General features: G+C 43.9%; 49 protein-coding genes (1 of these 49 only partly in view). 13 read left to right on the top strand and 36 right to left on the bottom strand.

Annotation, left to right across the window (positions count from 1 at the left end):
- The 8 genes from HZF10_RS15930 to HZF10_RS15895 all read right to left on the bottom strand — a co-directional run.
- Nucleotides 1-103: the 5' portion of a thiamine diphosphokinase gene (locus HZF10_RS15930; protein WP_176007226.1), read on the bottom strand. It extends 560 nt beyond the left edge of the window; 103 of the gene's 663 nt are visible here — the first part of the coding sequence; its start codon is at nt 101-103; its stop codon lies beyond the left edge, outside the window.
- Between the two features lie 77 nt (nt 104-180).
- The gene (locus HZF10_RS15925; RefSeq protein ID WP_176007225.1) at nt 181-2,061 is read right to left on the bottom strand and encodes a T9SS type B sorting domain-containing protein; all 1,881 of its coding nucleotides are present in this window, start codon (nt 2,059-2,061) and stop codon (nt 181-183) included.
- 142 nt (nt 2,062-2,203) lie between these two features.
- A complete protein-coding gene (locus HZF10_RS15920; protein ID WP_176007224.1) occupies nt 2,204-3,019 on the bottom strand; it encodes a DUF4249 domain-containing protein in 816 nt (271 codons plus the stop codon).
- Between the two features lie 3 nt (nt 3,020-3,022).
- The gene (locus HZF10_RS15915; protein WP_246282639.1) at nt 3,023-5,398 is read right to left on the bottom strand and encodes a TonB-dependent receptor; all 2,376 of its coding nucleotides are present in this window, start codon (nt 5,396-5,398) and stop codon (nt 3,023-3,025) included.
- Nucleotides 5,399-5,542: 144 nt separating this feature from the next.
- A complete protein-coding gene (locus HZF10_RS15910) occupies nt 5,543-7,765 on the bottom strand; it encodes an NADP-dependent isocitrate dehydrogenase (protein WP_176007223.1) in 2,223 nt (740 codons plus the stop codon).
- Between the two features lie 448 nt (nt 7,766-8,213).
- A complete protein-coding gene (gene rplS / locus HZF10_RS15905; protein ID WP_176007222.1) occupies nt 8,214-8,573 on the bottom strand; it encodes a 50S ribosomal protein L19 in 360 nt (119 codons plus the stop codon).
- Between the two features lie 142 nt (nt 8,574-8,715).
- Nucleotides 8,716-9,393 (bottom strand): tRNA (guanosine(37)-N1)-methyltransferase TrmD, encoded by a 678-nt coding sequence (gene trmD / locus HZF10_RS15900; RefSeq protein WP_176007221.1) that lies wholly within the window; start codon nt 9,391-9,393, stop codon nt 8,716-8,718.
- 203 nt (nt 9,394-9,596) lie between these two features.
- Nucleotides 9,597-10,535 (bottom strand): AlbA family DNA-binding domain-containing protein, encoded by a 939-nt coding sequence (locus HZF10_RS15895; protein ID WP_176007220.1) that lies wholly within the window; start codon nt 10,533-10,535, stop codon nt 9,597-9,599.
- Nucleotides 10,536-10,727: 192 nt separating this feature from the next.
- On the opposite strand from HZF10_RS15895, the gene HZF10_RS15890 reads away from it, so the two are divergent.
- Nucleotides 10,728-11,270: a YfiT family bacillithiol transferase gene (locus HZF10_RS15890; RefSeq protein WP_176007219.1), complete on the top strand. Its 543-nt coding sequence runs from the start codon at nt 10,728-10,730 to the stop codon at nt 11,268-11,270.
- A gap of 30 nt (nt 11,271-11,300) precedes the next feature.
- Here the strand turns inward: HZF10_RS15890 and HZF10_RS15885 are convergent, their stop codons facing one another.
- Complete coding sequence (locus HZF10_RS15885; RefSeq protein ID WP_176007218.1) at nt 11,301-11,975, bottom strand: hypothetical protein; 675 nt, start codon at nt 11,973-11,975, stop codon at nt 11,301-11,303.
- A gap of 88 nt (nt 11,976-12,063) precedes the next feature.
- Here HZF10_RS15885 and HZF10_RS15880 point away from each other — a divergent pair, with 88 nt between their 5' ends.
- The 7 genes from HZF10_RS15880 (at nt 12,064) to HZF10_RS15850 (ending at nt 20,040) form a co-directional block, all read left to right on the top strand.
- Complete coding sequence (locus HZF10_RS15880; protein ID WP_176007217.1) at nt 12,064-13,593, top strand: glycosyltransferase family 39 protein; 1,530 nt, start codon at nt 12,064-12,066, stop codon at nt 13,591-13,593.
- Between the two features lie 139 nt (nt 13,594-13,732).
- Nucleotides 13,733-16,198 (top strand): beta-glucosidase, encoded by a 2,466-nt coding sequence (locus tag HZF10_RS15875; RefSeq protein WP_176007216.1) that lies wholly within the window; start codon nt 13,733-13,735, stop codon nt 16,196-16,198.
- A gap of 9 nt (nt 16,199-16,207) precedes the next feature.
- Complete coding sequence (locus tag HZF10_RS15870) at nt 16,208-16,615, top strand: DUF6157 family protein (protein ID WP_176007215.1); 408 nt, start codon at nt 16,208-16,210, stop codon at nt 16,613-16,615.
- Between the two features lie 49 nt (nt 16,616-16,664).
- On the top strand, nt 16,665-17,375 hold the full coding sequence (locus HZF10_RS15865) for a DNA alkylation repair protein (RefSeq protein ID WP_217703397.1): 711 nt from the start codon (nt 16,665-16,667) through the stop codon (nt 17,373-17,375).
- Nucleotides 17,372-17,920: a putative glycolipid-binding domain-containing protein gene (locus tag HZF10_RS15860; protein ID WP_176007214.1), complete on the top strand. Its 549-nt coding sequence runs from the start codon at nt 17,372-17,374 to the stop codon at nt 17,918-17,920. The genes HZF10_RS15865 and HZF10_RS15860 overlap by 4 nt, the downstream gene beginning before the upstream one ends.
- Nucleotides 17,921-18,027: 107 nt before the next feature.
- Nucleotides 18,028-19,341: a peptidase T gene (gene pepT / locus HZF10_RS15855; protein WP_176007213.1), complete on the top strand. Its 1,314-nt coding sequence runs from the start codon at nt 18,028-18,030 to the stop codon at nt 19,339-19,341.
- A 105-nt stretch (nt 19,342-19,446) separates the two neighbouring features.
- Nucleotides 19,447-20,040, top strand: coding sequence for a YdeI/OmpD-associated family protein (locus tag HZF10_RS15850; protein ID WP_246282638.1), 594 nt, complete (start codon nt 19,447-19,449; stop codon nt 20,038-20,040).
- A 52-nt stretch (nt 20,041-20,092) separates the two neighbouring features.
- Here the strand turns inward: HZF10_RS15850 and yajC are convergent, their stop codons facing one another.
- The 4 genes from yajC to HZF10_RS15830 form a co-directional block, all read right to left on the bottom strand.
- Complete coding sequence (gene yajC, locus HZF10_RS15845; RefSeq protein WP_176007212.1) at nt 20,093-20,380, bottom strand: preprotein translocase subunit YajC; 288 nt, start codon at nt 20,378-20,380, stop codon at nt 20,093-20,095.
- Nucleotides 20,381-20,382: 2 nt separating this feature from the next.
- Complete coding sequence (locus HZF10_RS15840) at nt 20,383-20,898, bottom strand: DUF1573 domain-containing protein (protein WP_176007211.1); 516 nt, start codon at nt 20,896-20,898, stop codon at nt 20,383-20,385.
- 18 nt (nt 20,899-20,916) lie between these two features.
- A complete protein-coding gene (nusB, locus tag HZF10_RS15835) occupies nt 20,917-21,822 on the bottom strand; it encodes a transcription antitermination factor NusB (RefSeq protein WP_176007210.1) in 906 nt (301 codons plus the stop codon).
- 115 nt (nt 21,823-21,937) lie between these two features.
- The gene (locus HZF10_RS15830) at nt 21,938-23,041 is read right to left on the bottom strand and encodes a Glu/Leu/Phe/Val dehydrogenase dimerization domain-containing protein (protein WP_176007209.1); all 1,104 of its coding nucleotides are present in this window, start codon (nt 23,039-23,041) and stop codon (nt 21,938-21,940) included.
- 196 nt (nt 23,042-23,237) lie between these two features.
- Between HZF10_RS15830 and HZF10_RS15825 the strand changes: the two genes are divergently transcribed.
- Together HZF10_RS15825 and HZF10_RS15820 are read left to right on the top strand one after the other, a co-directional pair.
- A complete protein-coding gene (locus HZF10_RS15825; RefSeq protein WP_176007208.1) occupies nt 23,238-25,004 on the top strand; it encodes an ABC transporter ATP-binding protein in 1,767 nt (588 codons plus the stop codon).
- Nucleotides 25,005-25,075: 71 nt separating this feature from the next.
- Nucleotides 25,076-25,450 (top strand): PUR family DNA/RNA-binding protein, encoded by a 375-nt coding sequence (locus HZF10_RS15820; protein ID WP_176007207.1) that lies wholly within the window; start codon nt 25,076-25,078, stop codon nt 25,448-25,450.
- Nucleotides 25,451-25,510: 60 nt separating this feature from the next.
- Here the strand turns inward: HZF10_RS15820 and HZF10_RS15815 are convergent, their stop codons facing one another.
- Nucleotides 25,511-25,846 carry a tRNA-binding protein gene (locus HZF10_RS15815; RefSeq protein ID WP_176007206.1) on the bottom strand — a complete coding sequence of 112 codons (336 nt, stop codon included), beginning with the start codon at nt 25,844-25,846 and terminating at the stop codon, nt 25,511-25,513.
- Nucleotides 25,847-26,037: 191 nt separating this feature from the next.
- Between HZF10_RS15815 and HZF10_RS15810 the strand changes: the two genes are divergently transcribed.
- Nucleotides 26,038-27,453, top strand: coding sequence for a glycogen synthase (locus HZF10_RS15810; RefSeq protein WP_176007205.1), 1,416 nt, complete (start codon nt 26,038-26,040; stop codon nt 27,451-27,453).
- A 3-nt stretch (nt 27,454-27,456) separates the two neighbouring features.
- A complete protein-coding gene (locus tag HZF10_RS15805) occupies nt 27,457-28,734 on the top strand; it encodes a glucose-1-phosphate adenylyltransferase (protein WP_176007204.1) in 1,278 nt (425 codons plus the stop codon).
- Between the two features lie 39 nt (nt 28,735-28,773).
- Here the strand turns inward: HZF10_RS15805 and HZF10_RS15800 are convergent, their stop codons facing one another.
- The 9 genes from HZF10_RS15800 to HZF10_RS15760 form a co-directional block, all read right to left on the bottom strand.
- On the bottom strand, nt 28,774-29,100 hold the full coding sequence (locus HZF10_RS15800) for a c-type cytochrome (RefSeq protein WP_176007203.1): 327 nt from the start codon (nt 29,098-29,100) through the stop codon (nt 28,774-28,776).
- A gap of 88 nt (nt 29,101-29,188) precedes the next feature.
- Nucleotides 29,189-30,121 carry a peptidylprolyl isomerase gene (locus tag HZF10_RS15795; RefSeq protein WP_176007202.1) on the bottom strand — a complete coding sequence of 311 codons (933 nt, stop codon included), beginning with the start codon at nt 30,119-30,121 and terminating at the stop codon, nt 29,189-29,191.
- A 72-nt stretch (nt 30,122-30,193) separates the two neighbouring features.
- The gene (locus HZF10_RS15790) at nt 30,194-30,601 is read right to left on the bottom strand and encodes a DUF1569 domain-containing protein (RefSeq protein WP_317171647.1); all 408 of its coding nucleotides are present in this window, start codon (nt 30,599-30,601) and stop codon (nt 30,194-30,196) included.
- Between the two features lie 109 nt (nt 30,602-30,710).
- Complete coding sequence (locus HZF10_RS15785) at nt 30,711-31,268, bottom strand: dihydrofolate reductase family protein (protein WP_176007201.1); 558 nt, start codon at nt 31,266-31,268, stop codon at nt 30,711-30,713.
- Nucleotides 31,269-31,368: 100 nt separating this feature from the next.
- Complete coding sequence (locus tag HZF10_RS15780) at nt 31,369-31,917, bottom strand: hypothetical protein (RefSeq protein ID WP_176007200.1); 549 nt, start codon at nt 31,915-31,917, stop codon at nt 31,369-31,371.
- An 84-nt stretch (nt 31,918-32,001) separates the two neighbouring features.
- Nucleotides 32,002-32,970 carry a hypothetical protein gene (locus HZF10_RS15775; RefSeq protein ID WP_176007199.1) on the bottom strand — a complete coding sequence of 323 codons (969 nt, stop codon included), beginning with the start codon at nt 32,968-32,970 and terminating at the stop codon, nt 32,002-32,004.
- A 94-nt stretch (nt 32,971-33,064) separates the two neighbouring features.
- Nucleotides 33,065-35,779, bottom strand: a complete 2,715-nt coding sequence (locus HZF10_RS15770) for a T9SS type B sorting domain-containing protein (RefSeq protein WP_176007198.1) — start codon at nt 35,777-35,779, stop codon at nt 33,065-33,067.
- 274 nt (nt 35,780-36,053) lie between these two features.
- Nucleotides 36,054-36,476 (bottom strand): DUF1801 domain-containing protein, encoded by a 423-nt coding sequence (locus HZF10_RS15765; RefSeq protein WP_176007197.1) that lies wholly within the window; start codon nt 36,474-36,476, stop codon nt 36,054-36,056.
- A gap of 16 nt (nt 36,477-36,492) precedes the next feature.
- Entirely contained in the window at nt 36,493-36,849 is a 357-nt protein-coding gene (locus HZF10_RS15760) for a lipocalin family protein (protein WP_176007196.1), read from the bottom strand.
- Nucleotides 36,850-37,129: 280 nt separating this feature from the next.
- Between HZF10_RS15760 and HZF10_RS15755 the strand changes: the two genes are divergently transcribed.
- On the top strand, nt 37,130-39,175 hold the full coding sequence (locus tag HZF10_RS15755) for a lamin tail domain-containing protein (protein ID WP_176007195.1): 2,046 nt from the start codon (nt 37,130-37,132) through the stop codon (nt 39,173-39,175).
- Between the two features lie 85 nt (nt 39,176-39,260).
- On the opposite strand, the gene HZF10_RS15750 is transcribed toward HZF10_RS15755, so the two are convergent.
- From HZF10_RS15750 to HZF10_RS15690, 13 genes are all read right to left on the bottom strand, one after another.
- Complete coding sequence (locus tag HZF10_RS15750) at nt 39,261-39,809, bottom strand: hypothetical protein (protein WP_176007194.1); 549 nt, start codon at nt 39,807-39,809, stop codon at nt 39,261-39,263.
- 174 nt (nt 39,810-39,983) lie between these two features.
- Entirely contained in the window at nt 39,984-42,293 is a 2,310-nt protein-coding gene (locus tag HZF10_RS15745; RefSeq protein WP_317171646.1) for a UvrD-helicase domain-containing protein, read from the bottom strand.
- A gap of 549 nt (nt 42,294-42,842) precedes the next feature.
- Nucleotides 42,843-43,277: a nuclear transport factor 2 family protein gene (locus HZF10_RS15740; RefSeq protein ID WP_176007192.1), complete on the bottom strand. Its 435-nt coding sequence runs from the start codon at nt 43,275-43,277 to the stop codon at nt 42,843-42,845.
- 349 nt (nt 43,278-43,626) lie between these two features.
- Complete coding sequence (locus HZF10_RS15735; RefSeq protein ID WP_176007191.1) at nt 43,627-46,737, bottom strand: type I restriction endonuclease subunit R; 3,111 nt, start codon at nt 46,735-46,737, stop codon at nt 43,627-43,629.
- A gap of 11 nt (nt 46,738-46,748) precedes the next feature.
- On the bottom strand, nt 46,749-47,786 hold the full coding sequence (locus tag HZF10_RS15730; protein ID WP_176007190.1) for a hypothetical protein: 1,038 nt from the start codon (nt 47,784-47,786) through the stop codon (nt 46,749-46,751).
- Between the two features lie 4 nt (nt 47,787-47,790).
- Nucleotides 47,791-49,026, bottom strand: a complete 1,236-nt coding sequence (locus HZF10_RS15725) for a restriction endonuclease subunit S (protein WP_176007189.1) — start codon at nt 49,024-49,026, stop codon at nt 47,791-47,793.
- The gene (locus HZF10_RS15720) at nt 49,016-50,536 is read right to left on the bottom strand and encodes a class I SAM-dependent DNA methyltransferase (RefSeq protein ID WP_176007188.1); all 1,521 of its coding nucleotides are present in this window, start codon (nt 50,534-50,536) and stop codon (nt 49,016-49,018) included. Before HZF10_RS15720 ends, HZF10_RS15725 begins: the two co-directional genes overlap by 11 nt.
- 333 nt (nt 50,537-50,869) lie before the next feature.
- Nucleotides 50,870-54,037, bottom strand: coding sequence for a sacsin N-terminal ATP-binding-like domain-containing protein (locus HZF10_RS15715; RefSeq protein ID WP_176007187.1), 3,168 nt, complete (start codon nt 54,035-54,037; stop codon nt 50,870-50,872).
- 181 nt (nt 54,038-54,218) lie between these two features.
- Entirely contained in the window at nt 54,219-54,401 is a 183-nt protein-coding gene (locus tag HZF10_RS15710; protein WP_176007186.1) for a hypothetical protein, read from the bottom strand.
- Nucleotides 54,402-54,902: 501 nt separating this feature from the next.
- Nucleotides 54,903-55,406, bottom strand: a complete 504-nt coding sequence (locus HZF10_RS15705; RefSeq protein WP_176007185.1) for a hypothetical protein — start codon at nt 55,404-55,406, stop codon at nt 54,903-54,905.
- Nucleotides 55,407-55,518: 112 nt separating this feature from the next.
- Entirely contained in the window at nt 55,519-55,977 is a 459-nt protein-coding gene (locus HZF10_RS15700; protein WP_176007184.1) for a hypothetical protein, read from the bottom strand.
- Nucleotides 55,978-56,154: 177 nt separating this feature from the next.
- Nucleotides 56,155-56,436, bottom strand: a complete 282-nt coding sequence (locus tag HZF10_RS15695) for a hypothetical protein (RefSeq protein WP_176007183.1) — start codon at nt 56,434-56,436, stop codon at nt 56,155-56,157.
- 478 nt (nt 56,437-56,914) lie between these two features.
- Nucleotides 56,915-57,671, bottom strand: a 757-nt coding sequence (locus tag HZF10_RS15690) for a DUF3298 domain-containing protein (RefSeq protein ID WP_217703396.1), incomplete at its 5' end; no start/stop codon positions are given.

The raw sequence follows: 57,671 nt of genomic DNA, 5'->3' as shown, positions 1-57,671 counted from the left end.
ACCATTCGAGCAATTGGTTCAAAAGTTCCATCGAGCAGGCTTCGCCATTGGCGATGATAAGCGCTGGTTCCTGGTCGTCTCGGACTATGTGGTGGGAGGACATTCTTATTTTTATTCTTTATTTTTTATTGTGATTTGGGCAGTTTCGCATAAAAATAAATAATACCGATAAGGAATAACTCATCTTTTAAGAGAAAAATGCCCGCGGATTTCTTTTCCGTCGTCGAACGCACCTCTGTACCAGTAATCGGTAGACGGAAGCTGCTTCCCGTTTAACGTGCCATCCCAATACGTGTCCGACGGGGTGAGCATTTTGATGAATTTGCCGTATCGGTCAAAAATCGCGACTTTGGATCGGGTCGTGAATTCGATGCCTTTTATCGTAAATACGTCGTGTACGTTATCGCCGTTCGGAGTGAAAAAAGTCGGCGGGACAATCAGCAGATACTGCATGTCGTCGCTTCCGCAATTGTAGATGTCGCGTACGTAAACGGTGATCAGGCCGCCTTCCACATCATGGAATACGTTCGAGAACTGCCAAGAGAACTGATCGAGCGAATACTCGAAATTACCCGTGTTCACCGTCGTTACCGTAACCGTCGAACCTTGGTTGTTTACCGATGCGATCTGGGGCGCTTCGTGTACGATGACGCCATATTGCTGCGAATCTGTACAGCCGTTTGGCGATGTGACCGTCAGCGTGTAAATACCCGATTGAGTAACCGAAATAGTTTGTGTGGTTTCGCCTCCGGGTTGCCAGTCGTACGTTACACCCGTCATGCCCGCGTCGAGAATAGTGCTGTTTCCCTGGCAGATTTCGGCCAACGCTGGCGGAATATCCGGAAATTCGGGCGAGGGATAAAGTGAAAGCGTCACCGCTGTGCGCGTAGGACTTGTACACGATCCGCTTACGGCTTCGGCATAATACGTTCCCGCAATATTGGTTTGATAACTGGCCGAAGCCGACTGCAAAAGATTACCACTGCTCGGAGCGTCGTACCAATCGACCGTGATTCCGGCCGGAACCGACACGGTCAAAGGCGGAATTGCCGAATCGTTGCTACAAGACTCGACATCGTCGATGAAAACGGGAGCCGCCGGTTGCGGAAGTACGAAAAAGTGGAAACTGTCCGAAAGCGTGTAGCAATACGCATTGTTCATGTTGGCGATGTCTTCTGCTATCTTCACGCGATAATATCCCGAAGCCATCAACGGTGGTGTCGCATAATTTTGGGACGTTTCGCCTGCAATGTCCGTCCAGGTATTGCCGTCGGGACTCGACTGCCATTGGAAAACGTGCGTGCCGCTTCCTGAAATGTTGAGTTGAAGGTTCAACGTCGTCGGAAGTTCGTTGCTGCAAGCCTCGACAACCGCTGCTGTTCCCGATGTGACCGAAGCCAGATCGCCGCACGAACGGAACGTGATATCGTCTATGGCCAAATCGTTTCCGCAGCCGCCGACACCATTGTTGAGCATTTTGAGTACGACCGAAGTCTGGCCTGGAAGCACCGTGAACGTCATGCCGTATTGCATCCAATCGGCGTTGGCCGAACCATTGATGTTGCCTGTGTCGCCTTCTTTCAAAAGCTGGGTTTCGGTCTGGTCCCAAATCTGGAACTTCACGTTGATCGGAATTCCAGAGCCGCCACAAGCGTTGCTCGAAGGATTGTAAGCATTGATAAGCCAGGCCGAGAATTCGAACGTGGTATTCACGCAAAGTCCGGTAACCTGACGGCGATAGAATTCACCGGCCGTAAAACTCGCGTTCACGATAAACGCTTTGCCGTTCGTGTCCGATGGCGTGTGATCCTGGCGATTGACCCAGTTGCCGTTCATCATCGTGGTGCTGCTCAGCGTATATTCGCCGTCGTTGGGAACGCCCGATACGAAATTGTAATTGGTCGTACCTGCGGGAAGTGCGGGCCCAAATCCGGTTCCGGTTCCGAAATCTTCGGTAAATACGGGATCGCCTTTGCTTCCGGTACAAAATCCGAGCTGGGAAAAAGACTTGACGGAAACCAATAAGAGAAGCGCAATGAAAACGTTCGGTTTCAAAGACATGTGATTTTTAGAGAACCGAAAGGTACTTTTTTTGTGCCTGTTTTCAATGGCCGACCGCCGAATACGCTCCACTTTTGCGGAATTTTGAACCGTTTCGGCCATCGGCTTTTTTTTTGGAATCGTTTTAACGGATTTTATCGGCTTACTGTATGGTGAACTGCGTCCGGTCTACCTCGCAAAGACGGAAATATCCCAAAGCATACTTCGATTCGTCGGTCTGGTTCACGAGATTGCCGCGCACGGTTGCCGGAGCCGTTCCGAAAGGACCGCCGCTTCCGCCGCTGATCATGAGCAGTTTTTCCATGTATTCGAAATAACGCTGCGAAATGCCGTACAAACGTATGCCGATCTCGTCTCCGGCTTCGAGGTCTTCATGGCTGAAAATCCCGAACGACAGGTTGCCGTTTACGAATTCGTCCGAAGTCACGCTGTATGAAGGATACGGAAGCACCGAAGAATCGAATCCTTCGAGGTAATAATTCTCGGATGCCGCATCATCGGGATAATAAAAACGGACTTCGATATCCTCGCCCAAAAATCCGCCTTCGTTGTCTTGCTGGATGTCGGTGATTTCAGGAACGGCGATCATGGTTTCGGTAGCCGTATACGTCTGGCCTTCGTAGATGACGGTCAAGATATAGGTCGCCCCGATTACGGGAGCGAAGTTGGTGCAATTGTAGTTGCCCGTGCCCGTGTCTTCGATAAAGTCGAAAACCTGTGCGTTGCTGTCGGTCACGAAAACCGTCGCTCCGGTCACGGCAGGTACATTGTCGGCGTAATAGGCAGCGGTTGTGGTGAGTCGGATGGTTTGTTGGCTGCCGTCGGTGCCTTTTGTCCAATCGATCGCGGCGTCTACGACAAGTCTTGGTTTTTGGGTACTCAGGTCTACTTCGACGACTTCCTCGCATCCGTAAAACAAGACCGATAATAGCATAAAAAGTGCGCTTATTTTTTTCATGACCTAGAATTTAAAGTTGTAAGTAACGCTTGGGATAATCCCGAAAATCGAGAGTCGCACGGCCTCATTCTGACCTGTATCCTCATTTTGTCTGAAAGAAATAGACGCGGAATTCATGCGGTTATACAAGTTGTACACGCTGAAAACCCACTCGCTTTGCCAACCTTTCTTTTTGTCGGGCTTCGGAACATAGGTGGCCGAAACGTCCAAATGATGATAGGCCGGAAGCCTGTTCTCGTTGCGCAAACCGTAACTCGGTATGTGTATGCCTTGGTATTCGTAATAACCGTTCGGATAGGTGACGGGTTGCCCCGATTGGAGTGCGAAATTCGCTCCTAATGTCCACTTTTTGTTCAAGTCGTACGAAGCCGTGACCGCAAGATTATGCAGTTTGTCGTAACCCGTTTTGTACCATTGGCCGTTGTTGATGCCGGGTTCGGAAGCGTCGCGTCCCGGAGTTTGCTGTTCGGAGCGCGATAAGGTATACGAAATCCATCCGTTGAGGCGTCCGGTATTTTTGCGCAACAAAACCTCAAGTCCGTAGGCGCGCGCTTTTCCGGGAAGCACGACTTGCTCTATGGCTTCGTTGGCGATCAGATCGGCGCCGTCTATATAATCGACACGGTTTTTCATCGTCTTGTAGAATACTTCCGCTTCAAGCGAATACGCATCGTTGCTGAAATTTCGGAAATATCCGACCGCATATTGGTCGAGCAATTGCGGTTTGAGGTATTGATCGCTTGGCGTCCAGACATCGAGCGGAGTAGGAGACGAGGTGTTCGAAATCAGGTGCAGGTATTGCGCCATGCGGTTATAACTCGCCTTCACCGATTGGTCTTCGTCAATTTGGAACGCGACCGAAGCACGCGGCTCGAGGTTGTTGAAATCGGCAATAGTTTCGCCTCGTCCGTAAGAGCGCGTACCGATCGGGTCGGCCTTTTCATAAATCTTTAAATCCTGGTTGAAAACTACCGGGCGATTGTCGGCATACACGTTCATGATTTGCGAACCCATGCGGTAGAAAAGGCTGTAACGAAGCCCGTAATTGACCGTGACGCGTTTGCCCAAAGATTGCTCGGCCTCGATGTACAACGCGGGTTCGACGGCGTATTTCTTTTCGAGTTGCTTCGGATTGATGGCCGAATCTTCACCCAAAGGCGTAATCTCGCCGGGATTGAAATCGTAATAAATCGCGTTCAAGCCGTAGAAAAGCTTAAGGTCGTTGGTCAGGTAATGCTTGAAATCGTATTTGAAGTTGAAGTTCTTGATGCCCGAATCCCAGTTGAAACCGATGTATTCGAGTTCCAATCCGTAGTAATAATCGCTATAGATCATCGAAAGATTCGAAAACAGTTTTTCGGAAAACAGGTGATTCCATCTCAAATTGAGTACGGAATTTCCATACGTGTTGCGGAAACTTTCGTTGATCTTGAAATTGTCGCGTCCGAAATATCCCGAAAGAAACAATTTGTTGTTGTCGTTGAGCGCATAACTCAATTTCGTGTTGAGGTCGTAAAAGTAAGCCGAGTTTTCGTTGTCGGCGAGTTTGAGGAACAAATGCGCATACGACGCGCGTCCGGCGACCAAAAACGATCCTTTTTCCTTGACGATCGGTCCTTCGGCGAGCAGTCGGCTTGAAATTACGCCAATTCCGCCACTCGCATGGAATTCCTTGTTGTTGCCTTCTTTTTGGTAAATGTCGAGCACAGACGAGACGCGTCCGCCGAAACGGGCCGGGATTCCGCCTTTGTATAATTTGAGGTCCTTGATCGCATCGGCATTGAACACCGAGAAAAATCCGAAAAGGTGGGAAGAGTTGTACATCGTGGCCTCGTCGAGCAAGATGAGGTTTTGGTCGGCGGCACCGCCTCGCACATTAAAACCAGATGAGCCTTCGCCTGCATTGGTCACGCCGGGAAGCTGTAAAATCGATTTGAGTACATCGACTTCGCCCATCACGACAGGCATTTTCTTGATTTCGGCCACGGTGAGCTTGTTAACGCTCATTTCGGGCTTGCGGATGTTGGCGCGAGGTGTGTTCGAATCTACGATGACTTCGTTGAGTTGCTGGCTGGAACCCGACATCGCGACATTTTTTCGGATGTTTTGGTCGAGGATTACGGTTTCGGAAAAATCGACGAATCCTAAATAGCTGATTTTTAAAGTGTAGGTACCTTTGGGAAGTGTCACCGAATAAAATCCGTACTCATTGGCAAGCACCGCCGTTTTGGTCTCGACGATAAAAATGCTCGCGCCGATAAGCGTCTCGTTGGTGTTCTGGTCGGAAATGGTTCCCGAAATCGTGAATTGCTGGGCGAAAGCGTCATGACAGAGCATGATGAAGAACCCGAGAACCCACAGCGTAAAGTTTCGTTTCATGATTGATGATTGATTGGTTTTTCCTCGCATTCCCATCATTAGGATATGCTTCGGATGTAAGGGGAAACGTACAGCGTTGATGTTTAGTATCGGTGAAAACAAAAAAGGCCGTCCGTAGACAGCCTTTTATAAAAATTTTAAGATTTACTTGATCGAAGCAAGCACGTCGTTGAGTGTCTCGCTCGGACGCATCGCATTGTTTGTAAGCGTCGTATCGGGTTTGTAATAACCTCCGATTTGTTGCGGTTTACCTTGGGCCGCGATAAGTTCCGCGTCAATTTTCGATTCGTTCTCGGTCAATTGCTTCGCGATCGGTTCGAATACTTTTTTGAGGTCGGCATCTTTGTCTTGTGCGGCCAAAGCTTGTGCCCAGTACAAAGCCAGATAGAAATGCGAACCTCTGTTGTCGATCTGGCCGACTTTGCGCGCCGGAGACTTATCGTTTTCAAGGAATTTCTCGTTGGCGTTGTCCAAAGCTTCCGATAAAACCAAAGCCTTCGCATTGTCCTGCGTCTGACCCAAATGCTCCAAAGAAACGCCAAGCGCGAGGAATTCTCCAAGCGAATCCCAACGCAAATAGCCTTCTTCGATGAACTGTTCTACGTGTTTCGGTGCAGAACCGCCGGCTCCGGTTTCGAACAAACCGCCTCCGTTCATCAATGGCACGATCGAAAGCATTTTTGCCGATGTTCCTAGTTCCAAAATCGGGAACAGGTCGGTAAGGTAATCGCGCAAAACGTTTCCTGTTACCGAAATCGTGTCTTCGCCTTTTCGGATTCTTTCCAGAGAGAATTTCGTTGCGGCGACCGGATCGAGAATCCTGATGTCAAGCCCTGTCGTATCGAAATCTTTAAGGTAAGTGTTTACTTTTTTGATGAGTTCACGGTCATGCGCGCGGTTTTCATCAAGCCAGAAAACGGCCGGAGTAGCCGACAATCTGGCGCGGTTTACGGCCAATTTCACCCAATCCTTGATCGGGGCATCTTTGGTTTGGCACATGCGGAAGATGTCGCCTTTTTCTACTTTTTGTTCGAAGAACACATCGCCTTTTGAATTCAGGACTTTGAACGTTCCGTCGGCATCGGCCTGGAACGTCTTGTCGTGAGAACCGTATTCTTCGGCTTTTTGCGCCATGAGCCCGACGTTTGGTACGGAACCCATCGTTTTAGGGTCGAAAGCGCCGTTTTTCTTGCAGTCGTCTATTGTCGCCACATATACGCCGGCGTAGCAACGATCGGGGATGATGGCTTTCGTGCCTTGTTGTTTGCCTTCCTTGTTCCACATTTGGCCGGAAGTCCTGATCATCGCCGGCATCGAGGCGTCGACGATCACATCGGATGGCACGTGAAGGTTCGTGATGCCTTTTTCGGAATTCACCATAGCGATCGCCGGGCCGTTTTCGATCGCTGCATTAAGCGCGGCTTCTACTTCGGCTTGCTCGGGTTGTCCGGCAATTTTTGCGTATACGTCGCCGAGACCGTTTTTGGTGTCGACTCCGAGTCTAGAGAAAAGGTCGGCATATTTGGCGAACACATCTTTGAAGAAAACGTCTACGATCGCACCGAAAATGATCGGGTCGGAAACCTTCATCATCGTCGCTTTAAGGTGAACCGAGAACAGTACGCCTTTTGCTTTTGCGTCCTCGATTTCCTTAGAGACGAATGCCTTAAGTGCAGACAGGCTCAAAACCGACGAGTCGATGATTTCTCCTGCCAATAATTTCGAAGCAGCCTTGAGTTCTTTTTCGGATCCGTCGTTGCCGAAGAATTTGATCGTGAACGTATCGGCTTCGGCTACTGTTACCGATTTTTCGCTTCCGTAGAAATCGCCGGCTTCCATGCTTGCGACGTGGGTTTTGGAATCGGATGACCAAGCGCCCATGGAATGCGGGTGGCTTTTCGCGTAATTCTTCACGGCTTTCGGAGCACGGCGGTCGGAGTTTCCTTCGCGAAGCACTGGGTTTACGGCTGACCCGAGAACTTTTGCATATTTGGCTTTGATGGCTTTTTCTTCGTCTGTTTTAGGATCTTCGGGATAATCGGGAAGCGCGTAGCCTTTTGATTGAAGTTCCTTGATCGCTTCCTTCAGTTGGGGAACGGAAGCTGAAATATTCGGCAATTTGATGATGTTGGCTTCCGGAGTCGTCGCCAATTGGCCCAATTCAGCAAGATCGTCGCTGATGCGTTGGTCTTCTTTCAAGTATTCCGAAAGGTTGGAGATAATTCGTCCGGCGAGAGAGATGTCGCGCGTCTCGACCTGGATTCCTGCGGGAGCCGTAAAGGCTTTTACGATCGGAAGGAAGGAATGCGTAGCGAGCATCGGCGCCTCATCTGTAATGGTGTAGAGGATTTTTGCGGTATGTGACATGTTGGTTTTGTTGGTTTGAACGTTGTGCGGAGGCACGGCTACAAATATAAGGAAACAGGTGGTTTTGAACGGCACATCGGCATTGCGAAAACGATGTATTTTGGATTTTGCCGATTGACGGTTAAAATTTTTTGGATTTCTTAGTTTGGTGAAGTTTAACTGAGAAGTTTGGATTTTTTGCGACTACCTAGCTTGTTCGAGAAACATACGTTTTCTTTGAAACTATGCGCGCGTTAGGGATTACCTCACGAGATTTTATTTTTATAGGTGTTCGGTGAATGCGATGCATTTGAAGCGGCATCCTTTTGCTGCGCAGCGCAAAAGATATAGCGGATAGCCCGGCGCCGGCAAGGTCTTGATGTGAAACGGAAATCCGATCCGGCGCAACGCCCAAAAAAGCATAAAAAAAGCCCCGGAAATTCCGAGGCTTCTATATTCAAAACAAGAATTAAGCTCTTTGTCTTTTCTCTTCTTTGATTTTCGCTTTCTTACCGGTAAGTTCGCGGAAGTAGAAGATACGGGCACGACGAACGTGACCTTTCTTGTTGATTTCGATTTTTTGCAATGCCGGAAGATTTACCGGGAAGATACGCTCAACGCCTACAGAACCAGACATTTTGCGGATAGTAAAAGTTTCTGTAACACCAGAACCTCTACGTTGGATCACAACGCCCTTGAAAAACTGCGTACGGGTTTTTTCACCTTCTTTGATTTCGTAATAAACCGTGATGGTGTCTCCGGCTCCAAACTCCGGGAAGTCTTTTTTCGCTACGAACTCCTCGTTAACGAATTTCATTAAATCTGCCATGATTTAAATTTTAAAATGTTGAAAATCAACGCAACGTTCACGGACTTCGTCAGAGGTTGGGTCAATGTGGGCGCAAAGGTAGAAAAAAAGTGTGAAGTGCAAAGTTTTAAGTGTAAAAACTTTAGTGTTCTATGACTCAGGACTATTTGTCCAGTAAATCCGGACGTCTGTTCTTCGTATGCTCATACGCCATGTCCTCGCGCCATTTTTCGATTTTGGCGGCGTGACCGCTTAAAAGCACGTCGGGAACTTTCCATCCGTTGTAGTCGGCGGGGCGCGTATAGACCGGAGGCGCGAGTAAGTTGTCCTGGAAACTGTCGGTCAATGCAGACGTTTCGTCCGAAAGTACTCCTGGAATCAGGCGTATCAACGCATCGGACAATACCAAAGCACCAAGTTCACCCCCGCTCAACACATAATCGCCGATCGAAATCTCCTTGGTTATGAACTGGTCGCGCACGCGTTGATCGACACCTTTATAATGACCGCATAAAATGATGATGTTCTCATAAGACGACATGCGGTTGGCCATTTGCTGGTTCAGGGTTTCCCCGTCTGGCGTCATGTAGATGATCTCATCGTATTGGCGCTCGGACTTCAGATGCGCGATACAGTCGTCTATCGGCTGTATCATCATGACCATGCCGGCACCGCCTCCGAATTGGTAGTCATCGACGCTTTTCTGTTTCTGTTTGGTATAGTCGCGAAGATTGTGGAAATGCACCTCTACCAAACCTTTTTCGATTGCGCGTTTCATTATGGAACCTTCAAACGGCGAGCGCAGCAGATCGGGTAATACGGTGATGATGTCAATTCTCATGATGTCGATTTAGTCGTAAAGTCGGCGCAAAATTACGGTGGAAGTTCTGAAGTTCAAAAAATACGTTCGCTTACCTGCCAATAAACATCGTTGTTTGATGATTTCAACTGCGTCTTTTACTTCGGAAAAGCAGCAATCATTAAATTTGGATGTAATCTGACCGTTATTGTCCAGTTGTGAACGGCTTTGTACTCTTGGTCATATCAAAAATTACGCGACCAATCTTTTTCAACTTCGTCTGCAATTTGTTTATAGTATTGGTCTAAATCATTTATATCTAGAAAATCTTCACCATTAGGATAATATAAAATACACTCTAACTTTAAACTTTCCAACAACACCTCTACATCATCAACATCCACCAACAATTCAACAATGAGAGAATCTATTCTTTCGCTAGGGTATATTGCTGAATGACTTGGCGCGGTAATTTTTGCTCTTCGATCTTCAAGTTTTGTAGATTGATAGTTTAGGCTGTAATCTTTCCACCTAGTTTGAAAATTACACTTGTAATCGCAGAAATATAAATTTGTTTTATATTCCTTTTCGGCTCTTTCACCAGAGTTGATTATGCTAATGACAATTTCGAATTCAACTTTTTTGTTCTTAATTCCATTATATTTAATCCTATATCCAGCAATTTCTAATATCGATTTTGACGTTCTTCCATAAAGTTGTCTGATTTCATATTCTTCCATTTTGAGCGATTCAAAATTGTGTCGCCTGTAAAATCGTTTATCTCTAGAAATATGCGGAGCGTCTAAACTTTCTGGAATTTGCACTACGTATATCGTTTTCTCTAAGTCACCACCTTCTCGGATTGGAAAAATCTTCATATCAGGAATTGGCCGCTGAATACCTGAGTTAAGTATTTGTTCGATCCATTCTTTTGTAAAAATGTTACCATTAATATAAGACTTAGAATCTGCCTTATGATTAATCTCGGAGATTCCATAAATGATTATTCCGCCATTTGCATTAGCAAAGGCAGCGACATCTTTAGTCATTTCGTCTTTTTTTCCATCTGACTTTCCAAGTGCGCCCGCTGCTTTAAATTCAATGCTTACGCTCTCTTCAATTTCGTTAGCTATTAACAACTCGATGAATGCAATGTCATATTCTGTCCTTTTATGTAGTTCCATATTCAATATTAAAAAATTTAACTGTAAATATGAACGATTAAAATTAGCGCAAATCAATTATTAAATAAAAATCGGCTGAGGCAATAACCACAGTTAATTTTGAGAGTGGAAAATTGTTTCCTGAAGTTTATATCTTTCCTGACAAAATACTCTCCTTAAATTTGCCGCAACTGAAATTAGTTGCCTAACATTATGGACCAAGATCTCGAAAGCCTCAAATATCCTATCGGACCATTCACGATCCCGGATTCGATTTCGGATGTCGAATTGCGCAAACACATCATTACGATCGAACGGTTTCCGCAAAGAATCACGGCGGCCACGATCTCGTTATCCAAAGAGCAACTCGATACGCCTTATCGTCCTCAAGGTTGGACAATCCGACAGGTCGTACATCATTGCGCGGACAGCCAAATGAACGCGATCATACGTTTCAAACTTGCACTCACCGAAGAAAAGCCCGTCATCAGACCGTATTTCGAAGACAGATGGGCAGAACTCGTGGACGGTAAATTTTTACCCATAGAACCTTCGCTAAAAATTCTCGAAGGCGTACATAGAAAATGGAGCATCTTGCTCGAAAACCTTGAAGCGCCGCAATTCGAGAGAACCTTCGTGCATCCAGAGCATGGGGCGGAGTTTTCTTTGGCCGTCGCAACCGCGAATTACGCCTGGCATTGTGAGCATCATCTGGCACATGTCACAAACGTACAAAACCGAAACGGATGGAGGTGATTGTAAACGGTTGTATCCGTTTGTAAACGGTTAAGCGTCGGGTTGGGTCTTGTTCACCTGATACACGAACTCGAGCATGCAATAAGCTGCGACGGCTCCGAACGTATGCCATAGAAAATGTGTTCCCGTAGCGATCAATTGGTATTTGTCGACGATGCGGAAAGTCAGTGCGAACACGAAAGCGAGCCACGCAAAACCGACCCATTTTCCGCTTTTGAACCGGTTCTTTACCAAAAAGGCCAATACCGGAAACAATACGAGTAACCCCAAGACCGCATAATTCACATTGATGTACACCTGTATGTCGTCGTTATTCCTGATCTGCTGTCGGATGAAATACTGAAAAAAGCCATAAGCGACAATCAAAATCGCAGCGATGTACCAACGCGTCAATTTGGCTACGAAATAAACGCCCGTAAACACACATATAAGCATGATCGGCAACCAATCCATCATGATGAAAAACGACCATTGGCGCAATCCGTGGTAAATGCTTCCGCCAATCGCCCCGATGGTCAACAGGAAAACCGAAAAAGTCAGGTATACGTGTTCCTTGTATTCGCCTTTGAGCTTCCAGAACCAATACATCGCGAGACCAAGGAAAAAAAGCGAGGTGATCGCGTTGAGTGGTTCGGGGAAAAAACGGTCAAGATCGGTTTCGGTATACAGCATGCCGCCGTCGGCAGGAAGTTTCATTTCGTTCATGGGTCAGTTTTCGAATAAAATTAAGGCAATCGCATCGAACGCCAATATTATGTTTTGCTAACTTTAACCCATAAACTCCAAATTGGCCATGAAGCGAAACCTCGCGCTGCTTTTTTTTATACTGCTCAAGTTTTTCCTCGGTTATGTCCTGATACATCCGGTGTACGAACTGCACCGTGACGAATTCCTGCATCTCGACCAGGCCGATCACCTGGCTTGGGGTTTTTTGTCGGTGCCGCCTTTGACGTCGTGGTTTTCGGTTTTGATCCAATTCTTGGGCAATTCCGGATTCTGGGTGAAATTCTTTCCGTGCCTTTTCGGAGCGTTGACTTTGGCCATAGTCTGGAAAGCCATACAAGCTTTGGGCGGTAGTTTTTTCGCGTTGGTTTTGGGTGCGATTTCCATTTTGTTGTCGGCATTATTGAGGCTCAACATGCTTTTCCAGCCGAATTCGTTCGAGGTGCTGGCCTGGACGTTCACGTGCTTTTGCTTTATCCGATATCTCCAAACCGAAATACCGAGATGGCTTTATTTTGCAGGCGTCGCATTGGGTTTAGGATTCCTCAATAAATACAATATCGCTTTTATGGGCGTCGGATTCCTGATCGCGTTGTTGCTGTCGGGGCATCGAAGAATAATGCTGCGCAAGGAAATCTGGATCTCGGCCCTGATTGTTTTCGTAATCATTTTGCCGAATTTGATCTGGCAGGCCGCCAACGATTTTCCGGTCATCCATCACATGAAGCTGCTTAAGCAGACGCAGCTTGTGAACGTGTCGGCATCCGACTTCATAAAAGAGCAATTCCAGTATTTTTTCGGTTCGATCCACGTTTTGATCGCCGCCTTTGCCGGACTCGGATTTTACAAGCCGTTGTGTCGATACCGCGTATTCCTTTGGAGCATCGCCATTACATTGGTGCTTTTCGTGCTGCTTCACGCCAAAGGATATTATGCGGTCGCTTTGTACCCGATTTATATCGCGTTCGGATCGGTAGCACTTGAAAAAAGGCTCGTCGGCAAAGCCGGATTGATACTCAGGGGCATTTCGCTCGCGCTTCCGGTAGGTTTTTTCGTGTTGATTTATCCGGTCGTGTTTCCTGTCGACAGTCCCGAAATCATCAAGCAACGCGTGAAACGTCATCCCGATCTGCATCTTTCGCGGTGGGAAGACGGAAAGGATCACGACTTGCCCCAGGATTTCGCCGATATGCTCGGATGGAAGGAACTTGCACAACATGTGGAAGCCGGATTGGGCACGCTTCCTAAAAACGAACATACGATCGTACTTTGCGACAATTACGGACAAGCCGGTGCAATCAATTTTTACAAACACGACAAATCAATCAAGGCCGTTACGATGAACGCCGATTATGTGAATTGGTTCGATTTGGAGAAACCCATCGTCAATATAATCCTGGTCCAGGAAAGTACCGATGACGACCCGCAGCGCAAACGCGAACGTGATTTTTTCGAATCCGTGTATAAAATCGGTGAAATCAAGAATCCGTACGCACGCGAAAAAGGCACGTCGGTTTACGTACTCAAACATGCAAAAGTAGACGTGAACGCGATTCTGAAATCGGAAATCGACGAACAAAAGCAGAGCTGGAAAGAATAAATATCATCTGAGGAAAAATAGAGAATCACTTTTTTGCAACACCTCGAAAACATCAAAATTTTAAGAATTGCCAATTTGCCGACGAAGTTTGCGCTTTGCTAAATTTCCTACCTTTATCGGGTAACCAATTTCTAAAGACATGCGAATTTACATTGCCGCATTGCTCGCTTCGGCGGCTTTGCAGGCCCAAACCTACAAAGACATCAAGGCTACGGCCGAAGAACGCGCCCAAGATCTGCTCTCGAAAATGACGCTCGAGGAGAAAATCGACTACATGGGCGGATACAAAGATTTCTACATCAGAGGAATCGAGCGTCTGGGGTTGCCCGAAATCAAGATGACCGACGGTCCTGTCGGTACGCGCAACTACGGAAACACTACGGCTTATCCGGCTTCTGTGCTTACGGCAGCTTCATGGGATACCGACCTTGCGTATAAATTGGGTGAGGCTTTAGGAAAGGATGCCAAAGAAAGAGGTGTTCACATTTTGCTCGCTCCGGGCGTCAATATTTATCGCGCGCCCATGAACGGACGCAACTTCGAGTATTTGGGCGAAGATCCTTACCTCTCCGGGAAAATGGCCGTTCCTTACATCAAAGGTGTGCAATCTCAAGGCGTGGTGGCTACCGTAAAACACTTCGCGGCCAACAACCAGGAATGGGATAGAAATAACGTGAGTTCCGATATGGACGAACGCACGTTGCAGGAAATCTATCTGCCGGCTTTCAAAATGGCGGTCAAGGAAGGCCAGGTCGGAGCGGTGATGAACAGCTACAACCTGATCAACGGCGACCACGCGACCCAAAACGCGCATCTCAACAACGACATCCTTAAAGGCGACTGGAAATTCGACGGGATTCTCATGTCCGATTGGGTCGCGACTTACGATGGCGTTGCGGCTGCGAAAAACGGGCTCGACCTCGAAATGCCGTCCGGGAAATTCATGAATAAGGAAACGTTGCTTCCGGCGATCAAAAAAGGTACGCTGTCCGAAAAAGTGATAGACGACCACGTGTTGCGCATACTTCGCATCATTTTCCGCTTCGGATTCTACGACCAGAAATACCAAATGGCGGCCAACATCAAAGACAATCCCGACAACGCGAAAGTGGCTTTGGAACTCGCGCGCGGCGGTATGGTTTTGCTCAAGAACGACAACATCCTTCCGTTGTCGAAATCGATTAAAAGCATTGCGGTTATCGGGCCTAACGCCGATTCGTACATTGCTGGCGGCGGCAGTTCGTATACGCATCCGTTTCATTCGGTCTCGCTTGTCGAAGGAATTAAAAAAGCAGCACCTTCATCGAAAGTGACGTTGGTCAAAAACGCCGTGCCGACTTTGGAAACTTATGTAGAAGGAACGCCTTTCTACACCTCGAAAGGAAGTGCTGAAAAAGGATTGAAAGCCGATTTTTTCGCCAACAAAACGCTCGAAGGAAAACCGATCGCTTCTACGGTCGATAAGAATCCGAACCACAACTGGAACGAAAAACCGGACGTTGACGGTGTTCCGGCCGATAATTTCTCGATGCGGTACACGGGTGTCGTGCGCCCGGAGAAAACGGGAGCTTATAAGTTCGGGGTTCGCGGAGACGACGGCTTCAGATTGTATGTAGACGGAAACGAAATCCTCAACGAATGGAGCGATCATGCGGCTTTGTTGCGCATCAAGGAACTCTCGCTCGAAGCAGGCAAAGAGTACGAGGTGAAACTCGAATTTTACGAAAACGGAGGTGAAGCCAACATTGCTTTTGCGGTCTATCAGGAAAACATCAAGTTCGACGATGCGGTCAAAGCGGCCAAATCGAGTGATGTCGCGATCGTTTCCATCGGATTCGATTCGAACAGCGAAGGAGAAGGTTTCGACCGCACGTTCGAGCTTCCGCCGTACCAGGCCGACTTGATAAAAGCGGTTTCGGAGGCGAATCCCAAAACGATCGTCGTGCTCAACGCCGGCGGAAATGTCTATATGCAGGATTGGCTCGCGAATGCGAAAGGTTTGCTGCACGCATGGTTTCCCGGTCAGGAAGGCGGAACGGCAGCGGCCGATATCCTTTTCGGGAAAGTGAATCCGAGCGGGAAACTTCCGGCGAGTTTTGAAAAAGAATGGAAGGACAATCCGACTTATAACAATTATTACGACCCCGATGGTGATAAACGCGTTTCGTACAAAGAAGGGCTTAACGTCGGCTATCGTTATTACGACAAAACCGGTGTAAAACCGCAGTTTCCGTTCGGTTTCGGATTGTCGTACACGACTTTCGAATATTCCAATCTCAAAATTGACGAGAGCACGAAAGGCATGGTGTTGGTTTCCTACACAATAAAAAATACAGGGAAGTACGACGGAGCAGAAGTTTCGCAATTGTATGTTTCCCAGCTCAAATCTACGGTAGACCGTCCGGTTAAGGAACTCAAGGGGTTTTGCAAGACCTTCCTCAAAAAAGGAGAATCGAAAACCGTGACCTTGAAACTGGATACGTCTGCGTTTTCGTATTATAAAACCGATAACAAAGCTTTCGGTTATGACGCGGGAACATTTGAAATCAACGTTGGTGCTTCTTCACAGGATTTGCGACTCAAAGGCCAGACCGTTTTACATTAATCCCGAAATATGCATACGACGAATTGTTTCAACACGTTCATAGAAACGGCCGAAGATACCAAAGCTACACAAGCCGAAGTGCCGCCCAAAAAAGAAGAAAAGACGATCGCTCAACTGCAGTTCGATATGGTGTACGACCATCCTTATGCGTTTACTTCGGATGACGTGATTTTTGAAGCGTATGCCTATCGCAACCAAATTCCGCAAAGTCAAAAGCAACAGGCCCGCGAGCAATTTTTTTCGAAAGGGCAGGCGTGCATGCGAGCATCGGCACTTGGGAAACGTTACGGTTGGGGCGTGCATGCGAACGAACAAGGGAAAATCGCTTTGGTGCCGATGGAATCGGAAGCGTATGCCAAATTCGCATCAGATGCCGAATTAAAGCATACGAGAGCCATGCGTTCTTCTAGAAAGTAATTCGATTATCCGTTTGTAAACGGTTACAAACGATTATATCCGTATACAAATGTTTACCGCCGACACTTTTATTTCGCGTTTGAATAATTTGCGCTCTGATGAGGAACTGCGCAAAATCCAACGCTATTTCAAATCGGGTGAAGGCGATTACGTACAAGGTGATAGCTTCATGGGCGTCCGAATGGGTTTGGTGTTCGATTTAGCAAAGGAATTCATACCGATGTCGTTGGACGAAATCGAAAAATTACTCGAAAGCCAATGGCACGAAGCGCGGGCGGGCGCGGTGTCGATCATGGATTTTCAGGCGCGTGACAAAAAGACCGGCCTTGAACGAAGAAAAGAACTGTATGAGTTGTATCTGAGGCGTCACGACCGCATCAACAACTGGGATTTGGTAGATAGGTCGGCCCAGTTTGTCGTCGGGCAATATCTGTTCGACAAACCCAAAGACAAACTATACGAACTGGCCACATCCGCTAATATTTGGGAAAGACGCACAGCCATTACCGCGACGGCCTATTTCCTCAGGAAGAAACAATCAGAAGAAACCTTTATCATCGCCGAACTGCTATTGAATGATAAAGAAGATTTGATACACAAGGCCGCAGGCGGATGGATACTTCATGCCGGCGGACAAAAACTGATCGCGTTCCTCGATAAGTTCGCGGCCACGATGCCCCGGACGATGTTGCGCTATGCGATTGAAAAACTCGACAAGCTAAAACGAGAATACTATTTGAATCTCGGAAAAAAGAAATGAAATCGCGCATGGAAATCGGTTGGGACAGTCAATATTATCGAACATGGGAAACGTTGTCTTTAGATGTGGTTGAAGACGGATATGAAGTAAACTCAGTCATTGAAACCGAATCTGGAAAAGCGACGTTTCATATCGCAATTTCCGAACAATGGGAAGTTTTGCGATTCGATGTCGTTTCTACGCTTACAGGAACTGTTTTCGAAGTTCACGGCATTCGTGATAAATGGAAAGGTTGGATCGTCAACGGAAAACCGATGCCTGAATTCGACGGTTGCATCGACATTGACATTTTGCCGACGCCTTTCACCAATACGCTGCCGATCCGCCGCCTGGATTTCGGTGCGTATAACAGCCATGAAATTTTGGTGCTTTACATCGATTTGATCGAAAAAACCGTGTCCCGAAAAAAACAGGTGTATACGAAATTGTCCGATTCGTTATATCGTTTCGAGACTGTACCGAAAGATTTCGAAACGAACATTGAAGTCGACGCCGACGGTTTCGTACTAGATTATCCCGATCTGTTTGCCAGAAGACACTGCTGAACCGTAGAATCGACGACTGAGATGTTACCTCAAAGTCTCTATCTGTAACGAAAAACTTAACATTGTAAACAGCCCTGAATTTCTACCTTTGTCAAAATTTTCAACCTATGCAGAACATCATTGACCGATTTATAAGTTATGTAACCATCGATACGGAAAGCGACGCCAAGTCGACGACCACTCCAAGTACCTCAAAACAGCTCGTTTTGGCCACGCTTTTGGCTAAAGAACTCAAGGCGATCGGGCTTACCGACGTGACAAAAGACCGCAAGGGTTACGTCATGGGTACGTTGCCTTCGAACGTAGATCACGAGGTGCCGACAATCGGTTTTGTTTCGCATTACGATACATCGCCCGATTTTACGGGAGCGAACGTAAAGCCGCAGATCGTCGAGAATTACGACGGCAAGGATATTTTGCTCAACGCCGAACAGAACATCGTGCTTTCTCCGAATTATTTCAAGGATTTGCTGCTGTATAAAGGACAAACGTTGATTACTACGGACGGAACGACATTGCTCGGAGCCGACGACAAAGCCGGGCTTACCGAAATCGTCACGGCCATGGAATATCTGGTCAACAATCCAGACATCAAACACGGGAAAATCCGCGTGTGCTTTACACCTGACGAAGAAATCGGACGTGGTGCCGATCATTTCGACGTGAAGAAATTCGGTGCCGAATGGGCGTATACCATGGACGGAAGCCAAATCGGTGAGCTCGAATACGAAAACTTCAATGCGGCAGGTGCGAAGGTGACTTTTAAAGGGAAAAGCGTGCATCCGGGTTATGCCAAAGGCAAAATGATCAACTCTATGTTGATTGCGAACGAATTCATCAGCAAATTGCCTAAAAACGAAGTGCCTCAGGAGACAAAAGGATACGAGGGTTTTTACCACGTGGTCGGTTTGTCCGGAAGCATCGAGCAAAGCGTTGTGGAAATGATCATCCGTGACCACGACATGAAGAAATTCGAAAAACGCAAGAAGTACGTTTCGAAAATCGTTAAGGACATCAACAAGAAGTTCGCCAAGCAATTCGGTACCGACATCGCCGTGGCCGAAATCACCGACCAATATTACAACATGCGCGAAAAGGTCGAGCCCGTGATGCATATCGTCGATTTGGCCGAACGCGCGATGAAGGATTTGGGCATCAAACCGCTCATCAAACCTATACGCGGCGGAACCGACGGAAGCCGTTTGTCGTATATGGGATTGCCGTGTCCGAATATTTTCGCGGGCGGACATAACTTCCACGGAAAATACGAATATGTACCAGTGGAAAGCATGAAGAAAGCCGTAGACGTGATCGTGCGTATCGCAGAATTGACGGCAACTACCGATTTTACTGCCAAACCGGTAAAAGAGAAAGCTTCCAAAAAATCCAAATCGTCTAAAAAAGACAAGAAGAAGAAATAAGTTTTTCTTTTCTCCTATAAAAGCATCGGATTCGTTTCGGTGCTTTTTTATTTTACGCCGAATAGGAATGCGAACATTTTTCTAAATTGCCCTAAATTTTGAGATATGGCAATGAGCGAAAAGAAAAATCCGTGGGACAAATCGGGCCAATGGCCAGAGGAAATGAATGCGCTCAAGGCCATCATCGACAAAACGGAACTCGTCGAAATGACCAAATGGGGCGGGCCGGTGTACACGATCGACAAGAAAAACGTAATCGGGATCGGCGGTTTCAAATCGTATGTGGCCATTTGGTTCTGGAACGGCGTGTTCCTCAAGGATTCGGCCAAAAAACTCGTCAATGCGAACGAAGGCGTGACCAAAGGCTTGCGTCAGTGGCGGTTTGCTTCAAAATCTGAAATTGACAACGATGAAGCGCTCATATTGCACTATATAAACGAGGCGATTGCCAACGAACGCGCCGGATTGGCCATCAAACCAAAGAAAAAAGAGACCGTGATTTCAGCGTTTTTCCAATCGGCTCTCGATTCGGATGCCGAATTCAAAAACGGCTTCGAGAAACTTACGCCTTTCAAACAACGCGAATATCTGGAATACATCGATACGGCCAAACAGGAAAAGACGAAAGCGACTCGGCTTGAAAAAATCACACCGATGGTGAAATCTGGAATCGGTCTCAACGACAAATACCGACAATAAAAAAACGCGGAAAGCTCGAACAATCCGCGTTTTATTTTCAATAAAGAAAAACTTATTTTTTTTCTTCTGCAACCGTCGTATTCAAGGCCGCGCTCATTTCCATTGAAATGGCCGAACGCTCGAATTTGATTTTGCCGGCCATCGTCTCGATGATCACGGTTTTTTCGGAAAGTTCGCTCACACGTCCGTGGATGCCGCTTTTGGTGATGACTTTGTCGCCTACTTTAAGCGTGCTTTCGAATGCTTTTTCTTTTTTCATGCGTCTTTGTTGCGGCAGGATCATAAAAAGATACACGACCGCGAACATGAGCACTAAGGGCAATATTTGTTGGTAATTCATGATTAGCTGTTTTTATCGGTGATATTTGCGTGGATTTCAAGACGTTCGACGCCTTTTTCGGTGTTGGTCATAAGCGTAACCGATTTGGTTTGCTTGCCGTGTTTCCCGGCAGAGTTGAACGATACCTTGATTTCGCCTTCAGTTCCCGGTTTTACGGGCTCTTTCGGGTATTCCGGAATCGTACAGCCGCAAGAACCTTTCGCTTTCGAAATGATGAGGTCGCCTTCGCCCGTATTCTTGAACTTGAACACATAGGTCACTTTGTCGCCTTGGCTGATCATGCCGAAATCGTGCTCGGTTTTCTCGAATTCGATGACCGGATATTTGCCGTCGGCGGGCGGAGCCGGTTTTTGTGAGGCTACGTCCGGGCCTCCGATATTCGGTTCGGGATTCGGAGTTGCCGTAGAAACCGGAACGTCTTGTGCGTTCGGGTCGATTTTGGAAGCGGCGTCTTCCTTTTTGCACGACGTGGCTGCAATAGCGGCCGAAAGCGTCATGGCAAGCACAAATTTCTTCATGATGATGGAACGGTTAAATTAGAGCAAGCCGCGGCCTGCCTTGTTGAGTTTGTTTGCGGTCTGGAATTCCTTGACGAGGTTGTCGAGGATCCCGTTTATAAAAATGCTGCTTTTCGGGGTCGAATATTCCTTGGCGATCTCGAGGTATTCGTTGATCGTAACTTTGATAGGGATCGATGGGAACTTAAGGAACTCGCAAATAGCCATCTTAAGGATGATCGTATCGATTTCGGCAATACGTTCGGTATCCCAATTCGGGGTTTTGTCGATGTATTCCTTGGCGAGTTCGGGCTCGTTAAGCACGGTTTTACGGAAAAGCTGGCTCACGAATTCCTTATCTTCCTCGTCTTTGTAAAGTTTGGACAAGCGGAAATCCTGACCTTCTTCGAGTGCTTTCAGTTCTTTTTGGATTTGCGTATTCACGAGCGGAATATCATCTACCCAAGTCAATTTATAATCCTCGAGGTAATCGTACAGTTTTTCGTTCGGCACGATGACTTCGGTGAAAAGATCGAGGATGAATTGTTTGTCTTCGGCGAAATTGTTCACGCGATTGGACATGTATTTCTGATACAACTCACTATCCTTGATGTCTTTCAAAAGCAACAGGATGTAGTCGTCGTTGAGTTTCCAGTTGTTGATTTTGCGGTTTTCCAAAGCGATGCTTAACGAATTGCTCTCGTCGAGGTACGTCAGCACGGCATTGTTTACGAATTTTAGGTTCGGATCGCGTTCTTCTTTCGTACTAAGGTGTTTTTTGCTGGATTTTTCGATGAAATCGGCTTCGCTGCGTCGGATTTCGATAAGGGCCGAGAACATGATCAAATAAAGATCGAACATGCTTTCGATGCTGTACAACAGGAATTTCTCCTGTTTCTCCAAACTGTCGGAGCCGTTTTGATGCATGGAGTAAATCGATTGCATCACTTTGATCCGGATATGTCTTCTGTTTAACACCTGTAAGAACTTTTATAAAATTAAAGGAGCGGAAACAATTGGTTTCCGCTCCGCAAAAATAATATTATTTCTTGTGGGATTCTTATTTCCCGTTTTCTTTTTTACGGTCTTCGATGCGCTTTTCGGCAATTGCCATGGCCGCCTGAAGTGTAGTAAGGTTTTTGGAATCGGCAAGGTCGAAGATCTCGAGCGTCGTATTGTAGATGTTCTCGGTTCTTTTCATGGCTTCTTCTTTGCCGTAGTTCACGATTTCTCCGTAAACGTTGATGATTCCGCCGGCGTTGATCAAGAAATCGGGAGCGTAAGCGATTCCTCTTTCACGAAGGATTTTTCCGTGAACCTGCTCGTTTGCCAACTGGTTGTTCGCGGCTCCGGCAATCACTTGTGCCTGGATTCTGTAAACCGTATCGTCGTTGATCGTCGCGCCAAGCGCACATGGAGCGTAGATGTCTACGTCGGCAGTATACAAATCGTCGCCTTCGAAGATCGTTGCGCCATATTTTTTGGCGACTTCTTCCATACGGCTTTGGCTGATGTCTGAAACGGTGATGGTCGCGCCTTCTTCCGAAAGGTGTTTCACCAAAGTCTCACCGACATGTCCCGTACCTTGAACCAATACTTTTTTGCCCGATAGGTTGTCGCTTCCGAATTTGTATTTCGCTGCGGCTTTCATTCCCATGTAAACGCCGTAAGCCGTTACGGGAGAAGGATTTCCTGAACCACCGTTAGCTTCGGAAATTCCGGTTACGTTTTTGGTTACCGTACGGATCAAATCCATGTCTGGAGTTGTCGTTCCTACGTCTTCGGCCGTGATGTATTTTCCGCTCAACGAATCGATGAAACGCCCGAAAGCAAGCATCATTTCCGGCGTCTTGTCGGTTTTGGCATCGCCGATGATTACGGCTTTACCGCCTCCCAAATTCAATCCGGAAATAGCAGACTTATAGGTCATACCGCGTGAAAGGCGCAAAACGTCGTTCAGAGCTTCCCATTCGTTGGCGTATTTCCACATACGGGTTCCGCCCAACGCAGGTCCTAAAACTGTGTTATGAACACCGATAATTGCTTTCAAACCGGTATCTTTGTCGTGGCAAAAAACAATCTGCTCATGGTTGTCGAATGAAGCTTGACCGAATACCGGATCAATCTTGTGCAGGTCTTTTGCGGTAGTGAATTCAGTTATCATATTTCAAGATTTAATTTTGAGGCTTTTGTAAAAAGCTATCGCAAAACTAAGGATTAAATTAAGAAAACGCACTGAATTTGATTTAAATTAGGGAATTGTTAATAAATGTTGATTTGTCGGGCTTTTTCTGAAATTTAATTATTCTTCGCATTTTAACACCTTTGAATGTTAATCGGCTCGTTTCCGATTTGGAATCATGAAAGAATTACAGTATTTAAATAAATATTTCGTAAAATATAAATACCACTTTTTGTCGGGTATTGTCATTACGATCGTCTCACAAATCTTCTCTTCTTTTGCTCCGCGACTGGTCAGCGACTCGTTTGCGGTGGTACAGAAACATTTCGAGGCTGGAAACGTCGACAAAATCTGGGTAGAATCGCGACTGTGGCGCAACATCATGCTGATTTTGGTCACGACGCTCATTTCGGGTTTCCTGCTTTTCATCACGCGTCAAACGTTGATCGTGATGTCGCGTCATATCGAATTCGACCTCAAGAACGAGGTTTTCAGGCAGTACGAACGGCTTTCCCAAAGCTTTTACAAGCGCAACCGCACAGGCGATCTGATGAACCGCATCAGCGAAGACGTCGGAAAGACGCGCATGTATGTCGGGCCGGCGGTGATGTATTCGATCCAGACGCTTATCCGATTCATCGTCGTAATCGCGTTTATGGCAGGCAAATCGGTAGAATTGACGATTTATACGCTGTTGCCGCTGCCGTTGTTGTCATATGCGATTTTCAAATTGAGCACGCAAATCAACAAGCGCAGCACGACGTTCCAGCAATATTTGTCGAAAGTGTCGAGTTTTACGCAAGAGGTTTTCTCGGGAGTTCGTGTAATCAAAGCCTATTCGCTAGAGAAGCAACAACAGGATCGCATGGTCGAACTCTCGCTTGAAAGCAAAGCAAAAAGCATGAGTTTGGCAAAGGTCCAATCGTTGTTCGGGCCTTTGATGATCGCATTGATCGGCGCGAGTAACCTCGTCGTGATTTATTTTGGTGGGATGATGTACATCAACAACGATCCGGACATCCCTAATATCGGTGTCATCGCAGAATTTATCCTGTATGTGAACATGCTTACATGGCCCGTCGCTTCATTGGGCTGGGTTTCGTCCATGGTTCAGGAAGCCGAAGCATCTCAGAAACGCATCAACGAATTCCTCAAAATCGAACCCGATATCAAGAACCACAATCCGGAGTATTCCGAAATTTCGGGCAGCATCGAATTCAAAAACGTCACATTCACCTATGACGATACCGGAATCACGGCCTTGAAGAAAATGTCTTTCAAAGTCGATAAAGGAGAAACGCTCGCGATCCTGGGTAAAACCGGTTCGGGGAAATCGACGGTTTTGTCGCTGGTTTCGCGATTGTACGACGTCTCGTCGGGCGAAGTGCTCGTAGACGGTACACCAATAGAAAAACTCAACCTGAACGATCTTCGCGACAATGTCGGCACTGTTCCGCAAGACGCTTTCCTGTTTTCGGATTCCATCAAGAACAACATAAGATTCGGAAAAGAAGACGCGACAGAAGAAGAAGTCATCGCATCGGCCAAACTCGCTGCCGTTCACGACAATATCGCTGCTTTCAACTTGCAATACGAAACGATTCTGGGCGAACGCGGCATCACTTTGTCGGGCGGACAGAAGCAAAGGGTTTCGATCGCGCGCGCGGCCATACGCGATCCGAAGGTATTGCTGCTCGACGATTGTCTTTCGGCCGTCGATACAGAAACCGAGGAAACCATCTTGGGTAACTTGCTCGATTTCTGTAAGGATAAGACGACCATCATCGTGAGCCATCGCGTTTCTTCGGCCAAAAATGCCGACCGCATCCTGATTTTGGACGGCGGAACGATCATTCAGCAAGGTACTCACAATCAATTGCTAAACGAAGAAGGTTATTATCGTGAGTTGTATCTGAAGCAGCTTTCGGAAAAAGAATTGACGTAAATTTTGGTGGTTTTGCCTTTTTTCTGCATTTTTGAAAGGAAAAAAACTATAACAACTAGAATTCTTACGTTATGAGAGAAAATGATATGATGGAGAAGGAAGAAATTTTTTCGAAGGTGCTGCGCGCCGGTAGAAGGACTTACTTCTTCGACGTGAGGGCAACCCGCGCCGACGATTACTATATCACGATTACCGAAAGCAAGAAATTCACCGAAGAAGACGGCTCTTTCCACTTCAAAAAACACAAGATCTATTTGTATAAAGAAGATTTTACCGCCTTCAACGAAATCCTCAACGACATGACCTCTTACGTTCTCAACCAAAAAGGTGAGGAAGTGATTTCGGAGCGTCACCAAAGGGATTTCAAACGTGAGTACAACATCGAAAGGATTGAGGAATCCGCAAAAGCCGCGAGCTTTACCGATGTAGATTTCGATGATATCTGATCAACCGACCAAACCAAAAAACTAAAAATCCGGATTCGTTCCGGATTTTTTTGCTTTAAATTATCCGATCCGCAATCCGTTTTCGACTTTGAAATCGGGCGAAAGCAACACGATGTCATTCGCTTCGCCCACCGAACCCAAAACCAGGCATTCGCTCATGAATTTCCCGATCTGCTTCTTTGGAAAATTCACGACAGCCACGATCTGTTTTCCGACCAAATCTTCTTTGGCGTAGCGTTGCGTAATCTGGGCCGATGATTTCCGGATGCCGATTGTGCTGCCGAAATCTATCGTGAGTTGATAGGCGGGTTTTCGCGCTTCGGGGAAATCGTTGGCTTCCAAAATCGTCCCGACGCGCATTTCGACGCGTTCGAATTCGTTCCAGGTCAAATCCATAGGCTTATTTTTTTGCGGATATTCGTTTTAAGAGGTGTTTTTTCGCGTCCTAAACTACGATTTATGAAGGACACGTACAATTTTCTCAGGATTCGAAATTAATCGGATTCTTAACAAATGCTTATCCGAATCGGTACGTTTTCTTGTGTCGTTTTGCGTAAATTAGTAAGGTTATCCTTGATTTTTGTCACATGGAAATTTATCACGTGAGCGCCGAGTGTTTTCCGGCTGCAAAAGTGGGCGGACTCGCCGATGTAGTGGGTGCTTTGCCCAAATATATCAACCGTTTGAGGCATTCGGCCAAGGTCGTCATTCCGGGATATGACACAAAATTTTCGCGTGAGCAGCAGTTTGAGGATGTTTTTTCGGGAGAAGTCAAGCTCGGCGTTTTCCATCTTCATTATACCGTGGTAAAAGAGAAAACCGATTTGTTGGGATTCGAATTGTACCAGATCAAAATCCCGCAGCTGTTCGACCGACCTGAGATCTATGGCTTCGAAGACGATACCGAACGCTTTACCGCTTTCCAGATCGCGTTTCTCGATTGGATTACCGAAACCGGCCAACGACCCGATATCGTGCATTGCCATGACCACCACACCGGATTGATCCCGTTCATGATGCAGCATTGCTTCAAATACGGGCAATTGAACCGCATACCAACCGTGCTCACGATCCACAATGCGCAATACCAAGGCTGGTTTTCGTTCGACAAGATGCATTATTTGCCTGAATTCGCGCCCGTGAACGCCGGTTATCTCGAATGGAACGGCGCGATCAATCCGTTGGCGTGCGCGATAAAATGCGTGTGGAAATTGACTACGGTTTCCCCGACTTATCTCGAAGAAATGATGCACCATGCAAACGGACTCGAAAACCTGTTGCGATACGAGCGCATCAAATCGGTCGGGATTCTGAACGGCATCGATACCGAAGTGTGGAACTCGAAAACCGATGCGATGCTGGTGGCCAATTACGACGTCAAAACTATGAAATCAGGTAAATCCAAAAACAAAAAGGTGCTTTGCGAGCAGTTCGCTTTAGATGAGGACTTGCCGATTTTCGCGTTCATCGGACGATTGGTCTACGAAAAAGGAGCGGAGTTGCTTCCCGAAATAGCAAGAAGAATACTCACTGAATATAAAGGCAGGGCGAACGTTTTGATACTCGGTTCGGGCGATCCGTCGGTAGAAGATCATTTGCGCGCCATTTCGCATTTCCATCGCGAGCATTACAATTGTTATATCGGCTACAACGAGCAGCTCGCGCATTTGGTGTACGGCGGTTCCGACTTTCTGCTGATGCCGTCACGCGTCGAACCATGCGGACTCAACCAAATGTATTCGTTGCGATACGGAACGGTTCCGATCGTGCGGCGAACCGGTGGATTGCGCGATACCGTGATCGATATGGGCGACGGCGGTTTCGGCATTTGCCACGACCAAACGAGCGCGGACGACGTGTTGTGGTCGGTCGGTCGCGCGCTCGAACTTTTCGCCGACCAGAAGAAATTCGACGCGATCCGTAAAACGGGCATGCAGATCGACCATTCTTGGGATTCGGTCGCACAACACTACATCGAACAATATCTGAACTTAAAAAGATAAGACATGCAAAACAGCAAGACATTGGCCATCATATTGGGCGGAGGACAGGGTTCAAGACTTTCCCCGTTGACCCAAAGCCGTTCAAAACCTGCGGTCCCGATTGCGGGAAAATACCGTTTGGTCGATATTCCGATCTCGAATTGCATCAACAGCGACATCAAGCGCATTTTTGTCTTGACGCAGTTCAATTCGGCATCACTCAACAAACACATCAAGAACACGTATCATTTCAGTACGTTCTCGACGTCTTTCGTTGACATACTCGCCGCCGAACAGACGCCCGAAAACGCGACCTGGTTTCAAGGCACGGCCGACGCGGTGCGCCAATGCATGCAGTATTTCCTCAATCACGATTTCAAATATGCGCTGATTTTGTCGGGCGACCAGTTGTACCAGATGGATTTCAATGATATGATCACGAGACATGAGGAAAGCGGAGCCGAAATCTCGATTGCGACGCTTCCGGTAAATGCGAAGGACGCGCCCGGTTTCGGGATTTTAAAAACCGACACGGACGATTGGATCACGGCGTTTACCGAAAAACCAAAACCCGATGTCTTGCCCGATTGGACGTCGCCCGTAAGCGAAGAAATGCAGTCGCAAGGCAAGCATTATCTGGCGTCTATGGGGATTTATGTGTTCAACCGCGAGCTTCTGGTAAAACTGATGTCCGACCCGACGACAACCGATTTCGGAAAAGAAATCATGCCGCAATCGGTCGGGAAACACAAAATACGCAGTTACCAATACGAAGGTTATTGGACCGATATCGGGAACATCGATTCGTTTTTTGAAGCGAACCTCGAGCTCACCGACGAGATTCCGCAATTCAACCTTTTCGACAACGACAACCGGATATTTACCAGGGCGCGCGTGCTTCCGCCATCGAAAATCATCGGCACGTCCACGATCAGCAAATCGTTGATTGCCGAAGGTTGTATATTGAACCATTGCACGGTCAACCATTCCGTGATAGGGATCAGGACGCGTATCGGACGCGATTCCGAAGTGCACAATTCCTACCTCATGGGAAGCGATTTCTATCAGAACCTCAAGGAAATCTACACTAACCTCGAACATCGCGTGATCAATATCGGGATAGGGGAAAGGTGTTACCTGAACAATACGATCATCGACAAGAATTGCCGCATCGGGAACGATGTAAAACTCAACGGCGGCAAACACCTTCCGGATTCGGACCATGAATTGTATACGGTAAAAGACGGTATCATCGTCGTGAAAAAGAACGCGACGCTGCCCGACGGGTTCGTTGTCGAATAAGGCGATAAAACAAAAGGCATCCTCGATCGGATGCCTTTTTTATTGGGAAAGGTTGGCAAAAACGTAATCGTGTACCAACACCATATCTTCATCGCTTATGTGTGCTTTCTTTTGCATGCGCTTGAGTATAGGTTCCCATTGCTCTGCGGTGTGGTCCGAAGGTTTGAAAAGCGGGTGGCATTTGCCGCAACGTCCGTCGTAAAGATCTTTTCCTTTCATGACGTTTTCAGACATAGGGGCAGGCGCTTCGGCCACGGTAGTTACGGGCGGTTCAGTTGTTTTGGGAGTGGTCGGCTGTACGACGGTTTTAGGCGAACAGCTAAAAAGCAAGGCAGCAGAAGCGGCCAGCAAAATTCTGGATCTCATGTTATTTTGGTTTTGGACGAAAATACACAGAAATAAAAAAAGAGTGTCCGTAAAGACACCCTTTTTACAATTTTTTACAATCGAGAGATTATTTCACGTCCATAAGCTCGACGTCGAAAATAAGCACGGCGTTCGGCGGAATGACACCACCGGCGCCTCTTTCGCCGTATCCGAGATAAGGAGGAATCACGAAACGCGCCTTGTCACCCACTTGCAGCAATGCGATGCCTTCGTCCCAACCTTCGATCACATGGCCCATTCCGAGCGGGAATTCGATTGGTTTTTTGCGAGGATAAGACGAATCGAACGTTCGTCCGTTATCCAATTGGCCAGTATAGTGAACCGAAACGGTCTTGCCTTTCTGGGCTTGTTTGCCGCTTCCTTTCTGGATGATTTTGTAGCGAAGTCCGCTTTCTGTCTTGTCGAATCCGGCGGCCAGTTTCTCGAGTTGGGCTTCGGCTCCCGCTTTTTCGTTGGCTTCCCTTTGCGCACGTGAACCTTCAAAAACGCGGAAAGCTTCTACGGCATTCCATTTTTGGGCTTCTTCGCCTACGCGGATGATTTCTACCGTATCCATCGTATCGCCTTGTTTGATGGCGTCAACTACGTCTTGTCCTTCGACGACCTTTCCGAAAACGGTATGCTTGTCGTCGAGCCAAGGCGTGGCGACATGGGTGATGAAGAATTGGGAACCGTTGCTTCCCGGTCCGGCATTGGCCATAGAAAGTACGCCCGGCGTATCGTGGCGAAGATCCTGGTGGAATTCGTCGTCGAATTGGTAACCCGGACCGCCGCTTCCCGTTCCGTTTGGATCGCCACCCTGGATCATGAAATCGTTGATGACGCGGTGGAACGTGAGTCCGTCGTAATACGGTTTGCCTTGTTGGCGCGCCTTGTTTTCGAGATTACCTTCGGCAAGAGCCACGAAGTTCCCTACGGTTCCAGGAGTAAGATCATGCGTAAGTTTAACCAAAATCGCACCTTTAGGCGTGTTGAATTTGGCGTATATTCCGTTTTCCATGTTTACATTTTTTAAATTGAGATGCAAAGGTAGGCATTGGACAGCTTTCGGCAATGGCAAACCCCAATTAGCTTATGCGCCGAATTGCCTTAGGTGATGATCGGCGTGTTTGTAAGCGAAATGACCGATTTGTTCTTTGGTCATCGATCCGAAAAACGGATGCACGAAATCGTAATTGTCGAAACGGGCATACTCGTCTATGCGCTTGAGCCATTCCAGTTTCTGTTGTTCGATGTCGCCTGTGTCTCCGACGGTTTCGAGCAACGGGCTCGTCGGTGAATTTTTACCGAACGGTTTTTCATCCTTCAGCACCTTGTTCAGGATCATACGTCCGATGATTTTTCCGATAAAAACCCTTTTGATCTTCACGTGTCCGAGCATCATGTCTTCGCACAACGTGCAATGTTTTACCATTTGGAACACGTCCATTTTTCCCCATCGGGCATTATTTTCGGCTGTGAGCGAATGGATTCTGTCGATTATCTCTTTGTGGATTCTGTTTCAAAAATAGATTTCATAAAAGGCGAACATTGGTTTGGTTGTCGGATTTTAAAAAGTGCGTTGAAGCGCGTGAAGATACAAAGTTCGGTCATTCGCGCAACTTAGGTTCGTAACACAGCAATATCGCTCCCGAACTGAATGTTTTGGTGCGCAATAATTTCAGTTCGATCCTATCGTCTATATGCGCAAATAAAGCAAGACCGCTTCCCGCAACGACAGGATGCACCATGAGTTGGAATTCGTCTACAAGACCGAGCCGTATCATGGTTATTATCAGGCTCGGACTGCCGACGAGCATGTCTTTGCCCGTTTGGCGTTTGAGTTCGAGGATTTCGTCTTTGATCACTTGGTTTTTCAATATCGAATTGTTCCAGTCGACGTGTTGCAAAGTGCGCGAGAAAACGATTTTTTCGATGTTGTCGATGATGAGCGCGAATTCGTCCATCGGCGCATTTCCGCTCGGATTTTTTACGACGGACGGCCAATAACTTTCCATGAGCTGATAGGTTATGCGCCCGTACAAAAGCGTGCCCGAATTGCGCAACAGTCCGTTGTAATGTTCGTGTATTTCATCGTCGGGATTTATGGCCGTGTGGTCGCAAAATCCGTCGAGCGTCATGTTGATTCCAGCGATCAGTTTTCTCATGATTCGGATGATTTTTATTTGGAAACCAATGTTCTAAGTTAAGGAATTGGGGGCGTTTGGAAATTGTACTATCCAGTTTTTGAACAGAAAGCCTGCCTTTTTATCGGAAATGGATCCTATAAGAAGCTTTCCTTTTCTGGTTCGCGCATTCGTAATCGTGCGCAAAAAATGAAGTCTTGTCGTGGTAGTTAACGATCGAATCAATATTGAAAGTCGACGGGATACAATCCTCGTTCACTATTTCAAAACCATCCTTAGTTTCGGAAATGACCGCGAAATGTGCTCTCACGCAATTTCCGTTGGCAAAAGGCTCGCAGTGATAGTAATCGATCAGATATTGGTTTTTGCCGTTGAGCTTATTTCCATAAAGTTTCAAAAAGGCAATTGCTTTTTTACCTAGGTTTTCGGGAGATTCCGCGTCGAAAGTCGCTATGTCGAGTTCCGCTTCGATCAATTCTCCTTTATTTCGGAAATGCTTGTAAAGGACATTTTTGGCTACAGCAGTATCGATCGCGTGACCGAATCCCGTTGCGGTTTTCTCTAAATCGATAATCGTATCCTTGGCGGTTTTCGATAGCGGATGCGGATTATGAGCGACTTTATCCGCACAGGAGCAAACCAATAAAAGCAGTAAAAGATATTTGGCCATCGCAGATCGGATGTAAGTTTCAATCCCGACGAAAATAAGAAAAACGGTTATCGGATGCACCAAACCGCTTAATTCGATAGCTGTTTATTTTTCCTGCATCTGTTTGTAGAAAAACGTGATGACTTCAAGATTCACGTCGGCCGTGGTCCAATGCCCGACATTTTCAAAAGTCTTGAAAATAGGAGTGATGCCGTTTTCGAGATAGATTTTCTGGCAGGCCAAATATCTTGGTTGGACCTGTTTTCCGATGTTGTCATTGATTATGGCGCGTTCTTTTTCGCTATAGGCGTCATCGTATTGTACGGCGTCGTTGTCGTCGAGTTTTCCCATGTAAATCAATTGCGGGATGGTTTTGTACGCAGCCAGGTCGAAATTTTTACCGAATAATTTCCGGAAATCGTTCGTGCCTATCGGATAATCGAGCTTGACTCCGTTGATTTCTTTGTTCGGAAGCATGAGCTCACCGTTGAATCCGCCAATTGCGAGCGCTTTTATCTTGTCCGGATGCACGAACGAAAAACGGTTCGTAAACGTGGCCGAAGCCGAGAAACCGTTCATGAAAATTTTAGATTCGACCGCAATGTCCATTGCGATGAGTATGCGTTTGGCATCGTCGATCATGTGCAACAATTGCAGGTCGAGCCGTTTCAATTCGGGCGATTTCTGCAGCATTACATCGCGATCCAAAGCATGTGTGTACATCAGCGAATCGGATTCGGGTCTCGGAAAAATCGGTACGAGCAACGGTATCCTGAGTTCGGTAGAAACATTATTCCCGACCGAACTTACCGAAGCCAAATCTATCGCGTATTTTTTATGTAATTCGATGTCGTCCGAAACCTTGCCCGTGTTGTTGGGTTCGACCAACAGCACTGATTTTTTGTGCAGCGGCGTTTTTTTCGGAACGAACAAAATATACTCGTAGTAAAACCCTTTTTTCGGATTTTTCGCGACAATGATCAAACTGTCCTTTTCAAGAAAATCCTTGGTTTGGTTTTGGGCCGAAGTAGCGAAACAGGCCAGTGTCAGCACGAAGAAAAATATCGAACGCATTTTTAAAGTCTTTCCACACTGACGTTTAGGTCGACGATTTGTTACAAGAAAATTTCAAAGAACAATCGAACAACCAAGCCAAAGAAAGAGGAATTTATTGCGTCCGATTCACGTATATCCAGCCCGTTTTGGTTTTCAAATCCGCAAAATCGATCACATAATAGTAAGTGCCGTCGGGCAATTCATCGCCTTTGTCGCTTTGTCCGTACCATTCGTTTTGGTAATTGGATTTGGAGTAGACATTCGTGCCGTATCGGTTAAAAATTTTCAGTTCAGAAACATTGAACGCTTCCAAATCGAAGTAATCGTTCAATCCGTCGTGGTTGGCCGAAATTCCTTTTTGGATGGCACAAATTGTAGAAACGACGTCAATCGGTTCCTGTCTGCTGCAACCATTTTGCGTGACGACCAATTCATACGTTCCGGCAGTAGAAATCACGACGGAAGATTCCGTTCCTATTTGAGTACCCGTCGGATCAAACCAGGCGTAAGATGAATTCGCGGAATTGTTTTGAACCGCAGTCAACGTGTAATTGATTCCGTTGCAACCTTGGGTGATCGTAAAATCGGGAGAATCGTTTACCGTTATGGTTAATGTGGCGGTCGAGGCGCATTGTCCCGCAGTTGGTGTAAACGTGTAGGTTGTGGTTTCGGTATTGTCGAGCGCCGGCGACCACGTTCCCGTAAATCCTTCATTCGATGTCGTCGGCAAAGCGTTCAAAGGCGCACCAGAACAAATTGGGGCGATCGCGGTAAAAGTCGAAGCGGTCGTTTGGTTTACGGTTATCGTCAGTGTGGCGACGGATGCGCATTGTCCTGAAGTCGGAGTAAACGTATAAGTCGTAGTCGCTGTATTGTCTAAAGCAGGCGACCATATTCCCGAAATCCCGTTGTTCGAAGTCGTCGGCAACGGATTCAAAGGCGCGCCCGAACAAATGTCCGCAACTGCTGTAAATGTCGGGACCGACGGTTGGTTTACGGTAATGATGAGGGTTGTAGGAGAGGCGCATTGTCCTGTCGTCGGAGTGAACGTATACGTAGTTGTCGTCGTATTGTTTAAAGCGGGCGACCAAGTCCCCGAAATCCCGTTGTTCGAAGTGGTCGGCAACGCGTTCAAAGCCTCACCCGAACAAATTGCGGCAACGGCATTGAACGTAGGGATCGTTCCCGGCGTAACGTTTACCGTAACCGTTTTTTGGTATAGACAGGTAACCGATTCGTTGAAGGTAATGTCATCCAATGCAAAATCGTTTCCGCCGCTCGCGAAATTTCGGTCGTAAATCACAAAATTGGCCGTGGTGTTCGCGCCCGAATTCCAATTGTAGGAAACCTGCGTCCACAAACAAGTAGCGCCGGGCGCATTTACGGGAAGTCCTTGGGAAACGCCGTTGATCGTTACTTCGAGCCTCGCCGGATTTTCGGGAGATACCGAAGCGACATAATACGAAAACGTGTAATTGGTGTTCGGCAAAACGGCTACCGGATTTTGATTGCTCCACACGATCACATTTCCGGTCGGGTCGGTCGCGCCATCGAAAACCATCAGATTTCCAGTACCGGTCGTATGGTCGCCGCATGACGAAAAAGCCGTGAACCATGCATTCGGATTGGTGACGATACCGTACGCGGACTGTACGCCGAACGGATTCGGATCGGCAACATAAGTGTATTCGGTCGTAAATAAGGCATCGCCTTGAGTAAAATCGCCATTCTCGATGAGGTTCGTAGGATCTGAAATTGAGCCCGAAGTCACGGTGTAAGTCGTTGTTACCGTCGGACTAAGGGTTTGGCTTGCCGCATTCGGGTTGGTAAGCGATGCATCCGGCGGATTTGCGGTCCAAGTGTACGAATTCGTGCCGCCTGTCGCTGTCAATGTGGCCGATTGGCCGCTGCAGATCGTCGTATCGGCACTGAGTTGCAAATCGTTTGGCGCTTCGAGCACGATTCCCGATTGCGTATAGACGCTGCCGGCCGCATCCGAAACCGTAACGGAATACGTTCCTTCGCCTAAGCCCGTAAAGATTCCGTTGTTGTTGGTCTGGTTGGCAGATCCGCTCAACACATAAGAAGAATACGGAAGCGTGCCGCCAGTCAAGGAAACCGTGATCGAACCGTCGTTTCCGCTTGGGCAGGTTGGATTTACCGACGCGTAATCGCCTTCGAAAGGAAGTCCGCCTTCGGTAATCGAAAAGTCATCTATCGCAAAATCATTTCCGATCGCTTGGCTATTGTTTGTTTTAAGGCGTACCATCGCATTGTTGGCCGTGGCGACGAACGAATATTGGATGTTGACCCAACCTTCGGAGGGCAACGGCGCCAAAAAGTTTTGGTTGGCCGGGTTTATATTGTTCGCGTTGACGAAGAAAATCCCGATGTTGGCTCTCGTCGCATCGTCTGAAGTGACCTCGTTCGAAACCGATTTGATCCAGAAACTGAACACATAAGTGGTCCCGGCCGTGAATCCGCCGATGGCGCCTCCTGTATTTCCCGTGGTCCAGAAGAAACGGTTGGCGAGCGTAGAGCCGTCAAAAACCAACATGTTTCCTGTTCCCGTAGTGTGATCTCCGCCTGCGTTGTACGTGGAATTCATCAACGCCGGATTAGTTGTCCTTGCGTAAAATCCGGGATTGCTTGTTCCCGTTACCGGATTTATCTGCGTGTAGTCGTGCACCATGAACCCGACGCCGCTTCCGCCACTTTCAAAATCGCCGTTGGTCAAAATCTGGGCGTTCGAATTCGCATGGGCGAGCAGCAATACTAAAAATGACAAATGTATTGTTCCTAAAAAGCGACGTAATTCTATTTTCATAAGTCATCGGGTTAATGTCATAAAAATACTACTTGCTTTTTTACAGCGATTTAACCCGATGGATATAAAAACCATACACGTTGCGTTTCCAATCTACAAACGTGCAGTTGCGGATTGCTTGAGTTGTGAAGCGATCAGATTGTGTATTGGTGGTTTTTGGACTTTGATGTAGTAATGTTGCGTTAATTCAAACGTTTTCGTTGAAGTTTTGAACGTAGATTTTGTAAACTTCGGTTGTTTTCGGTCAAAATCGGCAATTTGATTCGAATGAAAATTATTGTCCTTGTCCAATCCCATATCGTATTGCAGCTTCGAGCGTATCGATATCGATGTCTTTGAGTGTTTTGAATTTGATGCAATATCCACTGACGCTGGCCTTTCCGAGTTTTGCGCCATAAGTTTCGGCGAGGTATTTCTTGTCTTCGATGCCCATGATGTAAACCGAAATTCCGGTCGTGTTGGCGCTTAAACCGATTTGGTAGAATTCCCTGGTCTTTCCGCCGGCGTATTTCATGGTTTGCGATCCGTATCCGATATTGGGATTGGAAACGGTTTTGTTTTCGGCGTTCTTGCCATCCAAAAACCTTAATTTAGAAGGTACGATTTTTTGGATCATGTCGTGCAACGCCTGCATTTCACTGCGTTTTGGTTCAGGTTGGCTCGCGATGTAATCGGCTATTTGTAGATCTAAGTTCATTGGATTCGGTACTTGTTCAGTATCGGATATTGCGTATTACCGTATGGGTTTTCGGATCTTCCAAGTCCAATTCCTCATCGTTCAATTTTACGACTTTGTAGGTCACCGATAATTTTTTTCCCGTGGTGATCGTAAGCATGTTGTTGTGCTTGTCGAAAGTGTACTTGCTCGTGATTTTCGTGACCCGTTTTCCGTTTGAAAATATTTCAATCAAGCTTGTCCCGTTTTCGTAGAACGTCATTTTATCGGATGTATTCTGTCCTGTAAAATTTGCGACATCTTTTAATTTCCAGCTTCCCAATAAAGGATCGGCGTTTTCTTTTTTGCACGAGCTGATTATTACAAACAGTACTATCAAAATTCGGGTTTTCATCTTTTGGTCGATTAAATTGGAATCGAATTTGGTTTAAAAACGAAGTTAGGGAAATAATCGCTGTTATCAGAGTTGGATTCTGCAAGGTTTAAAGTTCGGTAATCAACTTGGTATTTTACGTCTCAAAATGTTTAGTGGCTGGATGTAAGGCTTTTCTTTAAATATGTATTTCATCGATAATGCGTTGAATCATCATGTGGTTCGTCGAAAAACCAATATGCTCGATAAACGGTCAATTGTTTGAGGTAATTTTGCGAAATTACTTACAAACACTCTTACTATGAACCCAATTCTACGCAAATCAATGCTCGGAACCATGACGGCTTTCCTAGCAATGGTGTCGGCGAACCTGAGAGCACAAGCTCCGAATGCGCCAACTGCCCTCGACGCATCGCCCGTTGGTGCAACAACTTTTACGGCAAACTGGTCGGCTGTTCCCGGTGCGACAAGCTACAAGCTGGACGTAAGCACGTCACCCACATTCAGTGTTCCGTCCACTCCAACCGATTTGATCATATCGGAGTATGTAGAAGGAAGCTCCGGTTATAAAGCAATCGAAATATATAACGGCACGGGTGCGGGAGTAAATATAGCGGCGTATTCGTTGAGAAGAGGTATAAACGGGCCGTTATCGACCGTAGCTCCTACCGGAACGATATTGCCAAACAATTCAACTTGGGTTATCGCCTACGCGCCTGGAATAGCTCCGGATCTTCAGGCTGTTGCGAACCAGACCACCAGTTTCGGGATGATGAATCTTGACGGTAACACGGCTATTTATCTAAGGAAAACGATTCCGAATTCAGGAGGCGTAATCGAGCTTGTAGATTCGTTCGGTGTCTCTGGCGAAGCGATTCCTTGGGGCGTGGACGTCACATTAAGACGCAAGGCTTCGGTGATACAACCGACACTCAATTACGTGACAGGCGACGCCGATGTTTACGCGACGAACGACATATCCGGTCTCGGGTCGCATACCATGAATAACTTTGCACCTTCATTCGTACCAGGCTATGAAGATTTGACGGTAAACGGGACTTCGCAAGTCGTATCCGGGCTTACCGCCGAAACCGACTATTACTACAGAGTAAGAGCATTCGATGCTAACGGTACCTCGATCAACTCGAACGTCATCCACGTGAAGACTTTGCCGACAATAAACTACGTTACACAAGTAATGGCCGCACAATGCGGAGGTGAGTTGGCTTCGATCAATTCCTATATCGCGGCTACGCAATTGCCGAACATAACCGGATATCGCTTTGAAGTGACCGACACCGAGACGTCTGCCGTGCAAACCATTGACCGCACGCAAAACTATTTTTCGATGCGTATGCTTGATTCTTACCAGTATTCAAAAACGTATTCGGTGCGTGTCATGGTGCAATACAGTGGCGTTTGGGTAGGTTATTACGGCCCGACGTGTACGGTTTCGACACCTGAGGTGCTTGGCCCGGGTAAAGCGGCTACGATCAATCCGTCACAATGCGGTGGTGTGTTGCCTACGATCGCGACGCTTATCTCGACAACGAGTTTGCCAGCAGTAACAGGATACCGATTTCGTGTGACGAACTTGAGCGACCCATCTGCTCCGAACCAGGTTCAGATCATCGACCGCGGACACTTGCATTGGTTCTCGCTTACGATGTTGCCAAGGTTCAATTACGGCACTACGTATTCCGTTGAGGTTGCTATCCGTACCACCGATGATTATTCTCCTTACAGCAACGCATGCGAGGTTACGGCGCCTGCGGTTCCTTCGCTTGTAGATTGTGGTGGTTCGGTGGAGAACGGCTCTTCGTTCGTATCGGTTGCTTCGAAAGACCGTGTAGACATGTACCGATTCACGATCAGAAATGTAGAGACAGACGAAACATCGGTCATTGACAACGAGCTGAACTGGTTCAGATTCAACAACCTTCCGAATTATGTACCGGGCGCATTGTATGAAGTTGAAGTATCGGTTATGGTTTCGGGGTATTATTCGCTTCCGGGCATTGCTTGCCAAATCACGGCTCCGGGCGCGGCCAGACAAGCTTTCGAGAAAAATGCTTTGGAGAATGATTTTGCAGAAGCTGCAGGTTTCGAAGCCACGGCTTACCCGAACCCGTTCTCGGACAGTTTCGGCATTAACGTGTCGACACAAGCGGGTTCTGGCTTTGATATCAAAGTTTACGACATGACAGGACGATTGATCGAAGACCGTAAAATTTCGGCCGACGCGATCCAGACATTCACGTTTGGAGAGAAGTATCCGACAGGCGTTTATAGCGTAATCCTTAACCAAGCAAATAACGTTAAGGTCTTGCGCGTAGTCAAGCGTTGATTCAGGAGAAATCCAGACCAAGATAAAAGAAGCCAGGACACAAAATCCTGGCTTTTTTATTTGATGCTGATAAGTAAAGAAATCTTTAGCAACGGTTATTTTGGTTAAAGTCACGTTTAAAAACTATCTGATTGTTGCGCGCAATATAGTCGCCCGATATAATCAAATACGGGTGATTGGGCGAATACCCTGCGCTGCGGCTTCGTACAATTATTTTGTCGTTGACTTTCAGGTTATTCAGCTGCTGGAATTCCTTAGGAGTAAATTGCATCATATATTCTTCGTCATCAATCCGGACGATGAGCCATTTCGGTCCTGACGATTTCCCGTTTTCGCGCTGAAAAGTAACAGAGGTTACAACGGCTTCCATATCGGCAAAAGCCTTTATGTACTTTCTTATTTTATCATGACTGGCGCGCACTTTTTTACCTTCGGGAGAAGCCTCCCATTCTTTGTATTTTATACCGTCTGGGGAAGCTTCCCATTTTTTCCGCTGATCCAGGCCGGCTTTCCTGTCGGCTATGGACATCGGTATTAGGGATGGCATCGTTTCTTTTTTGATTTCACGATTAGCGAATACCAGTGCGCTCACCACAACCAGTGACAAGAACAGCACAAGGATTGTTTTTTTCATATGTCCGTATCCTTTAAGATTGATTCTGCAAATCTAGTTTGACATTCTTCGGATCGCGTGATTCGGACTGTAAATAAAAACGTAAACTTTGTAAATTAATATGTTGACAATTAGTTTTTTACTGTGTCGATGCGTTGTGATGGGCTAGAATGATAATAGCGATTCGGACATTTGTCATTGCAAGTTTATCGTGTTTGTACATTTAGGGTAATTCGTGCAACCTAAAAAATGGCCGAACTTCCCGCTTCTTTTGGTCATAAAACCGCTTTTGCAACCCGAACAAAGTATGGTGTTCTCCAGAATTTCTATATTGTTGAATGTCTGGTTACAACTTGGATAGTGCGAACAACCTAAAAATGGATTGCCTCTAGATGAGCGATGCCTAATTACAAGATTTCCTGTTTGACAATACGGACAGATCGTTTTGTTTAGATTTTCATCGTATGCAGTAAACAGGAAGTCGTTGTCTTTTATTAATTCTTCTGCAAATAAGGAAACATCCGTCGGAATAAGTAACACAACTTCGTTTTTCGTTCTTGTCAGAGCTACATAAAACAACCTTCGCTCTTCTGCGAAACGGTATCCTTCATCATCGCTGAGTAGAAGCGACAACATCGGATCGTCTGTCATTTTGTTGGGAAAGCCAAGTAAGTGATTTTTTAGGTTTAGCACGATGACATTGTCCGCTTCCAAACCTTTTGATTTGTGTACGGTTATGTATTTAATGTCGATGTCTTCAAATCCTTTTATTTCTAATTTATCGTTGCGTTCGTAATACTTGATTTTGCTGTTTGGCGTGAGCTTGATAAATTCATTTATGTCAAAACTATGACGACCTAAAACCAAAATATGTTTGCTGTCATTTTTGTCTATAAGTGACTGTATTTCACTTATGAAAGCATTTTCGGCATTGTCTTGTGAGTAATAAACAAACTTGATCGGGTTTTCTAAATGTTCTTTTTTGGATTTTGGATTCTTCTGGATTTGTTTTTTGTTCTTTTGGATGTATTTAGAAGTTACATCAATAAGCGATTGTGAATTGCGATACGTTTGCTCAATGAATAACCGCTCGTATTTACCGACATATTTTTCGAAATTGTTAAACAACGAAATGTCGCTTCCCGCGAAACGATAAATGGATTGCCAATCGTCTCCAACACAGATTAGCCTAGCGCCAGATAACTCGCGGATTTCCTTGATTAAATTAAATCGTGAATATGAAATGTCTTGATATTCGTCGATAATGATATGCTGATAAGCGTATTGCGGTTTGTTTTCTTTTATGAGGTCGGTTGCGCAATTAATCATGTCATTAAAATCAATTTCGCTTATGGCTTTGAGCGTATCGTCGTATTTTTTCAGAATTTGAAGTGCGAACTTCAAAAAGATTCCTTGCCGTTCGAGCATAAACTCGTTATAGGCTTTTTTCCTGTCTGTAAATAAACAAGTTATCGTATCGTAGTCTAATTGTCTTGATTTGCAAAGGCTGATGAAGGTTTCGATAAGTTTAGTGATTTCTTTCCCGAAATTCTTGTCGTTATCGGTAACTTTTGTGTAGATGCTTTTTGCATCTCTTGGCTTGAAAACTACATTTTCGTTTTCCAACATTTCTTTTAGTTTGTCAAACAAAACGTTGTTGCGATTGTAATAGGAATATGTTTCTAGAAGTTTGGTATTGTGTGTTTCGTGCGTTTTTCTTTTTAACACCATTTCCTCGACATATTTCTGTTCATTGAACGGCGTAAGCCATTTTGCACGGTTGTTTTCGTCAACGCCAAAATGTTCTAAATACATGTCGTAGTCTTTTAGGTAAAAATCGGGGCGATACATTGTATCTCCGAAAGGGTATGGTTTTTCATATTCGTACTCAATGCCGTTCAAATACAAAAAATTGGCGATCGTAAGTTCTTCAACACTCTTTACTTTTTCACCTTGCATGGTGTCAAGCAGAGCTTTTGCTATTTTGTTCAACGGTTCAGGTTCACATTTAGATTTTAAAGTCTGAAAATCAACACCTTTTTCAGTATCTAATTTCTCGCCAAGCGAATCGTAACTTTCGTGTTCTTCGGGAACATTCATATAACACGCAACGTACACGACGTATGCTTCTAACGCTTCCGCATCATTAAAGATTCCTGTATCTAAATACGCTTTGACAACATTGCTTAATGTGTTAGCGTTGGTAACGGCAGGAACGGTTGTGTGGTATTTCTTTATGGTATCGTATCCAAGTTTATGGAAAGTGGTTGCTCGTGCGTCAAGCCCGATATTTTTTAGCCGTTCATTTAATTCGTCGACCGTTTTTTTAGTAAATGATAAAAGTAAAATGTTTTCAGGTTTTACATTTTTCTGTTCTATCAGATACTTTACTTTGCCAAGAATGGTTAAGGTTTTTCCCGATCCTGCACCAGCAATAATCAGATTTGAATACTCATCTGTTATTACGGCAGTCCGTTGTTGGTCGTCTAGTTTTTTGTGTTCAATGTCGTCAAAATACAGGTCTAATTTTTCTTTTTGGGATTGGACATAGTTTTTGTTGTAGGCTATGACGAAGTTGTCAAAGTCTAGAAAGATGTCGTTAAACTCTTTTACGGTTTTTTCTTTTTATAAAGATTAGATTTATTTTTAAAAAATTGGCCAACTGTAGAAAACCGTGTCTTTATCTGGTCGCGCTGTATCCAAGTGACATAGTCATCGAATTTTTGTATGGTATCGAAAAAATAAGAGATTTGTTGTAAGTTAGATAGGTAAGTAGTATCCTGATATTTTTTCTTTTCGACTGATTGCCGGTAAAAAAATAGAATACTAATCAGTATAACACAAAGGATGATCAGAGTCAATATCATATTTCATCAAGGTTTGATTACGATTTATGACGGTCTGCTTTGCTGGTCGTTGGGATATAGCCATTAACTGTCGTAGCGGCTGGCCGGAAAAAATATTCTCCACACAACGAATGTACGAAGTTTTACAAACGATCGTTCCCTTAGTCGATTTTGCCGCAATGGCAATTTGTGTGGTTGAGCGAAATTCCTAGGATAGATTTAAATTCCCGTTGGCATATTTCAAAGTATACTTGAACTTAAAGATTCTCCATCCTTCAGGTTGTTTTACAAGGGCTATGTCATATGATCCTACAAATTCTCTGGTTTTTCCATTTGTTGCCGTATCTTTATAATGGGTGGCTGTGGCATACGCGAAAACGGTTGCTATAGATTCATGGATATTGACTATGTAATTTCCGGCCAAATGATTTATAGAGTCAATTCCCTTAAAACCTTGTTGCCAAAGATCACAGATCGCTTTTGAAGTTGTTTTTTTATTTTCTCCACCAACTGAACTCATATCAAAATCTACTTCGCGTGTGAAAATCTCATCTTGAAGTTTTTGCCATTCCTGATAATCTGTGTAGATAAAAAGTTTGTTGACTATTTCGATTATTTCTTCTCTAATAGAATGTGCTGTCATGATAAAGGTTTTAGAATTCGCACAGGTTAGACCGACCCTCGTCGTCGTTGGTAAATCGGATAAGTGCTTTGGTTGTGAAGATACGAAGTTTTAGAATGGACTATCTGTTTCGCAATAGTATGAATTGGCGGTCGACTGTCGCTAAAATTCCTATTTGGTTGGTTCAATAGACATTAAGTTTTACTTTTCCTATGCATTTGGAAGAATTCATATCATCGTGACCCATATCGAATAGATTCGAATTCCACTTTTTTGTTTCGTAGGTCTTTGCTACAAAGTTTTTTTCGGTTCCCAGTTGTCCTTCTTTTCCGCAAGTTATTTTTTTGCAAATACTTCACCGTATGCGGGATCATGTATGGATTGAAAATTCGTTTCCTATTAGTTTCGCTTGTTCTAAAATTGTTTTTACAGCTTGATCTTGTTTTTCTGGCGGATAGCCGTATTTCTTTAGAATCCTTTTTATCATCACACGCATTTTGGCTTGTACGCTTTCTTTCTTGTCCCAATCTATGGTTACAGAATTTTTTACGCTTGTTACCAATTCTCTTGCGATTGTTTTTAAAATCTCGTTTCCTAAAATTTGTACTGCGCTGTCGTCTATTTCCAATGCGTCATAAAATGCCAGCTCTCTAAAGTCAAGGTTTAGATTTTCTCCACGTTTGTCGGCTTCTTTAATTTTTTTGGCAAGACTGATAAGTTCTTCAATGATTTCGGCGGCTGTCAATGCGTTATTTTGGTAACGTTTGATAGCTTCGGCCAACATTTCAGAGAATTTCTTGCTCTGTACGATATTTCTTGATGAACGTTGTCTGATTTCGTCATTGAGTAATCTCCTCAAAAGTTCTAAAGCTAAATTCTTTCGGGGCATATTTTTCAATTCTGCCATAAACTCATCTGAAAGAATATTCAATCCCGATATTTCAGGATTTTGCAAACCAGCGGCTTGGAAAATGTCGATGACTTCCGTTGAAATCAACGCATCTGAAATGATTTGCCGGATAGCGGTTTCTACTTCTTCGTCTGTTCGCTTTTTTTTGCTTTCTCTGAGTTTGGCAATTCTTGCTTTTACGGCTTGGAAGAAACTCAAGTCATCTCTTATCGCGATGGCTTTAGGATGCGGAACTGAAATTGCAAATGCTTTGGAAAGATTGGAAACATTGGTGCTAAAACGTTCTTGTCCTTTATCTAATCCTAAAATGAAGTCTGTTGCATCTAATAGAAAAGTTAGTTTTTCTCTCGACTGTAAATTAAAAAAACGGTTGTAGTCGAATCCATGGAATAAGTCCACCACGATTTCATAAAGTTCTTGCATTTTGGCAACTGCTTCTTCCTGGTCGAACTCAATTTTGCCTTTACCGCCGCTTGATGTGTAAACGCTCAATGCCTTTTTCAAGTCTTGGGCTATACCCAAATAGTCCACTATCAAGCCACCTTCTTTATCTTTGAAAACTCGGTTTACCCTTGCAATGGCTTGCATCAGGTTATGACCAGTCATGGGTTTGTCCACATACAAGGTATGCAAACAAGGCGCATCAAAACCCGTAAGCCACATATCCCGTACGATTACCAATTTCAACTCGTTTTTCGGGTCTTTCAATCGGTCGCCTATTGATTTTCTTCTCGGCTTGTTGCGGATGTGTTCTTGCCAATCTAAAGGGTCGGATGATGAACCGGTCATAATTACTTTGATTGCCCCTTTGTCGTCATCACCACTGTACCATTCAGGACGAATCTTGATAATTTCATTGTGCAAAGCCACACATATCCTGCGACTCATGCACACGATCATTCCTTTTCCGTCAAAAGGTTCGCTTCGTTGCTCAAAATGTTTTACAAGGTCTGAAGCAACTTGTCTTAATCGCTTGTCACTGCCCACAATGGCTTCTTGTTGTGTCCATTTGGCAAAGCGCTGTTGACGCTCCGTAAGTTCGTCTTCTTCGGTTACTTCTTCGATGCGTTGATCAATGATTGCCTGTTCTGCTGGGTCAAGTTCTATTTTAGCTAAACGGCTTTCATAGAAAATGCGGACGGTAGCCCCATCTTCAACGGCTTGTTGTATATCGTAAATGTCTACGTACTCGCCAAAAATGGCTTGTGTGTTTTTATCTTCCTTTTCAATAGGCGTGCCTGTAAAACCAATGAAGGAAGCATAGGGCAAAGCATCACGCATATGCCTCGCATAGCCGTCTATAAAATCGTATTGGCTTCTGTGGGCTTCATCTGCAATAACGACGATGTTTCTACGGTCGGATAATTTGGGATAAGTTGCCCCTTTTTCTTCGGGCATAAACTTTTGGATAGTGGTGAAAACCACACCGCCTGAAGCTACCGAAAGCAAACTTTGCAAATGGCTTCTGCTTTCTGCTTGAACAGGTGTTTGCCTAATGAGTTGTTGACAGTTGCTGAATGTTTCAAAAAGTTGTTGGTCAAGGTCGTTGCGGTCGGTGAGTACCACAATGGTCGGGTTGTTGAGTTGTGGTGTGACCACCATTTTACCTACATAAAAAACCATACTCAAACTTTTACCGCTGCCTTGTGTGTGCCAGACCACACCTGCGCGTTTGTCACCTGAAGCAGCTGCTGCCTTGATGGTGGAATGAATGGCTTTGTCTACGGCATAGTATTGATGATAAGCTGCTATTTTCTTTAGTGTTTTGTCTTTGTTTTTTTCAAAGACAATAAAATAGCGTATCAAATCGATAATGGTTTTTTTGTGTAACATTCCGCTCAATACCACATCCATTTCAATATTGGCGTTAGGTGTAGGAAATAGTGTTGAGCCGTATATATTGCTTGGTTCAGCAACGATGCCTTGGGTTGGGTTTACTGGAATTTTCCAACCGTTGAAACGGTTCCAATCGCTGGTGATGGTTCCTGCTTTGGCAAACCAACCATCCGTAATGATCAGAAAGCTGTTGTAATTGAATAGGGTAGGGATGGCTTGTTTGTAAGTCATCAACTGATTGTAAGCGGCTTTCAGGTCGGCTTTTTCATCGGTTGCGTTTTTGATTTCAATGACCACCAAAGGTAGACCGTTAACAAAAATGATTACATCTGGGCGTTTATTGTTGTGGTTTTCTACGATAGTAAATTGATTGACGGCTATAAAATCATTGTTTTCCGGGTTCTGAAAATCAACTAACCATACTTTGAAGGTTTTGATCTGCTCGCCATCTCTGCCTTTTACGTCGACGCCTTCGGTAAGGAGTTTATGAAACGCTTCGTTGTTGGCTAATAAATTGGTAAATGGTATTCTCGAGATGTTGCGCAGGGCTTCTTCCCGCACTTCGGCAGGAATTTCAGGATTAATTTTATCAATGGCGATTTGCAGACGGTTGGTTAAAATCACTTCATTGTATTGCCGACCAATGCTTGATCCATTGAGTATTTCATAGCCTTGCTCCTGTAAGGTTTGCAATACCATTTGTTCAATTTCTTCTTCTGTGAGTATATTTGCCATTGTGGTTAAACTTAAACAATTAGTGCCCTTAATTCATTTGTACGGTCTTGGAAAACTTGCCTATCAAATTCCACTGACTCTGAACGACTGACTATTTCATATTCATATCGAGCGTTCGTTGCTTTTCTTTTGAAATAACATAAGTTGGTTACATTGCCATTTGCTTCAGGCCGAAAATGAAGAAAAGGAGTAATACTAAACAATTCACCTTGATATTTTATCAATATATTTTGGGCGTTAAGTTGATCCCCAAGTAGACCAAGTTGTGCAGAAGACAGTGTAATATTTTTAATATTCCGTGCTAATCCGTGACCATTGAAAATTTCACAACGAAGATTTGTGACTGCATCTGTAACTTGAATAAAACGCATAATATCAACAAATTCTAATTCTCGTAAATCTTTTAATACATCTAATACCTCAGGGAATAACGCTCCATACGATGTCGCTGCTTGCTCCTCCGAAATTGCTGCGATATGCATAAATTCATTCCGCTCTTGATTTAAACTTCGAATTTTTTGAATTGTTGGTATTGTAACAACGTTTGCACAAAGCAATCCGCAATTGTTTGTTTGATTGTATGTAAGTATGCGTTCTACTATCAAAAGTTTTTGAGCTAGCCTATCGCTGAAATAATCGTTGAATGATAAGTCGGGATTGCCTAAGGCATTAACTTGAGCGATATTTCTAAGTGGGAATGCTTTGCTTCTTGCCTCACCCACTACCACAGCGTAAAGAGTAAATATTATTGCTTCCCAGGTTGATCGAAGTAATTGAAGCCTATGATTATTATAATCATAGGCATTTTCGGACTGATGGAAATAAAAAGCTATTGGTAGTGGATACTCATAATAGATTGTTTCCTTTAATGTCTCAATTTGCTGATTTCGGAAATCCGTTAGTGCAATCCGATATGTTTCCCTTTGTAAATAGAAAAGTACTTCGCTTGGTCTGAATGAACTACCCAAAATAGTTATAGCATTCTGAGTGTCATCAAAATCAATGTTGAAATCTTCGTGTTCTTCATATCTCAAGTCTTCTGTTTCCATAAGGTCATTGAGTGGTTGAAGGGTTTACGATGATTTCGCCTGACATGAGTTTGGGCAATAAGCTATCTCTTAATTCTTTTAAGCTTTCGTTTTCTTGAATGTTGTCCTGAATTTTTTGAAACAAAGGAAAAATAATCCGATGATATTCCCGCACTAATTCAGTTGGCGGTATTATTAGCCTAAACCGGAGTAAAGCTTGCTGACTGATATAAGGTTGGGCAGAACCAACAGCCCTGCTTTTAATATCATACTTTGACTGTCTTAAATAATGGTATATAAATGTGAAAGGGTAATTGTCATTAGGTAGAAATGCACACGCATTTTGGTTGCAAGCAAACTCTTGTGTTGTTATTCCAATTTCTCCTATTGTCGCTCCTGCAATAGCTATCAAAACCGAATGCTTTGGCAATAACTTTGCTGAAGAGTTTTTTAAAGCTTCGGTTGTTATTTTTTCTTCTGTATCAATGATAAATGAGTTGTTGAGTTCCTTGGATTTAACCCAACCGATATCGCCGTTTTCATAATACTCAGACCTGTTTCTGCTTGGCGTTCCTCCCGAAGTTGTTTTGTAAATATCGCCCAATGTTCCTACATTCCAATTCTCAGGGATTTCCCCAAACTCAGTTTGCTTTAAGCTGCCGTCTGCATTGGGATAGTTAAAATTGACAAACCACTCCTTAAAAAGCGTTCGAGCTATTTCTTCAAGCGTTTGGTTAGTGGCAAGGTTGTTTTCGATTTTGTCGTCAATAGTCGTAAGGATTTCAGCAATTTTATTTTGCGTTTCAATTGGCGGAATTTGAATTCTCAAATCCTTTATCACTCCTGCATTCAAATTTGGCTGTGCTCCACCTATAGCCATTCCTGCAATTTCTTCATACCTTGAAAGAAGATGGTAATAAATGAAATTGTAATTTGCTTGGCTTGGATTTAGAATTATATTACAACAAGCCTGATTGGTTGTTAATGGGATTTTATTAATTGCGATTCTTCCTGCTGTTGCTCCATACATAGCAACAATTACCGAGTTTTCAGGAATCCATTTGGCTGAAGAATTATTTAGTCCTTCTTCAGTAATGAAAGTTTCAGTCTTGTAAATGCGATTAAATGTAATTTCTTGAGTTTTTAACCAAGGCACATTGCCACTGTAATACTCCTGTTTTTGAGTATTAGGTGTTCCGCCCGATGTTACTTTAGAACATAAATCTTCTAATCTGACAACAGCCCACTCATTAAAACTCATATCCAATTCCCTTTAAGTTTTCACGAATGGTATTTTCTAATGCATTGTCTTTGGCAAATTGCTCGGCAAGCTTTGCGGTAAGGCTTTGCATTTTTTCATCGAAGGGCATATCGTCTGTTTGCTCGTCTTCGGAGCCTACATACCTGCCCGGCATCAATACGTAGTTGTTTTGGCGTACTTCTTCCAAAGTGGCAGATTTGCAAAAGCCCGCTGTATCGGCATAATCGCCATTAGGATTTCTCCAGTTGTGGTAGGTAGTGCTTATCTGATCTATGTCTGCTTGGTCTAATATACGATTTCGTCTGTTTATCATTTTGCCCATTTTGCGGGCATCAATAAACAGTATTTCGTTTTCGCGGTTGCGGAATTTTCCGTTGGTTTTGTTCTTTGCCAAAAACCACAAAGAAGCGGCAATGGTGGTGTTGTAAAACAAGTTGGCCGGAAGCGTGACCATACAGTCTACCAATCGGGCTTCAATCATGTTTTTCCTGATTTCGCCTTCGCTGCCTGTGTTGCTGTTCATGCTGCCGTTTGCCAATACAATGCCTGCCGTGCCTGTGGGACTGAGTTTGTGGATGAAGTGTTGCAACCATGCATAGTTGGCATTGCCCACCGGAGGAAGTCCGTATTTCCAACGCAGATCATCACGCAATTGCTCGCCTTTCCAATCGCTGATGTTGAACGGTGGGTTGGCAATAATGTAATCGGCTTTCAGATCTTTGTGCAAGTCGTTGGTAAAAGTATCTCCAAATTGTATGTTGGCATCAATACCGCGAATGGCGAGATTCATCTTCGCCAATTTTACGGTGGTCGGGTTGCTCTCTTGACCGTAAATGCTCAAGTCGCCAATTCTTCCTTGATGGCTTTCAATGAATTTTTCGCTCTGCACAAACATCCCACCGCTTCCGCAACAGCCGTCATAAATTCTACCCTTGTACGGTTCAAGCATTTCAACCAGAAGCGTAACAATACTTTTGGGAGTGTAGAATTGTCCGCCGTTTTTGCCTTCGGCATCTGCAAACATTCCCAAAAAGTACTCATACACTTGTCCGAGAATGTCTTTGCCCTCATGGCCGCCGCCAAAACCAATTTTACTGATCAGGTCGATGAGCTCTCCCAAACGTTGTTTGTCAAGGTCGGGATCGGCATAGTTTTTTGGCAACACGCCTTTCAAGTTGTCGTTTATTTTTTCAATACCGTCCATTGCCTGGTCAATCAGGATACCGATTTCGGGTTGCTTGGCATTGTCTCTTAAGAAAGTCCAGCGGGCTTTCTCGGGAACATAGAATACATTTTCAGCCAAATACTCATCCGGATCTTCGGGATTAGCACCTTCATACTCTCCTTGTCCTTCTTGTAATTTTTGGTGCAGTTCTGCAAAAGCGTCTGAAATGTATTTCAGGAAAATAAGTCCTAAAACAACGTGTTTGTATTCAGCCGCATCCATATTGCTTCGCAACTTGTCAGCCGCAGCCCAAAGAGTCTTTTCAATTTCTCTTATATCACTCATTTATTATTGGTTCAGATTTTAGTTGTCAAATTTAGTTTTTTTATGCCTGTTTTTGTATCCGACCGTTCCTGAAGCCGTGTGATGCGTTGATGCAAAAACAGATGTGTTTGCATTGACTTTGTGCATTGATGCAACTCTGAAGCATGGTCATTTTGTCGGCCATTTTGGAGTTAGTTCAATTGCAAGGACGTCAATAAGGGAGTCGCTAATGCTAGCCACTAGTTCGGTTGTGGGTTTTAAGATAAGGTTTCTGCATGAAAACCCGCAATTTTGATCGGAGGTTTCGGTGTCTTCGTTTGCGCTGTAGATCGTCAAGGTCTCTTTGCGCTGGTTTTACTTACCATAATTACGTTCTACATTGTTCAAAAGTTCCGATTCAAACTCGCTTAAATCAATACCTTCTTTTATGTAAGCCGCCGGTATTAAGGTTCTGTAATCTCCGTCTAGACTGAATTGGTCCATTTGATGTGCATTTTCATAAATGTCTACTAAGTGACTTACCTTGTTGCCCAAGTCGGTATTGAATTTCATAAACTCAGCGACGTTTTCTATGGTTTCGACCGCATATTTATCTGCACCGGCGTATTTGGTCATGTCTATTGAACACAAAGCAAAGCAGTCCGGATTTTGATGTGCCCTTAATGTTTGATTTCTTGAAATTCTTATTGGAGTTGTTTCGAGCCATTTTGATTTGACCTCTATGTAATAAACGGGCTTTTCGTTTATATAAACTACGATATCTTGGCCATCTTGTTCACTGATTACCTTGAGACTCGTATTTTGTGATAATTTCTTCAAAAGCACAACTTCTAAGTGATTTCCGATCTTCTTTTTGTATTGCATTTCTGCTTGCTCTTGTTGTTTTCTCAACAATGCATCTTCTCCAAGTTTTATCAACTCATCAAGATTCGGATGTCTGGCAATGCCAGCGAGTTTTCTAATAATAGCTTCATTCTGACTTAAAATAGTGAAGGATGCATCACCATCTGCCAGCTGCACCAATATTGCTGACTTATTTCTTGATGTTGCCGGAAATAACTTTTCATAAATTTCACAATTTTCCTGGCCGGGCTTGAAATTTCTAATGATGTCAATAATGACACGTCTATAAGGATGATTTTCCATGTGAATCTCATTGCCAGATTCCCCAAAAAACCGCAGTTCTATTTCCGATGTCAAATCCAATGCTTTTATGGATTTCATCTCATCATGAATATTTTCAATTACCGAATGTGCAAGTTTGGTTCTAATAGGATTATTTGGATCTACTATGCTGTCGTGCAGATCTTTTACAAATTCTGGTATTTTGTTGTCTCTGTAAAGATGCGGAATGCCCTTTAGTTCGTGAAGTTGATTTGGATAAACGTCATATCGCAGGAATATTTTTTTAACATCTGCATAATTAAAGGCTTCGTTTAAAATCTTGGCTAGTTCTTCTAAATTCTCTTTTGTCCATTGGACATCCTTATCGCTGATGTCATTCAAAAACACTTTAAATAAATCATTTTGCCCTTTTCGAATGTCTATGTTGTCTTCACCGGGAACAGAAGGGAGAACAATGGTACTTAAATCTAAACCATAATGTTCTTCAATCAGTTTTATCACTTTAACAGGACCACTTATTGAATCTTCTTTTGGGACGATGCTGGCGTATTGAATTAAGGATGCGAGATAATTTTCCGGCAGGTTCGCAGAACGTATATTTTCTCTCATATGCTCATCCAATGATGCATTGATTAAAACCATATAGTCTTTTCTTCCAAAAGGTTCAAAATCCAATCCAGCTAATAAGAAATCGGTATCGATTTGCCTATTGGTTATCTTCGGATTGAGTACATCTGCCAACGGGATTAGCTCATCTATCAAATCAACAGATCGACTCAGTTCTAATCGTTTTTTGAATTGCCCTTTTATATTAGGTATTAACGCTTTGTCGAATAATTCTACTTGTTCTTTTCGTATCAATTCTTTATATAAAAGAATAAGTTCAGATTTATCGAACGATTCAATTGTTCCCTTTTCTTGGATTTTATCTGCAATATCTGGAAAACCAATTCGTTGGGTATCCGAAATCTTCCAATCATCCGTCAGTTTCGTCCAGATTGGAATAAGTTCTGGTTTTGGCACATTCTCATAAAAATTACCGACAATGCTGTAGATGGCCTTAAGACTGTTTTCATTTGCTTCGTGAATTACAGGATTGCTAAGAAAAAATGCTTCCTCTACCGATATTCGGGTGGTTTGTGTTTCAACAAATGGAAGTGTTTTAAATTTATTTGTCCACCTTTTTTTGAAATCTATAAAATACTCATTTACCTTGACATCATCCCCACCGACAGTAAAGTTTATTTCTCCCAGCAAATGCGGATTTTCAATTTTTGGGAGATGGTTCTCCAAGAATGAAAAAATTAAATCAGAAGCCTCTTGCATCAATTTCTGATTTGCTATTTCCTCGGCCTTGTTTTTTTCGTTCTCTGAATTGAGATGTAAACCGTCTCTGGGTTCGGTAGGTTGGAAATTTTTTGAGTGGATTATAAAATTGAATCCAAAATGCTCCGTGCCGATTAACGGATAAAAAAGAAAAAGGCGAGGTAAACATTCGGGCAATGTTTCAGCTTTCCCTATAAATCCTTCAACTGAAGGATTATTGTCAATAGGAAGTACAATGATCAACCTATCCGTTTTAAGATAATTGATTTTTTTTATTTCGCTATTTATCTGTATTTCTCTTGTGCAGAAATATCCTCGACTTTCTTCTGCTTCGTTTTTTACGTAGGTTGTGGTGTAGCCTTGATTGTCTGTAACGGTTACTTTCTTTAACCTGTCATTAAAAATCATTACATAGGGTAAAATTACTTTGAGCGACTCAATGGCATCAATCGCTCTTTTCTTATTGAGTTCGTTGTTAAATGCGAATTTGAAAACGGTTTTCGGCAACTCGTTAAATGTAGGTTGCTCACTCAATAATTGTGTGACGGTATTTCTCAGATGGCTTATTTCGTCACACAGCTTTTCCCAATCTTGAGTGCTTCGGTCTATTATAAGGTCAATGAATTTTATATGGGCTGATGCCGAATGAACAGGGTCTTCCTCTTTTGATTCGTCCTGAATGGCGCCGCTTACTTTAACTATATCACCAAAAGAATGAGAAGTCATAAAGCCTGTGCCGTATTGACCAATTGGGTCGGCTTCTTCTCTTTCTACTTTGTTTTCAGTCAGCGTTTTTGAACTAACCTGCGTAAACAAACAATCTAAGGTGTGCATGGTAAAAGGCACTCCATTGTGCGAAAAGACGAGTTCGGTATCTGAGAGTTTTAACTCAATCTCACACGAAGGGCTTAAATCCACTGCATTCTGAAATAGTTCCCAAATGGCTCTTTTTGCATGGTTAGGCCCAATTTTCTTTATACCCTGAATTATTTTGTCTGCGTGTTGTTTTAAGTCGTTACGCTGAGTTTGGAATTTATATAAATCGGCTCTTGATATTTGTGTTGTCTCCATAAAATCAATTCGTTCAGTAATATCGTGTCTTTTACACTACTGTTAACATTAGGCCGATTCACGCCTTTTATGGTGAATCGGAGAGATTTCTCTTAGGCTTGAAGATACGAAGTTTTGGAACAGGGTTAATCTATTCAGTCATTAGCTAGCAATGGGGTGAATAAGCGTTTAGCTGATGTCCCTATTTTTTTAGTTCAATGGCTTTTATAATTTTCCAGCCGATTACACCATCATATAGTTTCAATTCAAGCGATGAATAATTATCTATATTTTCTTGTCGTTGAAACACAAAACCTTTTATTATGCCATCCACTTCTACATCTGCAGTTGGTCGATTTCCTTTCGTAGTATAGCCTTTCTTCAAGATTTTGGTTTTTATAGTCTTTGAGTTTGTTGATTCTTGGAAATTCAAGTTGATAAGTAAAAGTGAAATCGTGAATAAACTTCCAAATGAAATTGTCGTATAAACTAATTTTAAAAATTTACTGAGTCTTAGATTGATAAATTTGTCAATGAAGAAGTATAGAACCAATCCAGGAATTAAGTATAAGAGAAGAATCGAAAAAGGGCTAATCACCGTTTTGGAAAAAATCTTTATCACAATCACGTTTAAAATAAGTCCTGAAAAAAACGGAATATTTATGACTAAATTTCTCGTGGATACTTTCATCTTATTTTTACGTTGTTTTCTGAATCCGCAGTAATATAGCATATAACGTTCGCCAGCTTTTCCGATCGTGACAGCCTTCCGGAGACGGTATTCTCCTCCGACTCTAAAAGTAGTAAAACCAATGATTTTCTTTTTCTAACTTTTTTGGTTTGAAAAATCTTGGTTTACGGCTTTGGAAATTAGCCGAAGTAGCGTTCAATCTATTCTGTAGTAATCTATTTTTATTAAATTGTTGGTCCGAAACTGTTGTAGTGATCCAACAACTGAGTTTTCAATTCCATTTATAATTGTTTCCTTACCGGTTTTCAGGTTCGTAATCTTTAACCCAACTTCAAACGATTCAGAAATTTCATCATCGCCAGCATTGTAACTTGAAAATATCAAGTATTCAAAACCTTCATTGACGAACCATAAATTGTCGAGATCCATTCTGGCATTCTGCTTACCTCCACCTCGAAAATAATACGAGTAGGTGAAAACTTTCCAGCTATCAAGATTTTTATTAGGAAACTCAAGTTCAGTTTTATTTATTGTTCCGAATCTATAGACCAAATATTTGTTCCGCTTGTCTTTGGCTAATGTCAAAATTTTGGCGTTCGCAGTTTTAAATGAAAAGACAATTTCCTCGTTTGGCAAAGTCTGTTGAGCTTCACAAAAAGATGTTTGAAAAATGATGAATATTGTAATTAAGTACTTCATTTCTTTTCGCTTTTTCCGCTATTTCGGTTAACGTTTCGGCGGCATCTTCAGCCCGGGCGAAAGGCAGCAAAGCTTTTAAATTTTTATAAGTTGGAAAGTTTGAAAACTTTTATTAATCACTAGTATTAGTAAAAATAAAGTTATTCATTTCTTTTAGATTTGCGTCCTTCTTAATCTCTTGAAAATGATATTTTGCCTTTAGCGATTCAAGCAGTTTCCCTAATTCCCAAAATTCTTTTGGACCCGAATTAACATGATTGGAAAGTCTTTTTATTTGTTTGTCACTTTCATAAACGAAGTTGTAGCTTAGACCATCGTCTATTTGACTTGAAAACCTTTCAGTCTTTGGGAAGTTGAAATCTTGAATTTTACTCTGTAATAATTCTCTATCGTCTTCTGATATTAACGCATATCTCGTCATTTTTTCAATTGGATTATCTATGATATAGAGTATTGTATCATAATTATTTAGCTTTAAATAGTAATCTTCATGAATACTCCATCTATAAAATGTTAAGCTGAAGTCGCTACTTTTTGAATTACACCCATAAAAGATGATGGATGTAAACATTATAATTATCGTTGATTTTGTCATGATTTTGAGTACTGGAAACTAACGTGAGACCACTAATTTTGGTCGTTGCGTTTCGGAGAGAGTACTCTCCACCGAAAAGTACGATATTAAAGGATAAGTCGTGAACTTAGTTGACTTGCCACAATCGAAATTAGCGGCGGTTATAAGCCGTTTCTAGTTAATTTGATTTCCAAGTAAGTCAAATTTATATAAGTTATTTTCAAAATCCTTAACGAAGATAATGTTATCTTTTATTTTGAAGTCATCAACGCCATCTCGAGTTACAAATATATCTCGGCCTCCCCGTTGCCAAATAATATTTCCATTCCCATCAAGTTTTGAAATTTCCATTTCGCCATGAATAATAAATTCATTGTCAACTTTCAAAATTTGAAAACACGTTATGTCGTCAGCTTGAGTTCTCCAAATTATTTCTAACTCAGGATTGAAAGACAAAAAACAAAATTTCCACAACAGATATGTATTCGATTTTGCGAAATAACTAGCGAGGTTTTGTGAATCCCCGTAGCTCCACCACCGACACCTATTAACCGCGCTATTGATTAGAATGTCATTTTCGAAAATTTTGATTCCAAAAATGGAAGGAAAAAAGTATTCAGATGCATCAAAATAGATTCTATGGTAATTTTCAATATTATCGACTGAATTTGGATTATACGCCGGATCACTAGAAAATTGCAGTGAAAATTGTTTGTATTTTTTGTTGTCAACAGTTTCGTGGTTTTGAAATGGCTTATAACGTTACTCGCATCTTGGCTGTCACGGCTTCCGAAGAAAGTACTCTCCACCGATTCGAAAGGTAGCAAAATCAATGATTTTTTCTAACTTTTTAGTTTGAAAAAATCTTGGTTTTGCGGCTTGGAAAACCAGTTCGTTCCGTTAGTCCTCTTGCTGCCATGGCGGGAAGCCGCTGTTACCAGTAGTTGTCGTTTATTTTTGACTTCAATTCTTGTTTACTAATTTTCGCTCGTATCAATCCAAAAGCGTACGATGCAATTTCATAATCATCATAATTAAACGATATTGAATCTCTCTCGATATTGAAATCTAAATTTTTTAAGTTTTCAACCAAAATAGTTTCCTCGTTTATTGTCTTGGTTATAGTTTGAGTTAAGAAAAGCGTGTCTTTTTTAGTTCTGATGTTGAAATAGTCATTAAATGATATGTGTTTATTTGTTTTAAAATTATAGTTCATTGAATAGTAAATATCCATAGGATGAACATTGCCGCCGACATAATCTGATATTCTGAAGCAATAGCTAATTAAATTTTTTGATCTAAAGATTGATACTAATTCCGCAGTAAAGCTGCTACCAATTACAGACACTCCACCATTGTCGTCTTTGATTCTTTTTGTTAGTTCATTTATGAAACTACTTCTTCGACAAAGGATTTCATTTTTGACAGAGTTGTCAAATTCTCTGATTCCAGAAATTGGTAATATAATTTCAGTTTCTAGCCGTTTGCTTTCGTCGGAAAATGAGATTGTATCAATTGAAAAGCCTTCTGGGATTTCCATTTCTTTTGGTTTGGCTTTTTTGATTTTATTTTCGATTGACTTTGAATTAGAAATTTGCTCACCAGTTTTTGGCTGTGTTTTTTTACAGCCGAAAAAAAATAGTACTAAAATAATAGATAATATTCTCACGTGTTTTCTTCTGACAATTACT

This window comes from Flavobacterium agri (genome assembly GCF_013401995.1).
GTDB lineage: Bacteria > Bacteroidota > Bacteroidia > Flavobacteriales > Flavobacteriaceae > Flavobacterium > Flavobacterium agri.
This window is presented reverse-complemented; position numbering and strand designations above follow the sequence as displayed.

Excerpts from the sequence above, each read along its gene's own strand:
- HZF10_RS15925 (WP_176007225.1), bottom strand. The coding sequence starts at position 2,061 with ATGTCTTTGAAACCGAACGTTTTCATTGCGCTTCTCTTATTGGTTTCC.
- HZF10_RS15920 (WP_176007224.1), bottom strand. The coding sequence starts at position 3,019 with ATGAAAAAAATAAGCGCACTTTTTATGCTATTATCGGTCTTGTTTTAC.
- HZF10_RS15915 (WP_246282639.1), bottom strand. The coding sequence starts at position 5,398 with ATGAAACGAAACTTTACGCTGTGGGTTCTCGGGTTCTTCATCATGCTC.
- HZF10_RS15910 (WP_176007223.1), bottom strand. The coding sequence starts at position 7,765 with ATGTCACATACCGCAAAAATCCTCTACACCATTACAGATGAGGCGCCG.
- rplS (WP_176007222.1), bottom strand. The coding sequence starts at position 8,573 with ATGGCAGATTTAATGAAATTCGTTAACGAGGAGTTCGTAGCGAAAAAA.
- trmD (WP_176007221.1), bottom strand. The coding sequence starts at position 9,393 with ATGAGAATTGACATCATCACCGTATTACCCGATCTGCTGCGCTCGCCG.
- HZF10_RS15895 (WP_176007220.1), bottom strand. The coding sequence starts at position 10,535 with ATGGAACTACATAAAAGGACAGAATATGACATTGCATTCATCGAGTTG.
- HZF10_RS15890 (WP_176007219.1), top strand. The coding sequence starts at position 10,728 with ATGGACCAAGATCTCGAAAGCCTCAAATATCCTATCGGACCATTCACG.
- HZF10_RS15885 (WP_176007218.1), bottom strand. The coding sequence starts at position 11,975 with ATGAACGAAATGAAACTTCCTGCCGACGGCGGCATGCTGTATACCGAA.
- HZF10_RS15880 (WP_176007217.1), top strand. The coding sequence starts at position 12,064 with ATGAAGCGAAACCTCGCGCTGCTTTTTTTTATACTGCTCAAGTTTTTC.
- HZF10_RS15875 (WP_176007216.1), top strand. The coding sequence starts at position 13,733 with ATGCGAATTTACATTGCCGCATTGCTCGCTTCGGCGGCTTTGCAGGCC.
- HZF10_RS15870 (WP_176007215.1), top strand. The coding sequence starts at position 16,208 with ATGCATACGACGAATTGTTTCAACACGTTCATAGAAACGGCCGAAGAT.
- HZF10_RS15865 (WP_217703397.1), top strand. The coding sequence starts at position 16,665 with ATGTTTACCGCCGACACTTTTATTTCGCGTTTGAATAATTTGCGCTCT.
- HZF10_RS15860 (WP_176007214.1), top strand. The coding sequence starts at position 17,372 with ATGAAATCGCGCATGGAAATCGGTTGGGACAGTCAATATTATCGAACA.
- pepT (WP_176007213.1), top strand. The coding sequence starts at position 18,028 with ATGCAGAACATCATTGACCGATTTATAAGTTATGTAACCATCGATACG.
- HZF10_RS15850 (WP_246282638.1), top strand. The coding sequence starts at position 19,447 with ATGGCAATGAGCGAAAAGAAAAATCCGTGGGACAAATCGGGCCAATGG.
- yajC (WP_176007212.1), bottom strand. The coding sequence starts at position 20,380 with ATGAATTACCAACAAATATTGCCCTTAGTGCTCATGTTCGCGGTCGTG.
- HZF10_RS15840 (WP_176007211.1), bottom strand. The coding sequence starts at position 20,898 with ATGAAGAAATTTGTGCTTGCCATGACGCTTTCGGCCGCTATTGCAGCC.
- nusB (WP_176007210.1), bottom strand. The coding sequence starts at position 21,822 with ATGCAATCGATTTACTCCATGCATCAAAACGGCTCCGACAGTTTGGAG.
- HZF10_RS15830 (WP_176007209.1), bottom strand. The coding sequence starts at position 23,041 with ATGATAACTGAATTCACTACCGCAAAAGACCTGCACAAGATTGATCCG.
- HZF10_RS15825 (WP_176007208.1), top strand. The coding sequence starts at position 23,238 with ATGAAAGAATTACAGTATTTAAATAAATATTTCGTAAAATATAAATAC.
- HZF10_RS15820 (WP_176007207.1), top strand. The coding sequence starts at position 25,076 with ATGAGAGAAAATGATATGATGGAGAAGGAAGAAATTTTTTCGAAGGTG.
- HZF10_RS15815 (WP_176007206.1), bottom strand. The coding sequence starts at position 25,846 with ATGGATTTGACCTGGAACGAATTCGAACGCGTCGAAATGCGCGTCGGG.
- HZF10_RS15810 (WP_176007205.1), top strand. The coding sequence starts at position 26,038 with ATGGAAATTTATCACGTGAGCGCCGAGTGTTTTCCGGCTGCAAAAGTG.
- HZF10_RS15805 (WP_176007204.1), top strand. The coding sequence starts at position 27,457 with ATGCAAAACAGCAAGACATTGGCCATCATATTGGGCGGAGGACAGGGT.
- HZF10_RS15800 (WP_176007203.1), bottom strand. The coding sequence starts at position 29,100 with ATGAGATCCAGAATTTTGCTGGCCGCTTCTGCTGCCTTGCTTTTTAGC.
- HZF10_RS15795 (WP_176007202.1), bottom strand. The coding sequence starts at position 30,121 with ATGGAAAACGGAATATACGCCAAATTCAACACGCCTAAAGGTGCGATT.
- HZF10_RS15785 (WP_176007201.1), bottom strand. The coding sequence starts at position 31,268 with ATGAGAAAACTGATCGCTGGAATCAACATGACGCTCGACGGATTTTGC.
- HZF10_RS15780 (WP_176007200.1), bottom strand. The coding sequence starts at position 31,917 with ATGGCCAAATATCTTTTACTGCTTTTATTGGTTTGCTCCTGTGCGGAT.
- HZF10_RS15775 (WP_176007199.1), bottom strand. The coding sequence starts at position 32,970 with ATGCGTTCGATATTTTTCTTCGTGCTGACACTGGCCTGTTTCGCTACT.
- HZF10_RS15770 (WP_176007198.1), bottom strand. The coding sequence starts at position 35,779 with ATGAAAATAGAATTACGTCGCTTTTTAGGAACAATACATTTGTCATTT.
- HZF10_RS15765 (WP_176007197.1), bottom strand. The coding sequence starts at position 36,476 with ATGAACTTAGATCTACAAATAGCCGATTACATCGCGAGCCAACCTGAA.
- HZF10_RS15760 (WP_176007196.1), bottom strand. The coding sequence starts at position 36,849 with ATGAAAACCCGAATTTTGATAGTACTGTTTGTAATAATCAGCTCGTGC.
- HZF10_RS15755 (WP_176007195.1), top strand. The coding sequence starts at position 37,130 with ATGAACCCAATTCTACGCAAATCAATGCTCGGAACCATGACGGCTTTC.
- HZF10_RS15750 (WP_176007194.1), bottom strand. The coding sequence starts at position 39,809 with ATGAAAAAAACAATCCTTGTGCTGTTCTTGTCACTGGTTGTGGTGAGC.
- HZF10_RS15740 (WP_176007192.1), bottom strand. The coding sequence starts at position 43,277 with ATGACAGCACATTCTATTAGAGAAGAAATAATCGAAATAGTCAACAAA.
- HZF10_RS15735 (WP_176007191.1), bottom strand. The coding sequence starts at position 46,737 with ATGGCAAATATACTCACAGAAGAAGAAATTGAACAAATGGTATTGCAA.
- HZF10_RS15730 (WP_176007190.1), bottom strand. The coding sequence starts at position 47,786 with ATGGAAACAGAAGACTTGAGATATGAAGAACACGAAGATTTCAACATT.
- HZF10_RS15725 (WP_176007189.1), bottom strand. The coding sequence starts at position 49,026 with ATGAGTTTTAATGAGTGGGCTGTTGTCAGATTAGAAGATTTATGTTCT.
- HZF10_RS15720 (WP_176007188.1), bottom strand. The coding sequence starts at position 50,536 with ATGAGTGATATAAGAGAAATTGAAAAGACTCTTTGGGCTGCGGCTGAC.
- HZF10_RS15715 (WP_176007187.1), bottom strand. The coding sequence starts at position 54,037 with ATGGAGACAACACAAATATCAAGAGCCGATTTATATAAATTCCAAACT.
- HZF10_RS15705 (WP_176007185.1), bottom strand. The coding sequence starts at position 55,406 with ATGAAGTACTTAATTACAATATTCATCATTTTTCAAACATCTTTTTGT.
- HZF10_RS15700 (WP_176007184.1), bottom strand. The coding sequence starts at position 55,977 with ATGTTTACATCCATCATCTTTTATGGGTGTAATTCAAAAAGTAGCGAC.